At 72.6% G+C, this 42173-nt stretch carries 32 protein-coding genes and 3 pseudogenes; 12 read left to right on the top strand and 23 right to left on the bottom strand.

The annotated features are described in order from the left end of the window. Positions 1-274: 274 nt before the first annotated feature. From IG94_RS0133695 to IG94_RS43820, 5 genes and pseudogenes are all read right to left on the bottom strand, one after another. On the bottom strand, positions 275-1960 hold the full coding sequence (locus IG94_RS0133695; protein WP_031046301.1) for a ribonuclease J: 1686 nt from the start codon (positions 1958-1960) through the stop codon (positions 275-277). 153 nt (positions 1961-2113) lie between these two features. Beyond that, positions 2114-3013 carry a 4-hydroxy-tetrahydrodipicolinate synthase gene (dapA, locus tag IG94_RS0133690; RefSeq protein ID WP_031046299.1) on the bottom strand — a complete coding sequence of 300 codons (900 nt, stop codon included), beginning with the start codon at positions 3011-3013 and terminating at the stop codon, positions 2114-2116. Positions 3014-3236: 223 nt separating this feature from the next. Further along, positions 3237-3686: pseudogene (gene thyX / locus IG94_RS43830) on the bottom strand (FAD-dependent thymidylate synthase); the annotation flags it as partial. 3 nt (positions 3687-3689) lie between these two features. After that, a pseudogene (locus IG94_RS43825) lies at positions 3690-4436 on the bottom strand (HNH endonuclease); the annotation flags it as partial. Positions 4437-4538: 102 nt separating this feature from the next. Next, positions 4539-4886: pseudogene (locus tag IG94_RS43820) on the bottom strand (FAD-dependent thymidylate synthase); the annotation flags it as partial. 224 nt (positions 4887-5110) lie between these two features. Between IG94_RS43820 and IG94_RS0133680 the strand changes: the two are divergent. Continuing rightward, positions 5111-5350 (top strand): hypothetical protein, encoded by a 240-nt coding sequence (locus IG94_RS0133680; protein WP_031046293.1) that lies wholly within the window; start codon positions 5111-5113, stop codon positions 5348-5350. Positions 5351-5467: 117 nt separating this feature from the next. Beyond that, the gene (locus IG94_RS0133675; RefSeq protein WP_031046290.1) at positions 5468-6022 is read left to right on the top strand and encodes a membrane protein; all 555 of its coding nucleotides are present in this window, start codon (positions 5468-5470) and stop codon (positions 6020-6022) included. Between the two features lie 131 nt (positions 6023-6153). Here the strand turns inward: IG94_RS0133675 and IG94_RS0133670 are convergent, their stop codons facing one another. The 5 genes from IG94_RS0133670 to rpsO all read right to left on the bottom strand — a co-directional run bounded on the left by IG94_RS0133670 (position 6154) and on the right by rpsO (position 11661). Continuing rightward, positions 6154-6609 carry a tetratricopeptide repeat protein gene (locus tag IG94_RS0133670; protein WP_031046287.1) on the bottom strand — a complete coding sequence of 152 codons (456 nt, stop codon included), beginning with the start codon at positions 6607-6609 and terminating at the stop codon, positions 6154-6156. A gap of 85 nt (positions 6610-6694) precedes the next feature. Continuing rightward, a complete protein-coding gene (gene dapB / locus IG94_RS0133665; RefSeq protein ID WP_031046284.1) occupies positions 6695-7447 on the bottom strand; it encodes a 4-hydroxy-tetrahydrodipicolinate reductase in 753 nt (250 codons plus the stop codon). 48 nt (positions 7448-7495) lie between these two features. After that, the gene (locus tag IG94_RS0133660; protein ID WP_031046281.1) at positions 7496-8875 is read right to left on the bottom strand and encodes a M16 family metallopeptidase; all 1380 of its coding nucleotides are present in this window, start codon (positions 8873-8875) and stop codon (positions 7496-7498) included. Further along, entirely contained in the window at positions 8872-11091 is a 2220-nt protein-coding gene (locus IG94_RS0133655) for a polyribonucleotide nucleotidyltransferase (protein ID WP_031046278.1), read from the bottom strand. The genes IG94_RS0133660 and IG94_RS0133655 overlap by 4 nt, the downstream gene beginning before the upstream one ends. Positions 11092-11373: 282 nt before the next feature. Beyond that, positions 11374-11661 (bottom strand): 30S ribosomal protein S15, encoded by a 288-nt coding sequence (gene rpsO / locus IG94_RS0133650; RefSeq protein ID WP_031046275.1) that lies wholly within the window; start codon positions 11659-11661, stop codon positions 11374-11376. A gap of 320 nt (positions 11662-11981) precedes the next feature. Between rpsO and IG94_RS0133645 the strand changes: the two genes are divergently transcribed. From IG94_RS0133645 to IG94_RS0133615, 7 genes are all read left to right on the top strand, one after another. Next, entirely contained in the window at positions 11982-12278 is a 297-nt protein-coding gene (locus IG94_RS0133645) for a DUF397 domain-containing protein (RefSeq protein WP_031046273.1), read from the top strand. Between the two features lie 643 nt (positions 12279-12921). Continuing rightward, positions 12922-16377, top strand: coding sequence for an SCO5717 family growth-regulating ATPase (locus tag IG94_RS0133640; RefSeq protein ID WP_078892530.1), 3456 nt, complete (start codon positions 12922-12924; stop codon positions 16375-16377). Between the two features lie 306 nt (positions 16378-16683). Further along, positions 16684-18552, top strand: coding sequence for an ABC transporter substrate-binding protein (locus IG94_RS0133635; protein WP_031046268.1), 1869 nt, complete (start codon positions 16684-16686; stop codon positions 18550-18552). Further along, positions 18545-19612 (top strand): ABC transporter permease, encoded by a 1068-nt coding sequence (locus tag IG94_RS0133630; protein WP_107060773.1) that lies wholly within the window; start codon positions 18545-18547, stop codon positions 19610-19612. Before IG94_RS0133635 ends, IG94_RS0133630 begins: the two co-directional genes overlap by 8 nt. Next, positions 19609-20541, top strand: coding sequence for an ABC transporter permease (locus tag IG94_RS0133625; RefSeq protein WP_031046264.1), 933 nt, complete (start codon positions 19609-19611; stop codon positions 20539-20541). Before IG94_RS0133630 ends, IG94_RS0133625 begins: the two co-directional genes overlap by 4 nt. Then, positions 20538-21569 carry an ABC transporter ATP-binding protein gene (locus IG94_RS0133620; RefSeq protein ID WP_211269710.1) on the top strand — a complete coding sequence of 344 codons (1032 nt, stop codon included), beginning with the start codon at positions 20538-20540 and terminating at the stop codon, positions 21567-21569. Before IG94_RS0133625 ends, IG94_RS0133620 begins: the two co-directional genes overlap by 4 nt. A 104-nt stretch (positions 21570-21673) precedes the next feature. Beyond that, a complete protein-coding gene (locus IG94_RS0133615; RefSeq protein ID WP_224287419.1) occupies positions 21674-22741 on the top strand; it encodes an ABC transporter ATP-binding protein in 1068 nt (355 codons plus the stop codon). Here IG94_RS0133615 and IG94_RS0133610 read toward each other — a convergent pair. The 9 genes from IG94_RS0133610 to rimP form a co-directional block, all read right to left on the bottom strand. Continuing rightward, positions 22713-23669, bottom strand: a complete 957-nt coding sequence (locus IG94_RS0133610; RefSeq protein WP_031046257.1) for a bifunctional riboflavin kinase/FAD synthetase — start codon at positions 23667-23669, stop codon at positions 22713-22715. The genes IG94_RS0133615 and IG94_RS0133610 overlap by 29 nt on opposite strands. A 170-nt stretch (positions 23670-23839) precedes the next feature. Then, complete coding sequence (locus IG94_RS0133605) at positions 23840-28177, bottom strand: trypsin-like peptidase domain-containing protein (RefSeq protein WP_031046254.1); 4338 nt, start codon at positions 28175-28177, stop codon at positions 23840-23842. A 254-nt stretch (positions 28178-28431) separates the two neighbouring features. After that, entirely contained in the window at positions 28432-29337 is a 906-nt protein-coding gene (truB, locus tag IG94_RS0133600; RefSeq protein ID WP_031046251.1) for a tRNA pseudouridine(55) synthase TruB, read from the bottom strand. Further along, positions 29334-29825, bottom strand: a complete 492-nt coding sequence (gene rbfA / locus IG94_RS0133595) for a 30S ribosome-binding factor RbfA (protein WP_031046249.1) — start codon at positions 29823-29825, stop codon at positions 29334-29336. Before rbfA ends, truB begins: the two co-directional genes overlap by 4 nt. 92 nt (positions 29826-29917) lie before the next feature. Further along, entirely contained in the window at positions 29918-30211 is a 294-nt protein-coding gene (locus IG94_RS0133590) for a DUF503 domain-containing protein (RefSeq protein WP_003973319.1), read from the bottom strand. 152 nt (positions 30212-30363) lie between these two features. Continuing rightward, positions 30364-33432 carry a translation initiation factor IF-2 gene (gene infB, locus IG94_RS41100; protein WP_078536172.1) on the bottom strand — a complete coding sequence of 1023 codons (3069 nt, stop codon included), beginning with the start codon at positions 33430-33432 and terminating at the stop codon, positions 30364-30366. Between the two features lie 175 nt (positions 33433-33607). Next, on the bottom strand, positions 33608-33889 hold the full coding sequence (locus tag IG94_RS41095) for a YlxR family protein (RefSeq protein ID WP_078892528.1): 282 nt from the start codon (positions 33887-33889) through the stop codon (positions 33608-33610). A gap of 158 nt (positions 33890-34047) precedes the next feature. Further along, complete coding sequence (nusA, locus tag IG94_RS0133580) at positions 34048-35082, bottom strand: transcription termination factor NusA (RefSeq protein ID WP_031046241.1); 1035 nt, start codon at positions 35080-35082, stop codon at positions 34048-34050. 2 nt (positions 35083-35084) lie between these two features. After that, on the bottom strand, positions 35085-35609 hold the full coding sequence (gene rimP / locus IG94_RS0133575; RefSeq protein ID WP_031046238.1) for a ribosome maturation factor RimP: 525 nt from the start codon (positions 35607-35609) through the stop codon (positions 35085-35087). Between the two features lie 358 nt (positions 35610-35967). Between rimP and IG94_RS0133570 the strand changes: the two genes are divergently transcribed. The 3 genes from IG94_RS0133570 to IG94_RS0133560 are packed head-to-tail and all read left to right on the top strand — an operon-like array spanning position 35968 to position 37967. Continuing rightward, entirely contained in the window at positions 35968-36531 is a 564-nt protein-coding gene (locus IG94_RS0133570) for a hypothetical protein (protein ID WP_031046235.1), read from the top strand. Continuing rightward, a complete protein-coding gene (locus IG94_RS0133565) occupies positions 36528-37022 on the top strand; it encodes a ferritin-like domain-containing protein (protein WP_031046232.1) in 495 nt (164 codons plus the stop codon). Before IG94_RS0133570 ends, IG94_RS0133565 begins: the two co-directional genes overlap by 4 nt. A gap of 33 nt (positions 37023-37055) precedes the next feature. Further along, positions 37056-37967, top strand: a complete 912-nt coding sequence (locus IG94_RS0133560) for an aminoglycoside phosphotransferase family protein (protein ID WP_031046230.1) — start codon at positions 37056-37058, stop codon at positions 37965-37967. 458 nt (positions 37968-38425) lie between these two features. On the opposite strand, the gene IG94_RS0133555 is transcribed toward IG94_RS0133560, so the two are convergent. From IG94_RS0133555 to IG94_RS0133540, 4 genes are all read right to left on the bottom strand, one after another. Next, positions 38426-40129, bottom strand: a complete 1704-nt coding sequence (locus IG94_RS0133555) for a proline--tRNA ligase (protein ID WP_031046227.1) — start codon at positions 40127-40129, stop codon at positions 38426-38428. Between the two features lie 73 nt (positions 40130-40202). Continuing rightward, on the bottom strand, positions 40203-40733 hold the full coding sequence (locus IG94_RS0133550) for a GNAT family N-acetyltransferase (RefSeq protein WP_031046224.1): 531 nt from the start codon (positions 40731-40733) through the stop codon (positions 40203-40205). A 30-nt stretch (positions 40734-40763) separates the two neighbouring features. Next, entirely contained in the window at positions 40764-41612 is an 849-nt protein-coding gene (locus IG94_RS0133545; protein ID WP_031046219.1) for a GNAT family N-acetyltransferase, read from the bottom strand. Between the two features lie 98 nt (positions 41613-41710). Beyond that, positions 41711-42173 (bottom strand): flavodoxin-dependent (E)-4-hydroxy-3-methylbut-2-enyl-diphosphate synthase (locus tag IG94_RS0133540; RefSeq protein WP_031046216.1); only part of this gene is annotated, 463 nt, incomplete at its 5' end.

Raw genomic sequence — 42173 nt, 5'->3', positions numbered from 1 at the left:
TCGGTCTTGCTGTCTTGCGTTTCCGACTCTATCAGATCTTTCCGATCCGATTTCCTCGGTGCTTTCCAGGTTCCCGCTTTCGCGTTTCCCTTTCCGGCGCATCCGACTTTATCAGAGATTCTGAGTCGGAATTTCCACCCTCCGGGGCGGCTCCGAACCACGAAGTGGTCGGGTGCCCGTCCGAGCGGAGATGTAAACGTACTGGAGCGGGGCGCCTCGATGCAAATCGAGGCGCCCCGCTCCAGGTTGGCGCTGTCGGAGACCCGACGGACCGTCAGACCTCCACGACGACAGGGAGGATCATCGGCCGGCGCCGGTAGGTGTCCGACACCCACTTGCCGAGGGTCCGGCGCACCAGCTGCTGGAGCTGATGGGGTTCGACGACGCCGTCCTGGGCCGAGCGTTCCAGGGCTTCCGTGACCTTGGGGAGCACCGCGGCGAAGGCCGAGTCCTCAATCCCCGAGCCGCGGGCCTGGACGTGCGGACCGCCGGTGATCTTGCCGGTGGACGAGTCGATGACCACGAAGACCGAGATGATGCCCTCGTCGCCGAGGATCTTGCGGTCCTTGAGGGCGGGCTCGCCGACGTCACCGACCGAGAGACCGTCGACGTAGACGTATCCCGCCTGGACCTTGCCGGCGATTTTTGCCTTGCCCCCGACGAGGTCGACGACGACACCGTCCTCGGCGATGACGATGCGGTCGTGCGGTACCCCGGTCAGGGCGCCCAGCTCGGCGTTGGCGCGCAGGTGGCGCCATTCGCCGTGGACCGGCATCAGGTTCTTCGGGCGGCAGATGTTGTAGAAGTACAGCAGCTCGCCGGCCGAGGCGTGGCCCGAGACGTGGACCTTGGCGTTGCCCTTGTGGACGACGTTGGCGCCCCAGCGGGTCAGGCCGTTGATCACGCGGTACACCGCGTTCTCGTTGCCCGGGATGAGGGACGACGCGAGGATCACCGTGTCACCGCTGACGATGCGGATCTGGTGGTCCCGGTTGGCCATGCGGGACAGGGCGGCCATGGGTTCGCCCTGGGAGCCGGTGCAGACCAGGACGACCTCGCTGTCGGGCAGGTCGTCGAGCGTCTTGACGTCGACCACCAGGCCCGGCGGGACCTTCAGGTAGCCCAGGTCCCTCGCGATGCCCATGTTGCGGACCATCGAGCGGCCGACGAAGGCGACCCGGCGCCCGTACTCGTGGGCCGCGTCGAGGATCTGCTGGATGCGGTGGACGTGGCTGGCGAAGCTCGCCACGATGATCCGCTTGCGGGCGCTGCCGAAGACCTGCCGCAGGACGTTCGAGATGTCCCGCTCGGGCGGGACGAACCCCGGCACCTCGGCGTTGGTCGAGTCGGCGAGGAGGAGGTCGATGCCTTCCTCGCTCAGACGCGCGAAGGAGTGCAGGTCCGTGAGGCGGCCGTCCAGCGGGAGCTGGTCCATCTTGAAGTCGCCGGTGTGGACGACCATGCCCGCAGGGGTGCGGATGGCGACGGCCAGGGCGTCCGGGATGGAGTGGTTGACCGCGACGAACTCGCAGTCGAAGGGACCGACCCGCTCGCGGTGCCCCTCCGCCACCTCCAGGGTGTACGGACGGATGCGGTGTTCCTGGAGCTTGGCCTCGATGAGCGCCAGGGTCAGCTTGGAGCCGATCAGCGGGATGTCCGGCTTCTCGCGGAGGAGGAACGGGACGCCGCCGATGTGGTCCTCGTGGCCATGCGTGAGAACGATGCCCTCGATGTCGTCGAGGCGGTCCCGGATGGACGTGAAGTCCGGCAGGATCAGGTCGATTCCGGGCTGCTCCTCCTCGGGGAAGAGCACTCCGCAGTCGACGATCAGCAGACGGCCGCCGTACTCGAAGACCGTCATGTTGCGGCCGATTTCGCCGAGGCCGCCCAGCGGGGTGACCCGGAGGCCGCCCTTGGGAAGCGCCGGGGGCCGGGCCAGTTCAGGATGCGGATGACTCAAAAGACTCTCCTCACCACACGCGCCACGTACCGGTGGGCACGTGGCGCGCGTGACGTTCGTGCAGAAGCAGTTGTCGTATGGGGTGCGGGCACCGGTGGCCCGCCTATTCAGTTGTGAAGTCCGTCCGGTCGTGCGGTGGTGCGAAGTCTGATGTCAGAGCTGTACCCCGCCGGCGGCAAGATCGATCTTGAGCTGTTCGGTCTCCTCGGCCGTGAGGCCGACCATCGGGGCGCGCAGCGGTCCGGCGGGCAGCCCCTGCAGGGCGAGCGCGGCCTTGGCGGTCATGACGCCCTGGGTGCGGAACATGCCGGTGAAGACGTGGAGCAGCTTCTGGTGGATCTCCAGTGCCTTCTGTACGTCACCCGCGACGTGCGCGTCCACCATGGCGCGCAGTTCCGGGGTGACGACATGGCCGACGACCGACACGAAGCCGACCGCGCCCACGGAGAGCAGCGGCAGGTTCAGCATGTCGTCGCCGGAGTACCAGGCGAGGCCGGAGCCCGCGATGGCCCAGCTGGCGCGGCCGAGATCGCCCTTGGCGTCCTTGTTGGCGACGATCCGCGGGTGTTCCGCGAGGCGGACCAGGGTCTCCGTGTTGATCGGGACGCCGCTGCGGCCGGGGATGTCGTAGAGCATGACCGGCAGCGGGGTGGCGTCGGCGATGGCCGTGAAGTGCTGGTACAGGCCCTCCTGCGGGGGCTTGTTGTAGTACGGCGTGACGACCAGGAGGCCGTGTGCGCCGGCGCGCTCGGCCGTGCGGGCCAGCTCGATGCTGTGCTGGGTGTTGTTGGTGCCGACCCCGGCGACGACGTGGGCCCGGTCGCCGACGGCCTCCACGACGGCTCGTACGAGGTCCGTTTTCTCCGCGTCACTGGTGGTGGGGGACTCTCCGGTGGTGCCGTTGAGAATCAGGCCGTCGTTGCCTGCGTCCACCAGGTGGGTGGCGAGCCGCTGCGCGCCGTCGAGGTCGAGTGCGCCGTCCGCCGTGAAGGGCGTGACCATGGCGGTGAGGACCCGCCCGAAGGGGGTCTGCGGAGTGGAGGTCGGAGCCATGGGTTACACGCTACTCGTTGCTCAGGGCGGGGTCTGCCCTCGGGGGAGGCGGCAGGCCGGAACGATTGCGGAGCCCGGCACTGCCTGCTCGGGGGTTCAAGCAGTGCCGGGTCCCGTTGATCAGGCTAGATGAACTTACGCAAACGCCGCAATACGGACGCTTCGCATGGCTGATCCGCACATGTGTGCCCGGTATGGGCAGCGACGCGGCGCACCGGGAGTATTACGGCGCGACGCGTCCGTTGGTGTTGAAGGCCGCGTACGTGAGCGGCATGAGCCGGGCCCACTCCGCCTCCATCTTCTCGCCGACCATCTCGATCTCCCGCTGCGGGAAGGAGGGGACCTTCGCCAGCTCGTGCTGGGTGCGCAGGCCCAGGAAGTGCATCAGCGAGCGGGCGTTGCAGGTGGCGTACATCGAGGAGTACAGGCCGACAGGAAGCACCGCGCGGGCCACCTCCCGGGCTACACCGGCGGCGAGCATCTCCTGGTACGTCCGGTAGGCCTCGACGTAGGACTCCTCCATGGACCGGCTCACCAGTTCTTGCTGCTCGGCGGTGCCCTCGACGAAGACGTACTTGCCGGGACGGCCCTGCTGGACGAGCTTGCGGGACTCGTCCGGCGTGTAGAAGACCGGCTGGAGCTCGCGGTAGCGGCCGGACTCCTCGTTGTAGGAGTTGTGCACGACGATGCCGTTGGCGAGGAAGTTGTGCCACGGGCCCTCGACGGAAAGGTCGTAGGTCATCTCCTCCCCGGCGTCCTCGATTCCGACGATCCGGTCGGGAACCGCCTTCGCGATCTTGCCGCCGCGCCGTGCCAGCGCCTGTTCCTCCGCGCTCTTGACCGCGTGGCAGGGTTCGCAGGCGGGAGCGAGGTTCTTCGCATCGAGAGCCTGAGCCAGGTCGCGTGCCACGGGAACGACGTGGTCCAGGGCGAGCTCGTCGCGGGGGAAGTCGTGTCCGCAGAGGTGGCAGGTGTCGACCTCCTTGATCAGTTCCTGCCGCCGCATGGCGGTCCACACTCCGATGCCTCGCCGCAGACTGGGCGGAACAAGAGCCTCCGACGGCCGCGGACCGGTGCCGGCGGCCATGACCGCGTCGCCGACGGCGAGCTCCCCCGCCTTGCGCCATCCCTCGGGAGTGAACACGGCGTGGTCCACAGTGCAGCGGAGCGTCTTCCCGGCAGCCGTGGTGATCCTGATCAGGCCCTTGGTTCCGGACTGGATCACGTCGACGATCCTGGCCCGCTGGGCGAGCATCGTCTCCTCGTCGTAGCAGCGGACGTGGTTGCGCCGCACCGACTCGAGCCTGCGCAGTCGCGTGCTCGGGTGCAGCTCGCGGAACTCCGCCACGGCGGACTCGGCCGCCTCGCGGTTCTCGTACAGCCCCAGGTAGTGGTTGCTCTCGCCGCGCCGGACCTGTGCCATCCACTTGCCGGCCCGGCTGTGCCAGGTCACTCCGCCCGCGGAGTGCGGCAGCCGGTCCTCGACGCCTGTGTGCCAGAGCTTGTACAGCTCGGCGATGGTGCGTCGGCGGAGGTTGCCGGATTCGCTCTCCAGCGTGATCTCGGTGTCGCCGGCGAGGCACCAGCCCACGCGGTGTCGCATGAACTCGCGGAAGACGAAGATCGGGGCGCTGATGAAGAAGGTCATCGAGTTGTGCTCGAACGGGCTGCCGTGCCGGTCCCGCATCAGGTAGTTGATCAGGCCCTTCGAGCGCTCCGGGTCCTTCTTCAGCTCGTCGAGGGACTGCTCCCCGGCGGTGGAGACACGGGCGGCGAACAGCACGTCGGAGTCGGTCGCGCTGCTCTTGACCAGCTCGACGGTGACGTCGCTGCGCAGTTCGATCTTGGAGTCGTCGGCGGGGGTGTCGGTCACGGTGTGCAGGGCCTTCCCGGTCAATCTCAGTGGGGTCTCAGTGGGTCTCAATGGGTCTCAGCGCTTGGCGTGGCCACTCTACGACCCGCCGTCGCGGTGCTTGCCGAATGGGGCGTTCGGTGCCGTGCCGTAATCAAGTCGGTGAAACAGGGCACCTGGAGGGGCGTTCGTTCGTCTGTATGAGTACAGCGATTCACTCAGTCCCCGGAAGGAGACACAGCTCCATGATCCGCCGGCGTGAACCCGTGCCGTTCGCCTTCGTCGCCGAAGCCGACAGGTTCCGCAGCAATGTCACTCCCCCACCCCGCGAGCGGGCGTCCTTCGGCCAGCTGGCCGGGCGCTGGCTGCTCGGTCTGACCGTCGTCGCCGGTATCGCGGGCTCCCTGTTGATCGGGATGCCCTCCCTGTCGGCCGACCAGCCCACTCCGGACAAGCAGCCGTCCCAGGCGTCCGAGCGACGCTGAGACACGGCGCAGGGACGGACGGCCCGGCCTCCGTACGGACCCCGCGAGTGGTGACCGGAGACACAGGTCGGTAGCCTCACCGGGCACAGCACACCGTGGAACGAGTGAGGACCAGCCGTGCCCCTGCCCTTCCTGACGGCCGACCGCGCCTTCGACGCGGCCGACGACGTCGCGCTGCCCTACGACGACCGTGACCAGTGGCGCCGGCCCTACCGGCCGGGGCCCTGGCGCGTGGGGGCGGCGGCACTGATGCTGCTGCTGGCGTCGTTCGTGCTGTTCGCCGCGGTCATCATCGTGGCGGCGGGCTCGCCGTCCTCCGCCGGAGTGGTCTTCGCCCTCGCGGTCGTCGTCATCGCCTGCGCCCTGCGGCTGCTGCGCATGGGGGCGTGGGTGAGCGCGCACGGAGTGCGTCACGTGAGCTTCTTCACCACCCGCACGCTGGCATGGCGGGAGGTGGCCAGCGTGCGCACCGTGCAGCAGCCGGTGCGGTGGCTGGGGCTGCCGCGCACGGTGCAGGGGCAGGCACTGCTGCTCGTCCGGCAGGGCCGGTCCGCGGAGTCGATGCCCGCGCTGCTGACCTCCCACAACTCGGACTTCCTCGCGCGCGACGGTGCCTTCGACCGCGCCGCGGACGCCGTGGAGGCGTGGGCCGACGAGTACCGGGGGCGCTGAGCGCCGACGGTCTGCTCGGACGCCCGCAGCCCGAGACGCCGGGGCCCGGACCGCAGCAGTGCGGTCCGGGCCCCGGCGTCTCGGGCTGCGGGTCCTGTTCCCCCTGCTCCCCGCTCCCCGGCCTCCCCTGCTCAGGCCGTCTGGGCCGGCTTGCCGTCGTGCAGGGCGATCGCGCGCTGCATCGCCTTGCGGGCGCGCGGGGTGTCGCGCGCGTCGTGGTACGCGACGGCGAGGCGGAACCAGCTGCGCCAGTCGCCGGGGGCGTCCTCGGTCTCGGCCCTGCGCAGGGCGAAGACCTCGTCGGCCGACTCCCGGTCGACGCGACCGCTGGGGGTGCGCTTCAGCTCGTCGACGGGCAGCCCGCCCTCGGCGTCGAGTTCGGCGGCGAGCTGGTTGGCCCTGCGGACGAACTGGGTGTTCTTCCAGAGGAACCACAGTCCGATCACCGGCAGGACCAGCACCGCCACGCCGAAGGTGACGGTGAGGAGGGTGCCGGCCTCGATGAGCAGCACGCCCCGGCTGCCGACCAGGACGAAGTAGAAGACCAGGACGGCGGCCGTGACGAGATAGGTGATCTTGGCGCGCATGAGGATCAGGGGCTCGGTTCGGTTCTCGGTCGAGGTTTCGGTCCGGGGCTTGGTCCGGGGCTCGGTTCGAGTCTCGGACCGGTTCTCAGTTCAGGTCCAGGAAGTGTTCCAGGCCGAAGGTGAGGCCCGGCGTGGTGACCACCTTGCGGGCGCCCAGCAGGATGCCCGGCATGAAGCTGCTGTGGTGCAGCGAGTCGTGCCGCACGGTGAGGGTCTCGCCCTCGCCGCCGAGCAGCACCTCCTGGTGGGCGAGCAGGCCCCGCAGCCGGATCGCGTGCACCGGGACGCCGTCCACGTCCGCGCCGCGGGCGCCGTCCAGGGCGGTGGCAGTGGCGTCGGGCGCCGGTGCGGAGCCTGCCTTCTGCCGGGCCCGGGCGATCAGCTGAGCGGTGCGGGTGGCGGTGCCGCTGGGGGCGTCCACCTTGTTCGGGTGGTGCAGCTCGACGACCTCGACGGACTCGAAGTACGGGGCGGCGATCTGCGCGAACTTCATGGTCAGCACGGCGCCGATGGAGAAGTTCGGCGCGATGAGCACGCCCGTCTCCGGGGAGGCGTCGAGCCAGGTGTTCAGCTGGGCGAGGCGCTCGTCGGTCCAGCCTGTGGTGCCGACGACGGCGTGGATGCCGTGGCGTACGCAGTAGTCGAGGTTGTCCATCACCGAGGCGGGGGTGGTCAGCTCGACGGCGACCTGGGCGCCGTTCTCGGCGAGCGCGTCCAGGCTGTCGCCCCGGCCGAGGGCGGCGACCAGTTCCATGTCCTCGGCGGCCTCGACCGCCCGTACCGCCTCGGAGCCGATCCGGCCCTTGGCGCCGAGGACGGCCACGCGCAGCTTGCTCATGTCTCTTGCTTCCTTACCGGGGATCGTTGGGCGACGGACCGGGGATCGTCAGGCGACGGCGTCGTGCAGCCGGGACGCCTGCTTGTCCTTCAGCGGGCCGATGACCGACAGGGACGGTCGGCGGCCCAGGACGTCGCGGGCGACGGCGCGGACGTCGTCCGGCGTGACCGAGGCTATCCGGGCCAGCATGTCGTCGACGGACATCTGCTCGCCCCAGCACAGTTCGCTCTTGCCGATACGGTTCATCAGCGCGCCCGTGTCCTCCAGGCCGAGGACCGTGGAGCCCTGGAGCTGGCCGACCGCGCGGCCGATCTCGTCGTCGGTCAGCCCGTGCTCGGCGACGTGGTCCAGCTCGTCGCGGCAGATCTTCAGCACGTCGTGCACCTGGGCGGGCCGGCAGCCCGCGTACACGCCGAAGAGCCCGCAGTCGGCGAAGCCGGAGGTGTACGAGTACACGCTGTAGGCGAGGCCGCGCTTCTCGCGGACCTCCTGGAACAGGCGGGAGGACATGCCGCCGCCGAGGGCGGTGTTCAGGACGCCCAGCGCCCAGCGGCGCTCGTCGGTGCGGGCGAGGCCCGGCATGCCGAGGATGACGTGGGCCTGCTCGGTCTTGCGGCCGATCAGCTCGACGCGGCCGGCGGCGCGGACGGTACGGCGGCCGTCGCGCGGGGCGAGGGGCGCGGCCACGGGCTCCCGGAAGGCGCCGGCCTTCTCGAAGGCGGCGCGGACCTGCCGTACGACCTTGTGGTGGTCGACGTTGCCGGCCGCGGCGACCACCAGGTGGGTGGGGTCGTAGTGCTTCCGGTAGAAGCGGCGGATGCGGTCGGCGGTGAGGGCGTTGACCGTGTCGACGGTGCCGAGGACCGGGCGGCCCAGCGCGTTGTCGCCGAACATGGTGTGGGCGAACAGGTCGTGGACGCAGTCGCCCGCGTCGTCCTCGGTCATGGCGATCTCTTCGAGGATGGCGCCGCGTTCGACGTCGACGTCCTCCTCCTGGATCAGCGAGCCGGTCAGCATGTCGCAGACGACGTCGATGGCGAGCGGCAGGTCGGTGTCGAGCACGCGCGCGTAGTAGCACGTGTACTCCTTCGCCGTGAACGCGTTCATCTCGCCGCCGACCGCGTCGATCGCGGCGGAGATGTCCAGGGCGCTGCGCTTGCGGGTGCCCTTGAAGAGCAGGTGCTCCAGGTAGTGGGTGGCGCCGTTGAGGGCCGGGGTCTCGTCGCGGGAGCCGACGTGGGCCCAGATGCCGAAGGTCGCCGAGCGGACCGAGGGCAGGGTCTCGGTGACGATGCGCAGGCCGCCGGGGAGAGTGGTCTTGCGGACCGTGCCGATGCCGTGCTCGCCCTGGATGAGGGTTTGGGTACGGGCGACGGCCCGCGCCTCCGAGGAGGTGCGGGCCGTCGTCCTGGCGCTACGGGACGTCACTGGTCGGCGTCGTCCTTCTTCTCTTCGGTGCCCTCTTCGCCCTCGATCACGGGGATCAGGGAGAGCTTGCCGCGGGAGTCGATCTCGGCGATCTCGACCTGGACCTTCTGGCCCACACCGAGGACGTCCTCGACGTTCTCCACGCGCTTGCCGCCTGCGAGCTTGCGGATCTGCGAGATGTGCAGCAGACCGTCCTTGCCGGGCAGCAGGGAGACGAACGCGCCGAAGGTGGTCGTCTTGACGACCGTGCCCAGGTAGCGCTCGCCGACCTCGGGCATGGTCGGGTTGGCGATGCCGTTGATCGTGGCGCGGGCGGCCTCGGCGGCCGGACCGTCGGCGGCACCGATGTAGATGGTGCCGTCGTCCTCGATCGTGATGTCGGCGCCCGTGTCCTCCTGGATCTGGTTGATCATCTTGCCCTTGGGGCCGATGACCTCGCCGATCTTGTCGACCGGGATCTTCACGGTGATGATCCGCGGCGCGTTCGGGGACATCTCGTCCGGCGTGTCGATCGCTTCCATCATCACGTCGAGGATGTGGAGGCGGGCGTCACGGGCCTGCTTGAGGGCGGCGGCCAGGACGGAGGCGGGGATGCCGTCCAGCTTGGTGTCGAGCTGGAGGGCGGTCACGAACTCCTTGGTGCCGGCGACCTTGAAGTCCATGTCGCCGAAGGCGTCCTCCGCACCGAGGATGTCGGTGAGGGCGACGTAGTGCGTCTCGCCGCTGATCTCCTGGGAGATCAGGCCCATGGCGATACCGGCGACGGGGGCCTTCAGCGGCACACCGGCGTTCAGCAGCGACATGGTGGAGGCGCAGACCGAGCCCATGGACGTCGAGCCGTTGGAGCCAAGGGCCTCGGACACCTGGCGGATCGCGTAGGGGAACTCCTCGCGCGTCGGCAGCACCGGCACGATGGCGCGCTCGGCGAGGGCGCCGTGGCCGATCTCGCGGCGCTTCGGGGAGCCGACGCGGCCGGTCTCGCCGACGGAGTACGGCGGGAAGTTGTAGTTGTGCATGTAGCGCTTGCGGGTCACCGGGGAGAGGGTGTCCAGCTGCTGCTCCATGCGGAGCATGTTCAGGGTGGTGACGCCCAGGATCTGGGTCTCGCCACGCTCGAACAGCGCGGAACCGTGCACGCGCGGGATGGCCTCGACCTCGGCGGCCAGGGTGCGGATGTCGGTGACACCGCGGCCGTCGATGCGCTTCTTCTCCTTGATGACGCGCTCACGGACCAGGGACTTGGTCAGCGAGCGGTACGCGGCGGAGATCTCCTTCTCGCGGCCCTCGAACTCCGGCAGGAGCTTCTCGGCGGCCAGGCCCTTGACGCGGTCCAGCTCGGCCTCGCGGTCCTGCTTGCCGGCGATGGTGAGCGCCTGGGTCAGCTCGGGCTTGACGGCGCCGGTGAGCGCCTCGAGGACGTCGTCCTGGTAGTCCAGGAAGATCGGGAACTCGCCGGTCGGCTTGGCGGCCTTCGCGGCGAGGTCGGCCTGGGCGCGGCACAGCACCTTGATGAAGGGCTTCGCGGCCTCCAGACCGGCGGCGACGACCTCCTCGGTGGGCGCCTCGGCGCCGCCCTCGACGAGCTTGACGGTCTTGTCGGTGGCCTCGGCCTCGACCATCATGATCGCGACGTCGCCGTCCTCCAGGGCGCGGCCCGCGACGACCATGTCGAAGACGGCGTCCTCGAGCTCGGTGTGCGTCGGGAAGGCCACCCACTGGCCGCGGATCAGCGCGACGCGGACGCCGCCGATCGGGCCGGAGAAGGGCAGGCCGGCCAGCTGCGTGGACGCGGAGGCGGCGTTGATCGCCACGACGTCGTACAGGTGGTCGGGGTTGAGGGCCATGATCGTCGCGACGACCTGGATCTCGTTGCGCAGGCCCTTCTTGAAGGACGGGCGCAGCGGGCGGTCGATCAGGCGGCAGGTGAGGATCGCGTCCTCGGAGGGCCGGCCCTCGCGACGGAAGAAGCTGCCGGGGATCTTGCCGGCGGCGTACATCCGCTCCTCGACGTCCACCGTGAGGGGGAAGAAGTCGAGCTGATCCTTGGGGTTCTTGGAGGCGCTGGTGGCCGACAGCACCATGGTGTCGTCGTCCAGGTACGCCACGGCGGAACCGGCGGCCTGCCTGGCCAGCCGGCCCGTCTCGAAGCGGATGGTGCGGGTGCCGAAGGCGCCGTTGTCGATGACGGCCTCGGCGTAGTGGGTCTCGTTCTCCACTAGTGCTTTCTCCGATACTTGTCGTCTTTTGCCCCTCCTCGCCCGTGTGGCGGGGGGACGGTGGCGGAGAAGCGCTCCAGGTATGCGGGCCGGTCTTCGATCGAAGCTCCCGGGGTTCTGCCCCCGGGGGCCACTACCGAGGACCGGCGGCGGCAAGGCGCGCTTCTCCTCGTTTCGTTCGTCGTGTGTCTGTTACCACACTACAAAGGGGCGGCAGCACCGCGCACGTACAGCAAAGGGAGCGGCCCCCGAACGAATGGGAACCGCTCCCTTCACGGCGTCCTAGCGGGCGCCCGCCGCACCGCGGCGGATGCCGAGGCGCTCGACCAGCGCGCGGAAGCGCTGGATGTCCTTCTTGGCGAGGTACTGCAGCAGCCGGCGGCGCTGGCCGACCAGGATGAGCAGACCACGGCGGGAGTGGTGGTCGTGCTTGTGGGTCTTCAGGTGCTCGGTCAGGTCGGAGATCCGACGGGACAGCAGGGCGACCTGGACCTCGGGGGAGCCGGTGTCGCCCTCCTTGGTACCGAACTCGGTGACGATCTGCTTCTTCACTGCGGCGTCGAGCGACACGCGTACTCCTCATTGGTCTGAGAGTGGCCACCGAGTGCCCCCGGTCTACGTCTCGGGGGATCTTCCGTAACTCGGAAGGCGGGGATCCGCTGGGCGCGACCGCCGGGGCCGGAGCTCCGGGGGCGCGTACACAAACGGCCGTCACACACCTTACCAGCCCGTAGGGACCCCTCTGTCCGCCGCCCGCACCGGCGCCCGCACCGGTCCGCGTCCCGCCACTCGTACCGGTACACACATGCACGAACCGCTGACCTGGAGGAACGGGGACAAGTATGGTGACCGCACAGTTCGTTGGCACAGCAGGAAGGACCGGAGCCGCGATGGCCGACGCCGAGGAGCAGGATCTCAGGACGCGCAAGGAGCGGGAGCGGGACGAGCTCTACGCCCTCGACATCTCCGGTGTCGAGTGGCACAGCGCACCCGGCACCGAGGAGGACGAGGAACGGGTGGAGATCGCCTACCTTCCCGAGGGTGCGGTGGCGATGCGGTCGTCGCTCGACCCCGACACCGTGCTGCGGTACACGGAGGCGGAGTGGCGGGCGTTCGTGCTCGGCGCCCGGGACGGCGAGTTCGACCTGGAGCCGGCGCCGGGCGGCGGGGCCGCCACCGCGGAGTGACGCCCTGAGCGGGCGGGCCCACCGGGTGCCGCCCGCTCGTCGTACCGTCCGGGCCGCGGGCAGACGGGGCCTTGTTTCCTCGTCCCGGCTGCCCGCTGCCCGGCCGTGACGTGCGCCCCGGCTTCCGGCCGCGAGGCCATGACTTCTCCGCCGCGGTCTCAGCAGCAGGCCGCCGCCGCCAGCCCCACGCGCCGCGGCTGCCGGGGCACCGGTGCCGCCTTCGCCCGCGTCGTGCCCATGACCCCGTCGCCCGGTTCAGCGCCCCGCCGGCTGGTTCGGCGCCGCCCCGCCGCGGGGCCGGGAGGGGACGGGCAGGCCGACCCCTCAGTCAGTGCGGCCCGCGTCGCCCGCACGATCCGACTCTGTCCGCTATGAGGCGAAAGTGCGTCGCTTTTGCGTGAGTTGTGGCGTTGAGAGCCAGGATGGACAGGGGTACGGGGCATGACGGGGGCGGGTCACTCGTGATTAGGCTGGTATCGGGCGCGACACCAGAACCCGTGGAGCGGGGGTCGGCGTCCCAAGGGGGAGAGCCGGTGGATCGGACGACCTCGAACGGCCTCGGACAACGTCGAACGACCATATCGAACGACACAAGGGTCGCCCCAGCACGGCTTGAGGGTGCTCGACCACACCAGGAGGAACTGTGAGCAGCGATCGGGACGGGATCCGCGGGGGCTGGGCTACACCCGGCGATGACCAGCCCGACGCGGAGTCCTCCATCGAGACGACCGGCGAGTTCACCATCGACTACGCGCCCCCCGCCTGGTACACGCAGAACGCGTCGGGCGGGTCGGAGCAGGGGGCTGCCGCCGGTTCCGGGGCGGGCTCGGCAGAGGGCTCGGAGGGCGACGCGCCCTCGGCTTCCCCCACTCCTCCTCCGCCCTCCTCGCCTCCTTCCGCGCCTTCGGCTCCGCCCGCTCCTCGCGGGCCGGTTCCGCCGTTGCCGGGGCTGGCTCCCCCGCCGCACGCCGCGCCGCCGGGTGGCCCTTCCGCCGCCCCGCCCCCCGCCCCGGGGGCGCCCTTCACCCCGCCGCCGCCCGCGCCGGGCGGCGCGTTCACGCCGCCCGCGCCGCCGGCCGGAGGGCCGGTCGGGGTGCCCAGGCTGCCGGTCGACAGCGGCTTCGAGCCGCAGGAGCGGCCGGGGTCCGACTGGGAACCCGACTGGGGACCCAAGGACCGCAAGAGCCCCAAGAGCGTGGCCCCCCGCAAGCCCGCCGCGCCCCCGGCCTCTCCCACGGCCGTGCCGACGTTCCCGGCCGGAGGGTTCCAGCTCCAGGCACCCGTGCCGCCGCCGGCCACGGCACCCGTGCCACCGCCGGCCGCGAAGCCGGAGCCCCAGGAGGCCTCGGAGACCGGGGCCGGGGCCAAGTCCGGGGTCGAGACCGGGGCGGGGGCCGGGACCGGAGTCGGAGCCGGGGCCGGAGCCGGGGCAGAGACCTCGAAGGAGTCCGAGGCCGGCCTCGGCGGCAGCGGTCTCGGCAACGGGGACCTCGACAGCGGCGCCACCATGCGTTTCTCCGCGCACGCCCTCAAGCGGGAGATCGCCGCCTTCGCCGCCTCGGACGAGGCCGCGAAGGAAGAGGCCGCGAAGGCGGAAGCCGTGAAGGAAGAGCCCGCGAAGGAGAGGCGGGAAGCCCCGGAGGAGCAGACGCCTCAGGAGGAGAAGGCCAGGCAGGAGGCCTTCACCGCGGACGGGCCCGGGGACTCGCCCGCGAAGGGCGCCGCCGGGGCCGACACGGCCGCCGCTGCCGAAGATCCCGCCGACGCGCGGGACGGCGTGGCAGACGAGGCGGGCGGTGCCGGATCCGCCGACGCGCCCGGCACGGAGCCGGAGGACGAGGGCACCGACTCCGTCGGGTCCGATGCCCAGGGCACGGACGCGGACGACTTCCGTACCGCACCTCCGGCGCAGGATGCCGAGCCCGCACCCGCACCCGCCGCCCTGACGGTCGTACCGGACCCGGCGTCCGAGCCGGAGCCGGAGGACGGTGTGCCGGCCACGCCCGAGCCCGAGGACGGCGTTCCCGCAGCGTCCGGGCCCGAGCCCGAGGACGCGGTGCCCGGCGACGCCACGCCTGCGGACCGCGCCCCGCAGGACGCCGCTCCGCAGGACGCGCCGCCCGCCGCGCAGGTCGGGATGCCGCCGTCACCGCCGGCGTACCCGCCCGTCGCGCCCGCGCCGGCCCACGAGTGGCCCGCACAGCCGCAGGCCGACCCCGCTGCCCCGGGCACTCCGGAGCAGCAGCCCGGCGTGCCGGCCCCGCAGCCTCCGTTCCAGCCGCAGGCCCCGCAGCCCGCGCCCGCCGCCTGGAATCCCCCGGCCGCCCCGCCGGCACCGCCGCACCAGGCGCCCGCGCAGCCGGCGCCGCAGCCCGGGTACGGCTTCCCGCAGCCCGGCGCCACGCCTCCGGCGGCAGCGCAGACCCCGGCGCCCCAGCACCCCGCACCGCAGCCCCCTGTGCCCGGGCCCGGGGCGGCTTACGGCTTCCCGCAGCCCCAGCCGGGGCAGCCCGGCGGTTACGGGTTCCCCCAGCACCAGCCCGGGGAGCCCGGCGGTTACGGCTTCCCGCAGCACCAGCCCGGGCAGCCGGCACAGCCGCAGCCCGGTGTGCCCCAGCAGCCGCAGCCGCCCGCTGACGCCCAGACCCCGCCCACGGCCCCGCCCGGCGCGCCGCAGCCGGCTCCGCCTGGGTTCCCGCAGCAGGGACCGCCCGCCCAGCCGATGCCCCAGCCGGGACAGGCGCCGCAGCAGCAGCCTCCCCAGCAGCCCGTGGACCCGCGGCTCGGCGCCGCCTGGCCGCAGCCCATGCAGCACGACCAGCGTCAGCCCACCAACCCGGGGGCGGCGCCGCTCGGTTACACGGCGGCCGTGGAACTGTCGTCCGACCGGCTGCTCAACAACAAGCGGCAGAAGGCGAAGAGCAGTCGTCCGGCGGCCGGCGGTTCGCGGTTCAAGCTGGGCGGGAAGAAGGAGGAGGCCGAGCGGCAGCGGAAGCTGGACCTGATCCGCACACCGGTGCTCTCCTGCTACCGCATCGCCGTCATCAGCCTCAAGGGCGGCGTCGGCAAGACGACCACCACCACCGCGCTGGGCTCCACACTGGCCACCGAGCGGCAGGACAAGATCCTCGCGATCGACGCCAACCCGGACGCCGGCACGCTCGGGCGCCGGGTGCGGCGGGAGACCGGGGCCACCATCCGTGACCTCGTCCAGGCCATCCCGTACCTCAACTCGTACATGGACATCCGGCGGTTCACCTCGCAGGCCTCGTCCGGCCTGGAGATCATCGCCAACGACGTCGACCCGGCCGTGTCCACGACCTTCAACGACGAGGACTACCGGCGCGCGATCGACGTGCTCGGTCAGCAGTACCCGATCATCCTCACCGACTCGGGCACCGGCCTCCTGTACAGCGCCATGCGCGGCGTGCTCGACCTCGCGGACCAGCTGATCATCATCTCGACGCCGTCCGTGGACGGTGCGAGCAGCGCCAGTACGACGCTGGACTGGCTGTCGGCGCACGGGTACGCCGACCTCGTGTCCCGTTCGCTGACCGTCATCTCCGGGGTGCGCGAGACCGGCAAGATGATCAAGGTGGAGGACATCGTCGGGCACTTCCAGACGCGGTGCCGCGGTGTCGTGGTCGTCCCCTTCGACGAGCACCTCTCCGCCGGTGCCGAGGTCGACCTCGACATGATGCGTCCGAGGGTGCGCGAGGCGTACTTCAACCTCGCGGCGCTGGTCGCCGAGGACTTCGTCCGCCACCAGCAGTCGCACGGCCTGTGGACGTCCGACGGCAACCCGCCGCCGGTCGCCGCCCCGCCGATGCCGGGCCTGGCGGCGTCCGGTCAGCAGCCCCAGCCGGGCCAGCCGCCGCTGCCCGGTCAGCACCCGGTGCCGGGCGGGCCGCCCATGCCGGGGCAGTACCCCGCACCCGGTCAGCAGCAGCCCGGGCCGGGGCAGCCCACGCCGGGGCAGCAGCCGTACCCGCCGCAGCAGCAGCCCGGGCAGCCCTACCAGCAGCCGGGGTACGGGTACCCGCAACAGGGGCAGCAGGGACAGCAGGGGCAGAACCCTCCTCCCCCGCCCCAGCAGTAGGTTCGCCGACCCTCCGGAAGGCCCGCGTCGTCCATGACGGTGCGGGCCTTCCCGCGTGGTGCGGGAAACCGGTGGGAATCGGCCGCCACGCTCTCACCAGGGAGGCGCCAGTGGTCTGTGCCAATGAGAGTGACGGACTGGCCAACTCACCGTTTCCGCAGGCCACATGGGGTTTGACAGACCGTTGACGCGCGCAGACTGCCGCTGGTAGACACGCATGTCATTCCGCGTTCAGCACTGTTCAAGCCCGCCTCACGCGAGAGCGCCACGGCGTCCGCGCGTGCGATGACGCGAGGTCAGGTAGTCATGAGCACTCACCATCAGCACCGTCGTGGACGTACCGCCCCCCGCCCGTGGAGAGCCCGCCTCCTGGCCGCGCTCGGCGCCTGTGCGCTCCTGCTCGCCTCGGGGACGGTCGCCCCGTCGGCCTCCGCCGAGGACGGCGACGGTGACGGCAGCGGGGGCGACAAGGTGCTCACCGTCGCCGTGGCGCAGAGCGTCGACTCGCTCAGCCCCTTCCTGGCGGTGCGGCTGGTCAGCACGAGCATCCACCGGCTGACGTACGAGTACCTGACCAACTACGACGCCGAGGACAACCACGTCATACCCGGCCTGGCGACCGAGTGGAAGTCGTCGCCGGACAAGCTGACCTGGACGTACACCATCCGCTCCGACTCCAGGTGGTCGGACGGCGAGCGGGCCACCGCCGAGGACGCGGCGTGGACGTTCAACACGATGATGACCGACCCGGGCGCCGCCACCGCCAACGGCAGCTTCGTCGGCAACTTCGCGAAGGTCACCGCGCCCAGTCCGACCCAGCTGGTGATCCGGCTGAAGAAGCCGCAGGCCACGATGACGGCGCTCGACGTGCCGATCGTGCCCAAGCATGTGTGGGAGAAGGTCGACGACTTCTCGGAGTTCAACAACGACAAGGACTTCCCGGTCGTCGGCAACGGTCCGTTCGTCCTCACCGACTACAAGCCGGACAGCTATGTGCGGCTCAAGGCCAACAAGGACTTCTGGCGGGGCGCCCCGAAGTTCGACGAGCTGGTCTTCCGGTACTACAAGGACCAGGATGCCGCCGTCGCCGCCCTGCGCAAGGGCGAGGTGTCGTTCGTGGCCGGGTCGCCCTCACTGACACCGGCCCAGGCCGACTCGCTCAAGGGCGAGGAGAACATGCGCGTCAACGACGCCCCCGGCCGCCGCTTCTACGCCCTCGCCACCAATCCGGGTGCACGGGCCAAGGACGGCACGAAGTTCGGGAACGGCGATCCGTCGCTGCTGGACCGGCGGGTGCGGAACGCGCTGTTCAAAGCGGTGGACCGCAGGGCGATCGTCGACAAGGTCTTCCAGGGCCACGCCGTCGAGGGGGCGGGCTACATTCCGCCGCGCTTCTCCTCGTACTTCTTCGAGCCGTCGGCCGGGCAGGAGTTGGCATACGACCCGCAGCAGGCCGCCGAGCTGCTCGACGAGGCGGGCTACCGGACCGGTGCCGACGGCAAGCGCCTCGGCAAGGACGGCAAGCCGCTGGACTACCGCGTCCTGTGCCACGCCACCGACCCGAACGACAAGGCGGTCGGCAAGTACCTCCAGGAGTGGTGGGGCGAGTTGGGCATCTCCGTCACCCTCGACTGCCTGGACAACGTGACCGACCCGTGGCTGGCCGGCGAGTACGACCTGGCCTTCGACGGCTGGTCGGTCAACCCCGACCCGGACTTCGTGCTCTCCATCCACACCTGCGACGCGCTCCCGGCGACCCCGAAGGACACCGGGGCCACCGACAACTTCATCTGCGACAAGGAGTACGACGCGCTGTACGCACGGCAGTTGGCCGAGTACGACGCCGGCAAGCGGGCGGGGATCGTCAAGCAGCTGGAGTCCCGGCTCTACGACACCGGGTACATGAACGTCATGGCGTATCCGAACGCGGTCGAGGCCTACCGTACGGACCAGATCGAGTCGATCACCACGATGCCGTCCGCCGCGGGCAACATCTACGGGCAGGACGGCTACTGGAGCTGGTGGTCGGCGGTGCCGGCGGACTCCGGCGACTCCTCCGGCGGTTCGTCGTCGACGGGGACCGTGATCGGGATCGCCGCGGGCGTGGTCGTCCTCGCGGGACTCGTCGTGCTCTTCGCCGTCCGCCGCCGGGCGACGGCCGACGACCGTGAGTAGCCCGGCCGGCACCGAGGCCGGCCCGGCGGTCCCCTCCGCAGCGGGGAAGCGGCCGACCGCGGTGCGGCGCGAGGGGCGGGCCGGCGGCGGGTATCCGCGGTACGTGGCGGGGAAGCTGGCCGGTGCGGTCGTCTCCCTCTTCGCCGTCCTCGTCACCAGCTTCTTCCTCTTCCGGCTGATCCCCGGCGACCCGGTGAAGTTCATGACCGGCGGCCGTCAGGTGTCTGCCGAACAACTCGCCACGTACCGCGCCGAGTTCGGGCTCGACCTGCCGATGTGGCAGCAGTTCACGGACTACTGCGCCAAGGCGCTGACCGGCGATCTCGGCACGTCGTACCAGTTCCACGCGCCCGTCGTCGACAAGATCACCGAGGCGCTGCCGAACACACTGCTGCTGACCGGCACGGCCTTCGTGCTCTACACCGCGCTGGGCATGTTCCTCGGCACCCGTTCGGCGTGGCGGCACGGCGGGCTCGGCGACCGGCTCCACACCGGTCTGGCGCTGACGCTGTACTCCATCCCGTCCTTCTGGCTGGGGCTGCTGCTCATCGTCGTGCTGTCGGTGGGCGTGGACCCGATCCCCGGTCTGTTCCCGACCGGGGGCATGGAGTCGGGCCGCGAGGAGGGCCTCGCCCAGGTGCTCGACGTGGCACACCATCTCGTCCTGCCGGTGGTGACGCTGGTCGCGGTGGAGTACGGGCAGACGCTGCTGGTGACCAGGTCGGCGCTGCTGGACGAGATGGGCAGCGACTATCTGGTGACGGCGCGGGCCAAGGGGCTCAGGGACGACCTCGTCCGGCGCCGGCACGCCGTGCCCAACGCGCTGCTGCCCACGGTGACCCTGGTCTTCGTCAATCTGGGCCGGACCGTGGCGGGGGTCATCCTCGTCGAGACGGTCTTCTCCTGGCCGGGCCTGGGCGGGCTGTTCTACCAGGCGCTCAGCGTGCCCGATCTCCCGTTGGTGCAGGGGCTGTTCTTCGTCTTCGCCGCGGCGGTGATCCTCATGAACACCCTTGCCGACCTGCTGTACCCGATGCTCGATCCGAGGGTGGGCCGATGAGCGCCGAGACCACCGGGACTCCGGTGGAGCCGGGTGGACCGGGGCCGCGCGCACTCGCCCGGCGGCGGCGTCGCGCCTCCGCGGCCCGCTTCTGGAAGGAGTACCGCAGGCACCGCGCGGGTGTGTTCGGGCTGGCCGCGCTCGTGCTGTTCGTCCTGGTGGCGCTGACCGCGCCGCTGACCGTCGGGTCGGACGTGGACAGCGTGACCGACGCGCCCGGGCAGCCGCTGGAGAGCCCGAGCGGCCGGTTCCCGCTCGGCACGGACCAGTTCGGGCGGAACCTGCTGGGCCTGCTGGTCTGGGGTTCGCGCGTCTCGCTCCTGGTCGGGCTGCTCGCGGCGGCGCTGTCGGTGCTGATCGGCGCGCTCATCGGGATCACGGCCGGGCACTTCCGCGGCTGGTACGCCACGGTCATGATGCGGATCACGGACTGGTTCCTGGTGATGCCCACGCTGGTGCTCGCGATCGTGCTGGCGACGGTGCTGTCCCGTTCGCTGGGCACGGTCGTGCTGGCGATCGGCGTGACCACCTGGCCGACGACGGCCCGTCTGGTGCGGGCGCAGACGCTGGCGGTGGAGTCGCGGCCGTACATCGAACGTGCGAAGGCGCTCGGGGGCGGGCACTGGCACATCATGTCCCGGCACGTGCTGCCCAACGTGATGCCGCTGGTCCTCGCGCAGACGACCCTGATCATCTCCTCCGCGATCCTGGCCGAGGCGACCCTGGCCTTCCTGGGGCTGGGGGACCCGACGGTCGTGTCCTGGGGCGGCCTGCTGCAGGACGCGCGGGAGGCGGGGTCGGTGAGTTCCGGCGACTGGTGGTACCTGGTGCCGCCGGGCATCGGGATCGCGGTGGTGGCGCTGGCGTTCACGCTGTGCGGGCGTGCGGTGGAGGCGGTTCTCAATCCGAGGCTGGGGGTGTCCCGTTGAGTCTGCTCGAGGTCCGGGACCTGACGGTGACGTATCCGGGCGGCGCGGCCGCCGTGCGCGGGGTCGGCCTGACCGTGGAGGCGGGCGAGAAGCTCGGTCTCGCGGGCGAGTCCGGCTGCGGCAAGTCGACGCTGGCACTGGCGCTGCTGAGGCTGCTGCCGGCCGGGGCGCGGGTCGGCGGGGAGATCCTGCTCGACGGCGAGGACGTGCTCACGATGAAGTGGGGCCGGGTGCGGGCGGTGCGCTGGGCGGGGGCCTCGATCGTCTTCCAGGGCGCCATGCACTCCCTGAACGCCGTCCACCGCGTCGGTGACCAGATCGCCGAACCGATCCTGCTGCACCGCGGGGCCACGCCGGCCGACGCGCGGCGGCGGGCCGGGGAACTGCTGGAGCAGGTGGGGCTGCCGGCCGCCCGGGCACGGGCCTATCCGCACGAGCTGTCCGGCGGACAGCGGCAGCGCGTGATGATCGCGATGGCGCTGGCCTGCGAGCCGCGTCTGGTCGTCGCCGACGAGCCGACCACGGCGCTGGACGTGATGATCCAGGCGCAGATCCTGCGGCTGATCGAGAACCTGGTGGGTGAGCAGGACGTCGGCCTGATGATGATCAGCCACGACCTGGCGGTGCTGGCCGACACCTGCGACCGGCTCGCGGTGATGTACGCGGGGCGGGTGGTCGAGGAGGGCCCGGCCCGGGAGGTCTACGACGACGCCCGGCATCCGTACGGCCGGGCGCTGTCGGGGGCGTTCCCGAGGATCGGCGACCCCGGCTCCCGGTTCGCGCCGCGCGGGCTCCCCGGCGACCCGCCCGACCCGGCGGCGGTGCCGTCGGGGTGCGCGTTCCATCCCCGGTGCCCGGTCGCGCTCGACGTCTGCGCCACCGAGGACCAGGTACTGCGGGACGCCGGCCCCCGGCGGCGCGCGGCGTGCGTCCACGTGGGGACCGACGCCACGGGGACGCCGGACGGAAACGGTTCCGGCGGTACCGCCTCGGCGCGGGACGACGGAGTGAGGAGCAGGACCCCATGACCGGAACCACACCCACCCCTCCCCCCGGCACCCCGCCCCGCGCCACGCCAGACGCATCACCGGGCACGCCACTCGACGGCACGCCCGACGCTCCGCCCGGCGGCATGCCCGGCCCCGGGCCCGGTCTTCCTCCGGGCGCCGGCCGCGGCCCTTCGTCCGCTGCCGAGTCCCCGCTGCTGAGCGTCGAGGGACTGCACGTCGCCTTCCCCGGCAGGCGGGGCGGGGCCGACGCGCGGGCCGTGGACGGTGTGGACCTCGACATCCGGCGCGGTGAGATCGTCGCGCTGGTCGGCGAGTCGGGCTGCGGCAAGACGACGCTGGCCCGTTCGCTCCTCGGCCTGGTCAGGCCGGTGCGGGGACGCGTGACCTTCGACGGCGCTCCCCTCGCACACTCCGCCCGCGCGCTGAAGGCGTACCGCAGACGGGCCCAGCTCGTCCTCCAGGACCCGAGCGGTTCACTGAACCCGCGGCACACGGTGTACGACATCGTCGCCGAGGGCCTGCGCATCCACGGCCGTCCCGGGGACGAGCGGACCGCGGTCGCCGAGGCGCTGTCCCGGGCCGGGCTGCGTCCGCCGGAGCGGTTCTTCCTGCGCTACCCGCACGAACTGTCCGGCGGCCAGCGCCAGCGGGTGGTCATCGCGGGCGCGCTGGTCCTGCGGCCGGAACTCCTCGTCGCCGACGAGCCGGTGGCCTCGCTCGACGCGTCGGTGCGCGGCGAGATCCTCGCGCTGCTGCTGCGGCTGCGCACCGAGTTGGGGCTGGCCGCGCTGGTCGTGACCCACGACCTGGGGCTGGCCTGGAACATCGCGGACCGGGTCGCGGTGATGTACCTCGGGCGGATCGTCGAGACGGGGGCGGTGGAGCAGGTCCTGACGGCGCCCCGGCATCCGTACACCCGGGCCCTGCTGTCCGTGCTGCCGGAGGCGCCCGGCGATCCGGTGGTGCTCACCGGCGAGCCTCCGGACCCGTCGAACATCCCCACCGGCTGCCGTTTCCACGCCCGTTGCCAGGTCCTGGCCGACGGCACCGCCGAGCGGGCCGGCGTCGCGGACGCCTGCCGCAGCCGGGAGCCGGCCGTCCTGCACGGCGGCGGCGAGTCCCAGGTCGCCTGCCACTGGGCCCTGGCCGCCCCGCGGGAGGTCAGCCCCGCCGGTCCCGCGCCGCGATGATCGCGCGGCACCTGTCGACGTCGTCGGCCATCTGCGCGAGCAGGGCGTCGAGCGTCTCGAACTTCGCCTGCCCCCGGACGAAGGCCGCGAAGTCCACGGCGACGTGCAGGCCGTACAGATCGAGGCCCACGCGGTCGATGGCGTACGCCTCCACCGTGCGCTCGGTGCCCTCGAACTGCGGGTTGGTGCCGACGGAGATCGCGGCCGGCATCGCCTCGCCCTGGGCGTGCAGCAGACCGGCGTACACACCGTCGGCCGGGATGGCGGTGTGCGGGAGGGTCTCGACGTTGGCCGTGGGGAAGCCCAGCTCGCGGCCGCGCTGGGCGCCGCGCACGACGACGCCCTCCACGCGGTGGGGGCGGCCCAGGATCTCGGCGGCGCCCGCTACGTCGCCGTCGGCGACCAGGCGGCGGGTCAGGGTGGAGGAGAAGGGTTCGCCGCCGCCCGCCTCCCCGGTGACGTACAGGTCGACGACCTCGACCTCGAAGTCGTAGACCTTGCCCTGCTCGGTGAGGAAGTCGACGTTTCCGGCCGCCTTGTGGCCGAAGCGGAAGTTGGGGCCCTCGACGACGGCCTTGGCGCGCAGCCGGTCGACCAGGACCTTGACCACGAAGTCGGCTGCGGAGAGCTTCGAGAACTCCTTGGTGAAGGGGAGGATCAGCACCGCGTCCACGCCGAGGCCGGCCATCAGTTCGGCCCGGCGGTGGTGCGGGGCGAGCAGTGGCGGGTGGCTGCCGGGGCGGACGACCTCGCTGGGGTGCGGGTCGAAGGTGACGACGACGGCGGGGACGCCCAGTTCGCGGGCGCGGTCCACCGCGTGCTTGATGATCAGCTGGTGTCCACGGTGGACGCCGTCGTAGGAGCCGATGGTGACGACGCTGCGTCCCCAGTCCTCGGGGATGTCCTCCAAGCCACGCCAGCGCTGCACTGTGTCTGCTCCTCGGTGGGTTTCCGTGGTTGTCGTGGATTCCGGTGAATGCCGTGATTCCGTGGTGCCTCTTACGCAGGTCTAGGGTGCCATGCCGCCCGGCGACCGCCCGCATCGGCATCGGCCCCGCGCCGGGCCGCGTCCCGCGGGCGGGCCGGGTCCGGGGCAGGTCAGGCGGGGACGCGGGCGCCCGCGAGGTTCTCGAGGGTGCGGCGTGCGGTGGGGCCCACGAGCGCGGCCCAGTCCTGGGGCGCGTCGGTGAGCCAGCCGGTCAGACGGGCGGCGAGGCCCGGGAGGTGGCGGGCCAGGTCGACCAGGCCGCGGTCGAAGCGGGCGGCGCCCTCCGGGGTCCGGACGAGGAGGAGGCCGATGCGGTGGACGAGGGTGCGCTGCTCCCCGCCGTCGCACGCCGCGGCCGCGTGCAGCAGCGCGTCCAGGACGGCGGGCGCCTGCTCGTGGGCGAGCAGGTGTTCCCGCAGCTCGCGCCGGAGCGGCCCGCTCCCGGGCGGGCGCCCGGCGGAGGCAGGGCCGGGGACGAGGGCGGGGGCGCGGTCGGTGGCGAGGATGCCGGCGAGAGCGGCCCGCGCCGACTCGGGGCCGTCGTCGAGGAGACGGGTGACCAGTGGGAGGAGTACGGCGCGGGGTGCGGGGTCCGTGTCGAGGCGCCGGTCGACGTAGGCGGCCAGGTGCCCGGCGGCCTCGGGGCGCTCCGTCAGGCTCCGCCCGAGGAGGGCGGCCACCCGGTGGGCCAGCGCGGGTGTGGTGGCGTCGGCGAGCCGGCGCAGCGCCTCGCCGGTGTCCGGGCCGCACAGCCGGGCCCGGAAGGCCTCCAGGACGGGTTCGGGATGGGTGGGCAGGGCGGCGGCCACCGCGCCGGGCGGCAGATACGGGTCGCCGGCGGCGAAGTGGTCGAGTGCCCTCGGGAGGTGGCGGTCCCGGCTGCCGGGATCGTGTACGAGCAGGCCGAGCGCGCCGCCGCGCAGCGGGCTGTCGGCCGGCCCGGCGAGCAGCACCAGGGCGGCGTGGCGCAGGAGGGTGCGGTCGGCGGCGGTGCGGGCGTGCGGGGCCGTCCGCAGGCCGTGGGTGACCGCCGCCGTCTGCCGCGCCGGGCGCTCGTCGCGCGCCCAGCGTTCCACCGCCCGGCACAGCGCCGACGGCTCCTCCTCGGCGAGGACGGCGAGCAGCTCGTCGGCGCGTCGGTGCGCACTGCCGACGAGTACGTCGGTGAGGCCGTCCAGGCCGCGGTGGCGGTGGGTGTGCAGCAGCGCCTGGGCGGCCGTCGCCACGGTGGCGTGCGGGGTCGAGGGCAGCGGCCGCTCGTCGTCGAACCAGCGGACGAGCAGCGGCTGCACGGCGCCGGGATCGGCGGTGAGCAGCCCGGCGACCGTGTCGAGGTGGCGGGGGCCGGGCTCGTGCGGCGGCCCGTCGGCGAGGACGAGGCGGCGCAGCAGGTCCAGGCGCGTGCTCTCGGGCAGTCGCAGGGATGTCCAGAAGTCCGGCCCGAACGCCTCCGGCGGCGGTCGCCCTTCCTCCCGCTCCCTCCGCTCGGCGATGCCGTCGGCGAGCAGCCGCAGCACCTCCGTGTACGGCGTCGCGTCGGGTACGCGGGTCAGTACTCCGGCGAGCAGGCGGGCGGCCCACCAGGAGTGCGGGTCGAGGTCCAGGGCCTGGACCAGCTCTTCGAGGGTCAGGGCGAGTTGCAGGACGCCGTGCTGCCGGCCGAGGAGCAGCGCGGCCTCGACGACGGAGCCGATGCGGTGGTGCGGGACGGGAAGGGTGGGTGCGCCGTGCGGGGCGCCGCCGCGGTGGACGAGGGCGCGCAGGGCCTCGGGCAGGTCCAGGTGGGTGCCTTGGATCCAGTCGGCGAGTTCCTCGTGCGCGAAGCGGTAGCCGTCGCCCGCGGGGACGAGGAGGCCTTCGGCGAGTACGGCGGAGGCCCAGCCGGTGCCGCCGCCGAGCAGGGCCGGCGCCGGACCCCACGGGAACAGCGCCTCGAACGACTCCCGGTCCAGCCCGCCCTGTCCCGGGCCGAGGCTGCGTCGGGCGGCTTCGTGGACCTGCCCGGAGACCTTCGCCGCGAGTCGGCGCACCGCGGTGCCGTGCAGGCCGTTCTCCCGGGCCAGGCGGGTTGCTGCGCGCAGGCACATCAGGTCCAGGTAGGCCTGGAAGACCGTGTCCCGGTCGACCGGTACGGGGGACGGGGGGCCGGGCAGGGCGGCGTGGACCTCCGAGAGCAGGCGCAGGGTGAGGGGATGGCCCGCGTCTGCGTCCGTGAGGGCGCCGTCCGGCACCCGGTGGCGGGCGCGCGCCTCCCGGGCCTCCTCGCCGGTCAGGTCCCCGAGGCGGACGCAGGGCGGGAGGTCCCCGCCGCCGCCCGCAGGGGTGCGTGGTCCGGCGGAATCGGAGTCCGACCGGACGGCGGGGGCCGGTGCGCCGTACGCCGATCGCGCGGCGGGCGTGGCCCGCGGCGCCGGTCCCGCGGGCGCCGAGAGCCGCTCCCCGGCCGCGACGGGCCACTGCCCTTGCGGCGGGGCCGCCACCCCGCCCGCTTGCCCCGCCGCTGCGGGTGACTGCGACCACCGTCCTGCGGGCGCAGGAGACTCCGGGCCGCTCCCGTCGGGCGTCACCGGGCCGACGGGCCCCGGGCCGACCGGTCCCGGGCCTGCCGAGGCCCGACCTGCGGGGCCCAGTCCTGCGGAGACCGGACCTGCGGGGCCCATGCCTGCCGAGACCGGACCTGCGGGGCCCAGAACCGCGGAGCCCGACCCCGCCGGGCCCGCCCACGCGAAGCCGGACCCGCCTGCAGGGGGCCTCAGGTCGGTATCCGGTGCTGCGGGTGCTGGTTCCTGCGGGCGCCTCCGGGCAGTCGCCGGGGGTTCGGCGGCCGCGGTGTGCGGCGACGGCGTGCCCGTGGCCCGGCCGGGTGCCCGCCGCCCCGCGCCCACCCCGAACGGTGACGCCGGTTCGAGTCGTGCCGAGCATGCCTCGTCCGGCGCTGTGCACCGCGTCGACCGGGTGTCCCCCGACCGTGGAGGCAGCGCGTCCCCGGCTCCCGGGTCCGGCCGCACCCGCCTCGCGCGCGGGGCGGCGGAGTCCGCTCCGGTCTCCGTCCCGTACAGCAGCTCCCGCGGGAACTCCGCGCCCGCGTGCTCCCAGTACTCGGCGCGGCACGCCACGACGAGCCGGGCCCCGGTCTCTTGCAGCCAGGCCGCGGTGGCGTCGGTCCACTCGGGGAGGCGGTGGGCGAGGACGGGCGGCATCTCCTCCGGCCCGTCGAGCAGCAGCAGGAGGGGCCGGCCGGTGCTGTGGGCGAGGCGGGCCAGCCGCTCGGGGCTGGTGCCGTCGGGCCAGGCGGCGCCGGAGGTGCCCGAGGCCGCCACGATGCGGGCGGCGCGGGCCAGCGTCCGGCGCACCGCGTCCGCCAGGGACCTGTCGTCGTCACGCAGGTCGGCGCCGCGCAGCCACAGCGTGGGGGCCGGCCGGGTGCCCCGGGCGCGGCGGGCGGCGAGGGCCGCCAGCTCGGTCGTCCGGCCGGTGCCCGGCGCGCCGACCAAGGCCAGCACACTGGCGCGGCTCGCGGCGAAGGCGGTGAAGTCGCGTGTCACCGAGGCCCGTTCGACCGGCTCCACCCGCCCGGGACTGGCCGGCCCGGCGGAGGGGGCCGCCGGTGCGCCGTCCTCGGCACCACCGGGCGCCGGCGCCCACGACGGGGCGTCCTGTCCCGCCGAGGTCGCCGTCAGGGCGAGGACACCGGCCGGGTTGAGGTCGGCGCCGTAGGCGGGGACCGTGGCCGCGTTCTCGGCGAGGAGGTCGGCGAGCGGGCCCCCGGCCGCGCGGCGCAGCGGGACGGCGAAGCCGACGTCGCTGTGCCCGGAGCTGAGGGCGGTGCCGAGGACGCCGAGGACCGCGCCGGTCGACACGTCGAGCACGGGTCCGCCGGCCGCCCCGCCGCCCAGCCGCAGCGCGTCCCGCCCCGACATGCCGACGGCCAGCTCCAGGGCGTCGCCGATGAGGTGGAAGCGGTCGGTGGCCGTGTAGGTGACGTCGCCGGCGCCCAGCACCCGGGCCTCGCGCCAGCCGCCGGCGGCGATGCGGACGTAGGTGCCGGCCTCGACACGGTCCCGCGTGGCGACGGGCAGCGGAGCGACGCCGAGGCCCTCGGCGCGGACGAGGGCGAGACCGAGGGCGGGCAGGGGTGTCACGTCGGCGGCGGCCACGACGCGGCGCCGGTCCTCGGCGGTGCGCAGGACGAGGCGCGACAGGCCGTCGACCGCTTCGTGGCTGGTCAGCACCGTGCCGTGGTGGTCGGCGAGGAAGCCGGTGCCGCGTGGGCGGCCGGCGAGGTCGCTGATACGGATCAGCGCCGCGTCGGGAGCCCGTTCTGCGGGGCGGACCGCCGCGGCCGACGGAGTGCCGCGCGCGTCCCGCGGCCCCTCGTCCGTCCCCTCCCCCGTCTTCCCGCCCGTCTTCCCGCCCGCGACTTCCCGGGACCGGTTCCGCGACGCCATCGTCGAACCTCCCCGCCATATGCCCGTGCCGTGTCTTCGACGGTAGACACGCGATGATCAGCGGGACAGATCCCCTGGCGAACGCGCCCCCTTCCACTCCCCCGCTTCACTCCGAGCGCCTGCCCGGACGGGTGAACAGAACGGGTGGGTTGGATACACCCTGGGAGGTGGGGGAACCGAGGGGGACCGTGGAGCGGCGACAGTGAAGTCCCCGTGATCGCCGCTCCACGGGCGGAAGGTGACGGTGCGCCCGCTCAGCCGAAGACGGCGAGGCTCTTCGCCTTGCCCTGGTGCTCCTCCACCAGGGCAAGGAGGCGGCCCTCGGGAGAGAACACGGCGACGGCACCCGCGCCCGTGTAGGTGTCGGGCATCTCCAGCCGTACGCCGTTGGTGAGCAGGCGGGCCCGCTTGGTGTCCACGTCCCAGCGCGGGAAGGCGAAGTCGGCCGCGTCCGCGACGGGCATGACGGTGAGTTCCTGCTGGAGCTGGTCCAGCGTCCGGGCCGAGTCAAGCTTGTAGGGGCCGACCCGGGTGCGGCGCAGGGCGGTGAGGTGGCCGCCCGTGCCGAGGTCCTCCCCCAGGTCGCGGGCGAGGGCGCGGATGTAGGTGCCGGAGGAGCAGGTCACCGAGACGACCAGGTCGAGCACCGGCGTACCGTCCTCGGCGACGGCGTCGCGGACGTCGTACACCGTGAAGGAGGAGACGGTGACGGGGCGGGCGGGGATCTCGAAGTCCTCGCCCTCGCGGGCGCGCTTGTAGGAGCGCACGCCCTTGATCTTGATGGCACTGACCTTGGACGGCACCTGCATGATGGCGCCGCTCAGCTTGGCGACGCCGGCGTCGATCGCTTCCCGGGTGACCTTCGAGGCGTCGTGCGACCCCGTGATCTCGCCCTCGGCGTCGTCGGTGAGGGTCGTCTGCCCGAGCCGGATCGTGCCCAGGTACTCCTTCTCGGTGAGGGCCAGGTGGCCGAGGAGCTTGGTCGCCCGCTCCACACCGAGGACCAGGACGCCCGTCGCCATCGGGTCGAGCGTGCCGGCGTGCCCGACGCGCCGGGTCCGGGCGATGCCCCGCATCTTGGCGACGACGTCGTGCGAAGTGAAGCCCGACGGCTTGTCGACGATGACAAGGCCGTCGGGCGTGGTGTGCTTCTCGGTCATTTAGCGGTGTCGTCCGTCTCGTCGGCGTCGACGGCCCCGGCGGCCTCGGCCGCGTCCTCGTCGTCCTCACCCGGCTTGCGGTACGGGTCCGCCTCACCCGCGTACGCGGCGCCCGCGGAGACCTCGCGCACCTTGGCGTCGGACTGCCGCGCCTTGTCGAGGAGGTCCTCGATGTTGCGGGCGGTGTCCGGCAGGGCGTCCATGACGAAGGCCAGGGTCGGCGTGAACTTCACGCCCGCCGCCTTGCCGACCTCGGAACGCAGGATGCCCTTGGCGCTCTCCAGGCCCGCCGCGGCGGCCTTGCGCTCCTCGTCGTCCCCGTACACCGTGTAGAAGACGGTCGCCTCCCGCAGGTCACCCGTGACCCGGGTGTCCGTGATGGTGACGTGCGAGCCGAGCCGCGGGTCCTTGATCCCGCGCTGCAGCTTCTGGGCCACCACCTCTCGGATGAGGTCCGCCAGCCTTTTCGCCCGCGCGTTGTCGGCCACTGGTCCGTCTCCCGTTCTTTCTTCTCTTGCTTCTCTTGCCGGATCTGCGCGATCCGTCTGATCTGTGTGATCCGTGCGATGCGCGTTGCCGGTCAGTCGTCGTCGCCGTGGAAGCGCCGCCTGACGGACAGCAGTTCCACCTCGGGCCGGCCGGCCACCAGCCGCTCGCACCGGTCGAGCACGTCGCTGAGGTGGCCCGCGTCGCCGGACACCAGGGCCAGGCCGACGACCGCTCGGCGGTGCAGGTTCATGTGCTCCACCTCCGCCGCGCTCACCGCGTACTTCCGCTGGAGTTCGGCGACGATCGGACGGACGACGGAGCGCTTCTCCTTCAGCGAATGTACGTCGCCGAGGAGGAGGTCGAAGGACAGCGTCCCCACATACATGTACAACCGGTTCACCCGCCGGTCCGGGATCGATGGCCCCGCCATCCATGGGCGGGGACACCAGAACCGTACAACGAACGGCCGGGGCCGATCGACGGATATTGTGCTCCGCCGACCGGCCCCGGACCGCGTCGTTCGGGAAGTCGGGGCTGTTACACCCGCGGCTTCTCGCGCATCTCGTACGTCGCGATGACGTCGTCGACCTTGATGTCGTTGAAGTTTCCGAGGTTGATACCGCCCTCGAAGCCTTCGCGGATCTCGGTGACGTCGTCCTTGAAGCGGCGCAGGCCCACGATGTTGAGGCTCTCCGCGATGACCTTGCCGTCGCGCAGGAGCCGGGCCTTGGTGTTGCGCTTGACCTCGCCGGAGCGGATGAGGACACCCGCGATGTTGCCCAGCTTGGACGAGCGGAAGATCTCGCGGATCTCCGCCGTGCCCAGCTCGACCTCTTCGTACTCCGGCTTGAGCATGCCCTTGAGGGCCGCCTCGATCTCCTCGATCGCCTGGTAGATGACCGAGTAGTACCGGACGTCCACACCTTCGCGCTCGGCCATCTGCGCGGCACGCCCCGCGGCGCGCACGTTGAAGCCGATCACGATGGCGTCGGAGCCCATCGCCAGGTCGATGTCGGACTCCGTGACCGCACCGACGCCGCGGTGCAGGACGCGGATGTCGACCTCTTCGCCGACGTCCAGCTGGAGCAGGGAGGACTCCAGCGCCTCGACCGATCCGGACGCGTCGCCCTTGATGATCAGGTTGAGCTGCTGGACCTCGCCGGCCTTCAGCACCTTGTCCAGGTCCTCCAGCGACACGCGACGCGTGCGCTTGGCGAACGCGGCGTTGCGCTCGCGGGCGGCGCGCTTCTCGGCGATCTGACGGGCCGTACGGTCCTCGTCGACGACGATGAAGTTGTCGCCCGCACCCGGGACGTTGGTCAGGCCCAGGACCTGGACCGGCGTCGACGGGCCGGCCTCGGCGACGTTGTTGCCGTTGTCGTCGAGCATGGCGCGCACGCGGCCGTAGGCGTCGCCCACCACCATCGTGTCGCCGACCCGCAGGGTGCCTCGCTGCACGAGGACCGTCGCCACGGCACCGCGGCCGCGGTCGAGACGGGACTCGATCGAGATGCCCTGCGCGTCCTGCGTGGGGTTGGCCCGCAGGTCGAGCGAGGCGTCGGCCGTGAGGATCACGGCCTCCAGCAGCGAGTCGATGTTCAGACCCTGCTTGGCGGAGATGTCGACGAACATGGTGTCGCCGCCGAACTCCTCGGCCACCAGGCCGTACTCGGTCAGCTGACCGCGCACCTTCGTCGGGTCGGCGCCCTCGACGTCGATCTTGTTGACCGCGACGACGATCGGGACGTCGGCCGCCTGTGCGTGGTTGAGCGCCTCGACCGTCTGCGGCATGACGCCGTCGTTGGCCGCGACGACCAGGATCGCGATGTCGGTCGACTTGGCACCACGGGCACGCATGGCGGTGAACGCCTCGTGACCCGGGGTGTCGATGAAGGTGATCTTGCGCTCTTCGTCGTTGACCTCGGTCGCGACCTGGTAGGCACCGATGTGCTGGGTGATGCCGCCGGCCTCGCCCGCGATGACGTTCGTCTTGCGGATGGCGTCGAGCAGTCGGGTCTTTCCGTGGTCGACGTGACCCATGACGGTGACGGCCGGCGGACGGACGACCAGGTCCTCCTCCGTGCCCTCGTCCTCGCCGAACTCCAGGTCGAAGGACTCGAGCAGCTCGCGGTCCTCCTCCTCCGGGCTGACGATCTGAACCGTGTAGTTCATCTCGCCGGCGAGGAGCTGGAGCGTCTCGTCGGAGACGGACTGGGTCGCGGTGACCATCTCGCCGAGGTTCAGCATGACCGCGACGAGCGACGCCGGGTTGGCGTTGATCTTCTCCGCGAAGTCGGTGAGCGACGCACCGCGCGACAGGCGAATGGCCTCGCCGTTGCCGCGGGGCAGCATCACGCCGCCGACCGACGGGGCCTGCATGGCCTCGTACTCCTGGCGCCTCTGCCGCTTCGACTTGCGGCCGCGGCGCGCGGGACCGCCGGGACGGCCGAAGGCGCCCTGCGTGCCACCACGGCCACCCGGACCGCCGGGACGGCCACCGAAGCCGGGACGGCCACCGCCGCCACCGAAGCCGCCACCGGGACGGCCGGCGAAGCCGCCGCCACCACCGGGACGACCGCCGCCGCCACCGCCGGGACGGCCGGCGAAGCCGCCGCCACCGCCCGGACGACCGCCGCCGCCGGGACGACCGGCACCGCCGGGACCGCGACCGCCGCCACCGGGGCCGGGACGCGGGCCGGCAGCCGGACGCTGCGGCATCATGCCGGGGTTCGGACGCGGACCGCCGGGACGGGGACCACCCTGGCCGCCGCCCTGCGGACGGGGCATCGAGCCCGGGTTCGGACGGTTGCCGCCCGGAGCCTGGGGACGGGGGCCGCCGCCCTGGCCGCCGGGGGCCTGCGGACGCGGACCGCCACCGGGGGCACCGGGGCCGCCCGGACGCGGAGCGCCCTGCGGACGGGGCGCCTGCGGGCGCGCCATACCGGCGTTGCCGCCGGAGGTGAAGGGGTTGTTACCCGGACGCGGACCGCCGGGACGACCCGGACGCTGGCCCGGGGCACCGGGACGCTGGCCACCGGGACGGCCCTGGCCGCCCTGCTGACCACGGTCCTGGCCGCCCTGCTGTCCGCGGTCCTGGCCCGGACCGGAGGGGCGGGCACCGGGCTTGGGGGCGCCGGGACGCGCGCCGCCGGGCTTGGGGCCCGACGGAGCCGGAGCGGACGGGGCGGCCGGCGGAGCGGTGAACTCCGGCGCGGCCGGAGCCGGACGCGGCGCGGGCTTGGGGCCCGGCGTCGGGCGCGAGGCCTGGGACGGCGCCGGAGAGGGAGCCGCCGGAGCCGCGGGCTGCTGGGCAGCCGGGGGCTTCGGGGCCGCCGGACGCGGCGCGGCCGGACCCGGACGTGCCGCCTGCGCCGGGGACGGCGCGGCGGGCCTGGGGGCAGCCTTCTTGGGGGCCGCGGGACGACCGGCTGCCCGGCCGTTGCCGCCGCCCTGCTGGAAGGCGTCTGTCAGCTTGCGTACTACGGGCGCTTCGATGGTCGAAGACGCCGAACGGACGAATTCACCGAGTTCCTGGAGCTTGGCCATGACGACCTTGCTCTCGACACCGAACTCCTTGGCGAGTTCGTAGACCCGGACCTTAGCCACTTCGCTCCTCTTAGGTCCGGGTTGCGTCCGGACCGTCGCTAGTTCATGGGCGTACTCATCGCGTACTCATCGAGTGCTCATCGCAATCTCGACCTGCTTTCGACTCGCGAGGTACCAGGCCGCCACGGGGTTCCGCGCGGCTCGTCTTCCTTACCACGTTGCTTACATGGTGCTTTCAGCAACCTTGTGCCTGCTCGACGTGGTGGCGCAACGCCTTTACGTCGAGCGGACCCGGGACGCGCAGCGCCCTCGGGAACGCCTTGCGGCGCACCGCCTGGTCGACACAGACCGGTACGGGGTGTACGTACGCACCCCGGCCGGGCAGCGTACCGCGTGGATCAGGGGTGCAATGACCCTCGACCGCCACGGTGCGCAGCAGCGTGCTCTTGACCGCTCGCTTCCGGCACCCCACGCAGGTGCGCTCGGGGCATGCTGGGGTACGTGTCCGGCCAGACACCGCTAAGTCTACCTCCCCCGACCGACCTCACCCCTTTGGGGCAAGATTCGAACACGTGCCGCGCTCAAAGCTGTCGTGATCTGAGCGTCGTGCGGCTTGGATCTATTCCCCGTGCGTTATCCGAGCGTTCCCCGCACCCGTCGGGGACCAGTCGGGGACTACTCGGCCGGCTGGTCCGACGACCGCTCGGTCGGCTGCCCGGCGGGCTGCTCGGAGGGCTGCTCGGTGTCCGGCCGGATGTCGATCCGCCAGCCGGTCAGCCGGGCCGCGAGGCGGGCGTTCTGCCCCTCCTTGCCGATGGCCAGCGACAGCTGGTAGTCCGGCACGATCACGCGGGCGGAGCGGGCCGCCATGTCCACGACCTCCACCTTGGAGACGCGGGCCGGGGAGAGCGCGTTCGCCACCATCTCGGCCGGGTCGTCCGACCAGTCGACGATGTCGATCTTCTCGCCGTTCAGCTCGCCCATGACGTTGCGCACCCGGCCTCCCATGGGACCGATGCACGCGCCCTTGGCGTTCAGGCCCGAGCGGGTGGAGCGGACGGCGATCTTGGTGCGGTGGCCGGCCTCGCGGGCGATCGCGGAGATCTCGACGGAACCGTCGGCGATCTCGGGCACCTCCAGGGCGAAGAGCTTCTTCACCAGGTTGGGGTGGGTGCGGGAGAGCGTCACGGAGGGACCGCGTACGCCCTTGGCCACCCGGACGACGTACGAGCGCAGCCGCGTGCCGTGCGGGTAGGTCTCGCCCGGCACCTGCTCCTGCACCGGCAGGATGGCCTCCAGCTTGCCAATGTCGACCAGGACGTTCTTCGGGTCGCGGCCCTGCTGGACCACGCCGGTGACGATGTCGCCCTCGCGTCCGGCGTACTCGCCGAGCGTCGCGTCGTCCTCGGCGTCGCGCAGCCGCTGCAGGATGACCTGCTTGGCGGTGGTGGCGGCGATACGGCCGAAGTCGGACGGGGTGTCGTCGAACTCGCGGGCCGCCTGGCCCTCCTCGAGGTCGTCCGGGTCCTCCTTCGCCCACACGGTCACGTGTCCGGTGTCCCGGCTGAGCTCCACGCGCGCGTGGCGGCGGCTTCCGTCGGTGCGGTGGTAGGCGATGAGGAGGGCCGACTCGATCGCCTCGACCAGCAGGTCGAAGGAGATCTCCTTCTCCCGCACCAAGCCCCGCAGGGCGCTCATGTCGATGTCCACGGCTACGCCTCCTCCTCTTCCGTCGTGCTGCTGTTGTCGGTGTCCTTGGTGTCCTTGCGGTTGAACTCGACCTGCACGCGTGCCTTGTCGATGTCACCGAAGGCGAGTCTGCGGGCGGTGGCCTTGCGGCCCTTGACGCCGGGGACTTCGAGGTCGAGCCCGTCCTCGTCCACGGCGAGGATGCGAGCGACCAGCTCGCCGCCCTCGTGCGGCTGGAACCGGACCAGGCGTCCGGTGGCGCGCACGTAGTGGCGGTGCTCCGACAGGGAGCGCTCCGCGCCGGGGGTGCCGACCTCCAGGGTGTACTCCGCGTCGCCCATCGCGTCGCTCTCGTCGAGCCTCGCCGACAGGGCGCGGCTCACCTCGGCGATGCGGTCCAGGTCGGCGCCGGTGTCCGAGTCGACGACCACACGCAGCACCCGCTTGCGGCCTACGGACTCCACCGCGATCTCCTCGAGGTCCAGTCCCTGGGAGGCGACGAGCGGCTCAAGCAGCTCTCGCAGCCTCTCGCTCTGGGTGGTGCTCATCCGGGTGACTCCTCGGCCGCGTGTGCTGTTGTGGGATGGGGCGCGTGTCTCGTCCGCGTGTCCGTTCCGCGTGTCTGGTCAAAGGGTATCGGGTCGCGGGGGGTGTTGCCGTCCACCCCTGCTCGGCTGCCGGGCGGCCTGACCGTGCTCGGCTGCCGGGCGGTCCGCCCGGCGGTGCACGTCGGCGGTTCGATCGGCGGTGCACGTCGGCGGTTCGGTCGGTGGTGCACGTCGGCGGTTCGGTCGGTGGTGCACGTCGGCGGTTCGATCGGCGGTGCCGATGACCGGGGGCGGGCCGGGGCACGGGTACCGTGATCGTTCCCGTCCCCTCCGTACGAGTCTGCCGAGGACGTCCGCCGTGTCGCTTCCCGTATCGCCGCGCCCGCCCTCGGGGCCGCGCAGAAGGAGTCTGCTCGCGTCCGCCGCCGGGGCCGCGCTGCTCGTCGGCTGTTCCGGCGGCTCGGAGCCGGGCAGCGCGGACGCCGGCTCGCAGGCCGCCGACCGGGCTCGCGCGCGAGCGGCCCGGGACAGTCAGGGGCTGGCCGAGCGGTACGCGGCGGTGATGGCCGCGCACCCGGGGCTGGTGGAGCGGCTGAGCCCGCTGCGGCAGGAGGTCGTGCGGCACGCCGAGGCGTTCGGTGCCGTGCGGGGTGCGTCGTCCGAGGCCTCGCCGTCGGTCTCCGCGCGTGCCGCCGGGCCCGGGGACGGCTCGGGGGTGGTGACGGGTACGGATGCGGTGCCGGGGACCGAGAAGGAGGCGCTGGCTGTGCTCGCCGGGGCGGAGCGGACGCTGGCCGATCGTCGCGCCGGGGCGCTGCTGGAGGTGCCGGGCGAGTTGGCCCGGCTGCTGGCCTCGGTGGCGGCGGCCGGGGCCGCGCACGTGTATCTGCTGACGCAGGGTGGGACGGAGGGTCGCGGGTGAGCAAGGCGGACGACCAGGAGCTGGACGCCCTCCAGGCGGCGCTGGCGGCGGAGCACGCGGCCGTGTACGGCTACGGCGTGGTCGGGGGGCGGATCGGCGAGGAGCGGCGCACGGAGGCGCGGACCGCGTACGACGCCCATCGCGCCCGGCGGGACACGCTGGTGCGTGCGGTGCGCGACCGGGGCGGGAAGCCGGTGGCCGCGGCGGCCGGGTACGCGCTGCCCTTCTCGGTGCCGGACGCCGCCGCGGCGGTGCGGTTGGCGGCGACGCTGGAGGACCGGGTGGCCGGTGTCTACTCCGACCTGGTCCGGGCGGCCGAGGACGGGCGCCGGGCGACGGCGGCCGAGGGGCTGCGGGAGGCGGCGGTGCGCGCGGTGCGCTGGCGGGGCGGGAGCGTAGCCTTCCCTGGGCTCGCCGAGCGGGGCGGTGCGTCGGGTGGGGAGGGCAGTCCTGCTCCGGACGCGCCGGGCACGGTGTCACCGACTGCGTAACGCGTATTTCGTACGGAAGGGAACGGCTCGCGCATGGCTTTCGAACCGCCGCGGCGTCTGGTCAGGGCGCTCGGCGAAGCGGCACCGGACGGTGACGGCTGGCTGGCGAAGCTGCCCGAAGTGGCGGAGCGGGCCGTGGCGCGGCGCGAGTTGGCGGTGGAGCGGGTGCAGGTGCCCGGTGGGCGCAGCAGCCTGGTGGTGCTGGTGCGGACGGGCGACGGGACGCCCGCGGTGTTGAAGCTGGCCCCGCGCCGGGCGCGCCCGGAGAGCGAGCGGGCCGCGCTCGCGCACTGGGGCGGGTTGGGTGCCGTGCAGTTGCGTGAGGGGGGCGGGGCGCGCGAGCGCGACGAGGGGGTGTTGCTGCTGGAGCGGCTGCGTCCGGATGTGTCGGTGCGGTCGCTGCCGGAGGCGAAGGCGTTGCTGGAGGCGGCGGGGACGCTGCGGCGGCTGTGGGTGGAGCCGCCGGGCTCTCACCGCTTCGAGACCGTGGCCGAGCGGACCGGGCGGCAGGCCGCGGCCATGCGGGCGGGTGCGGTGGCCGACGACGAGGTGGCGCCGCTGGTCGACGCGGCGCTCGCGGCTCGCGAGGAGTTGTTGGCAGCGCCGCCGGAGCAGCGGCTGCTGCACGGGACGTTCCGGCAGAGCAAGGTGCTCGCCGGGGACCGGATGCCCTGGCTGGCGGTGGGGCCGGACCCGGTGGTCGGGGAAGGTGCCTTCGATCTGGCGCGGCTGGTGCGGGACCGGGTGGAGGACCTCGTCGCCCAGCCGTCGGGGGCGTCTACGACCCGGCGGCGCGTGAAGCGGCTGGCGGAGTCTTTGGAGGTCGACCAGGAACGGCTGCGGGGGTGGGCCCTGTTCCGCGCCGTCGAGTCGGGGGTACGGGCTCGCCGGGTGGGTCGGGAGAGGGACGCGGAACTGCTGCTGGAGTTCGCCAGCTGGCTGTGAGGCGCTGGGTGGGTGGGTGGTTTGGGTGCGATGCCTGCGGCGGCCTGCGCGGGTTCGGTGGGGGTGCGCGTAGCGCGATCGGTTGTGGGGTGGTGCGGGGCCGCGCCGGGGGGTGTCCGTCCTCGGAACGGCGCGGAATCGCTTGGACAGAGAACCTGACTCCGTTGACGCGCCAACCGCTGCGGGCGGACACCCCCCGACACGTCCCCTCCCCGCCGTACGCGGCTGACCCTCCTCGCCCCGGCTGCGTATCCCCTTCGCCGCCGTACGCGGCTCACCCGCCGCCGCTGCGGGCAGTCGTGCCGCCCCAGCTGCGGGCAGTCGTGCCGCTGGGGCGGCACGGGTGGGCGCGGCGGCACCCCGTGGGCGCCGGGCCGCGCGACCCACCCCCGGCCCGCGCCCACGCCGGGGGCCAAGCAAACTCCGGGCCGCCGACCCACACCCGCGCCGGGGCGGTGTTACTTGGTGAGGCGGGCGATGGCCTCCTCGACCGGGAGTTCCTCGCGGTCGCCGGTGCGGCGGTCCTTCAGCTCCACGACGCCCTCGGCCGAACGCCGGCCGGCGACCAGGATCCGGGGTACGCCGATGAGTTCGGAGTCGGTGAACTTCACACCCGGGGACACCCCCGCGCGGTCGTCCACCAGGACGCGGACCCCCGCCGCGGCCAGCTTCTCGGAGATGTCGAGGGCCAGCTCGGTCTGGAGGGCCTTGCCCGCGGCGACGACGTGGACGTCGGCAGGGGCGACCTCCGCGGACCAGACGAGGCCCTTGTCGTCGGCGTGCTGCTCGGCGAGGGCCGCCACCGCGCGGGAGACGCCGATGCCGTAGGAGCCCATCGTCACGCGGGCCGGCTTGCCGTTCTGGCCGAGGACGTCCAGCTTGAGGGCGTCGGTGTACTTGCGGCCCAGCTGGAAGATGTGGCCGATCTCGATGGCGCGGTCCAGCTTCAGGCCGGTGCCGCAGTTCGGGCAGGGGTCGCCCTCGCGGACGACCACGACGTCGACGTACGCGTCGACCTCGAAGTCGCGGCCCGCCACCACGTTCCTGGCGTGGGTGTGCTCCTTGTTGGCGCCCGTGATCCACGCGGTGCCCGGCGCCACGCGCGGGTCGGCGATGTACTGCACCTTCTCGCCCAGGCCCTGCGGGCCGACGTAGCCGCGGACCAGGTCGGGGCGGCCGACGAAGTCCTCGGCGGTGACCAGCTCGACGGCGGCCGGGGCGAAGTGGGCCTCGACCTTGTCGAGGTCGACCTCGCGGTCGCCGGGGACGCCCACGGCGACGATCTCGCCGTCCACCTTGACGAGGAGGTTCTTGAGGGTGGCGGACGCCTGGACGCCGAGGGAGGCGGCCAGCGTCTCGATGGTCGGGGTGTCGGGGGTGGGGATGTCCTCGGCCGCGGGGACGTCCGTGGCGTCCACGGGCGTGAGGGCGTGGGTGACCGCCTCCGTGTTGGCGGCGAAGTCGCAGTTCGGGCAGTCGGCGAAGGTGTCCTCGCCGGCCTCGGCGGGGGCCAGGAACTCTTCGGACTTCGAGCCGCCCATGGCGCCGGCCGTGGCCGCGCAGATGCGGTAGTCGAGGCCGAGGCGCTCGAAGACGCGCTGGTAGGCGGCGCGGTGCAGGGCGTAGGACTCGGCGAGGCCCTCGTCGGCGACGTCGAAGGAGTAGGAGTCCTTCATGAGGAACTCGCGGCCGCGCAGGATGCCGGCCCGGGGGCGGGCCTCGTCGCGGTACTTGTTCTGGATCTGGTAGAGGATGACCGGCAGGTCCTTGTAGGAGGACGCCTGGTCCTTCACCAGCAGGGTGAAGATCTCCTCGTGGGTGGGGCCGAGGAGGTAGTCGCCGCCCTTGCGGTCCTGGAGGCGGAAGAGTTCGGGGCCGTACTCCTCCCAGCGGCCCGTGGCCTCGTACGGCTCGCGCGGCAGCAGGGCGGGGAGCTGGACCTCCTGGGCGCCGATGGCGTCCATCTCCTCGCGGACGATGCGCTCGATGTTGCCGAGGACCTTCTTGCCGAGCGGCAGCCAGCTCCAGAGGCCGGCGGCGGTGCGGCGCACGTAGCCGGCGCGGACCAGCAGCTTGTGGCTGAGGACCTCGGCGTCCGCCGGGTCGTCGCGCAGCGTCTTCGCCATCAACTTCGACATGCGCTGGACCGGTGCGTTGGCCATGGTTCTCGTGTCTCCTGCTGCGTAAGGGTGGTGCTAGGAGGTTAGCCGGGCGGTCCGGTGGGGTGGAAATCGGTTATCGGCGGCGCAGCGGGAGAGGGGCGCCCATCACCGCGTACGGCTTCGGGGCGCTCGGGAAGAGGACCCGGCGGGCGAGGTCCTGGTAGCCGAGGGAGCGGTAGAGGGCGCGGGCGGGGCTTTCGGTGTCGATCGCCGAGAGGATGGAGCGGGGCTGCGTGGCGCCGTCGGTGATCGTGGTGATCAGGGCGCGGCCCGCGCCGCGGTTCTGGTGGGCCGGGTGGACGTGGAGCTCGGTGATGACGAAGGAGTCGTCGAGCCACCCGTCGGTTCCCTGGGCGCGAAGGTAGGGCTCGACGACGGTCGACCACCAGTGGGCGCGGTCGTTGGGCATGCCGTAGACGAAGCCGACGAGGCGGCCCCGCTCGGTGGCGCCGAGGGCTCTGGCGCCGGGGTGCGTCATGTGGCGCAGGACGATCTGACGGCGGACGGCCACCTCGTCGGGGCCGAGGCCGAAGGCGGCGGCTTGGACGGCCAGGGCCTCGTCCACGTGCGCGGAGAGGTCCAGTGGGCCGATCACTAGGTCCATGGCGGGGAGCCTACAGTCCTGCCACAGGGGTCAGAACAGCACGCTCATGAAAGCGCCGACCTCCTGGAAGCCCACTCTCAGGTAGGTCCGTCGCGCCGCCGTGTTGAAGTCGTTGACGTACAGGCTCGCCACCGGGGCGATGTCCGCGAGGGCGTAGCGCAGGACCGCCGCCATGCCGGGGGCCGCCAGGCCCTTGCCGCGGTACTCGGGGGCCACCCACACGCCCTGGATCTGGCAGGCGCGGTCGGTGGCGGCGCCGATCTCGGCCTTGAAGACGACCTTGCCGTCGGCGTCGAAGCGGGCGAAGGAGCGGCCGGAGCCGACGAGTTCGGCGACCCGGGCCTGGTAGAGCAGGCCGCCGTCGCCGGCCATCGGGGAGATGCCGACCTCCTCGGTGAACATCGCCACGCACGCCGGCATGATCCGCTCCATCTCGTCCTTGCGGACGCGGCGGACGTACGGGTCGGGGGCGATGTCGGCGGGGAGGTGGTCGGTGACCATGAGGGGCTGGCGGGCGCGCACCTCGCGGGCCGGGCCCCAGCCGGGTTCGAGCAGGCGCCACAGCTGGGCCGTCGGGTCGGCGGGGCCGACGATGGAGGAGCAGCGGCGGCCGGCCCGGCGGGCGCGGTCGGCGAAGGCGCGGACGGCGCGCGGGGTGGCGCAGATGGGGACGAGGTTGGCGCCGGCGTAGCAGAGGGAGGTGAGCATGCCGTGCTCGTACCAGCCCCACATCTCGCCGCCGAGGCGCCACGGGTCGAGGCCGGCGATCCGGACGCGGGCGGTCACGAAGGCGTTCGCGACCGGCTCGCGGTCGAGGACGGCGAGCGCGGCGTCCAGGTCGCTCGGTTCGAGCACGCGGGAGGTGGTCTGCGTCAACACGTGCGGGGGCCTCACCCTGAGATCTGCTGGTTCCCGCACTGTACCTGCCGTGCATATGCCGCGCCGCCCTCAGGGCGACGCGGCCGAAAGGGGAAGGGTCAGCCCGCGACGGAGACCGAGGGCTCGCCGGAGGCGATGCCGTCCTGCTCCATCTGCTCGGCGATCTTCATGGCCTCGTCGATGAGGGTCTCCACGATCTTGGACTCGGGGACGGTCTTGATGACCTCGCCCTTGACGAAGATCTGGCCCTTGCCGTTGCCGGAGGCGACACCGAGGTCGGCCTCGCGCGCCTCGCCGGGGCCGTTGACGACGCAGCCCATGACGGCGACGCGGAGGGGGACCTCCATGCCTTCGAGACCGGCGGTGACCTCCTCGGCCAGCTTGTAGACGTCGACCTGGGCGCGGCCGCAGGACGGGCAGGAGACGATCTCCAGGCCGCGCTGGCGCAGGTTCAGCGATTCCAGGATCTGGATGCCGACCTTGATCTCCTCGACCGGCGGGGCGGAGAGGGAGACGCGGATGGTGTCGCCGATGCCCTGGGAGAGCAGCGCGCCGAAGGCG

The organism is Streptomyces olivaceus (assembly GCF_000721235.1).
GTDB lineage: Bacteria > Actinomycetota > Actinomycetes > Streptomycetales > Streptomycetaceae > Streptomyces > Streptomyces olivaceus.
This window is presented reverse-complemented; position numbering and strand designations above follow the sequence as displayed.

Bases quoted from the DNA above. Each gene is read 5' to 3' on its own strand.
- IG94_RS0133680 (WP_031046293.1), top strand. From the start codon at position 5,111: ATGATCCGCCGGCGTGAACCCGTGCCGTTCGCCTTCGTCGCCGAAGCC.
- IG94_RS0133605 (WP_031046254.1), bottom strand. From the start codon at position 28,177: ATGGCGTCGCGGAACCGGTCCCGGGAAGTCGCGGGCGGGAAGACGGGC.
- IG94_RS0133625 (WP_031046264.1), top strand. From the start codon at position 19,609: ATGAGCGCCGAGACCACCGGGACTCCGGTGGAGCCGGGTGGACCGGGG.
- dapB (WP_031046284.1), bottom strand. From the start codon at position 7,447: ATGAGCAAGCTGCGCGTGGCCGTCCTCGGCGCCAAGGGCCGGATCGGC.
- IG94_RS0133615 (WP_224287419.1), top strand. From the start codon at position 21,674: ATGCCCGGCCCCGGGCCCGGTCTTCCTCCGGGCGCCGGCCGCGGCCCT.
- IG94_RS0133590 (WP_003973319.1), bottom strand. From the start codon at position 30,211: ATGTATGTGGGGACGCTGTCCTTCGACCTCCTCCTCGGCGACGTACAT.
- IG94_RS0133550 (WP_031046224.1), bottom strand. From the start codon at position 40,733: ATGGACCTAGTGATCGGCCCACTGGACCTCTCCGCGCACGTGGACGAG.
- IG94_RS0133635 (WP_031046268.1), top strand. From the start codon at position 16,684: ATGAGCACTCACCATCAGCACCGTCGTGGACGTACCGCCCCCCGCCCG.
- dapA (WP_031046299.1), bottom strand. From the start codon at position 3,013: ATGGCTCCGACCTCCACTCCGCAGACCCCCTTCGGGCGGGTCCTCACC.
- rimP (WP_031046238.1), bottom strand. From the start codon at position 35,609: ATGAGCACCACCCAGAGCGAGAGGCTGCGAGAGCTGCTTGAGCCGCTC.
- IG94_RS0133670 (WP_031046287.1), bottom strand. From the start codon at position 6,609: ATGCGCGCCAAGATCACCTATCTCGTCACGGCCGCCGTCCTGGTCTTC.
- IG94_RS0133645 (WP_031046273.1), top strand. From the start codon at position 11,982: ATGGCCGACGCCGAGGAGCAGGATCTCAGGACGCGCAAGGAGCGGGAG.
- IG94_RS0133560 (WP_031046230.1), top strand. From the start codon at position 37,056: ATGGCTTTCGAACCGCCGCGGCGTCTGGTCAGGGCGCTCGGCGAAGCG.
- truB (WP_031046251.1), bottom strand. From the start codon at position 29,337: ATGACCGAGAAGCACACCACGCCCGACGGCCTTGTCATCGTCGACAAG.
- IG94_RS0133555 (WP_031046227.1), bottom strand. From the start codon at position 40,129: ATGGCCAACGCACCGGTCCAGCGCATGTCGAAGTTGATGGCGAAGACG.